The following is a 55,356-nucleotide window of genomic DNA, read 5'->3' on the forward strand; positions in this document are numbered from 1 at the left end:
GACTCAGAAGATGTTGGGGTATTACTTTTACCAGCCCGGCGAGTTCTCTTCTTACCAGATGAAGCTGTTGAACTGCCTTCAGGTTTGATATCATTGTAATCTACCAACTCTATTACAGCGATTTCAGCACCGTCTCCTTTTCGGAAACCTGCTTTAATTACGCGAGTGTAGCCACCGGGACGATCCTTACATTTAGGACCTACCTCAGTGAACAGAGTGGTTACCGCTTCCTTGTTCTGAAGGGAAGAAAAAACCTGTCTTCTGTTATGATGAGTATCTTCTTTAGCCCTGGTAATTAAAGGCTCTACAAATCCACGTAGTTCTTTTGCCTTAGCAAGAGTGGTTGTAATTCTGTGCTCTTTGATCAACGCCATTGCAAGAGATTGCATGGTGTTTTTTCTGTGAGCAGAAGTCCTGCTTAATTTTCTACCTTTTACTCCGTGACGCATAATTTAATTCCTTTCTGCTTAGTCTAAATATTTAGATACGTCCATTCCAAATTCAAGATTCTTCTCTTCAATCACTTCTACTAATTCACTGAGTGATTTTTTACCGAAGTTTCTGAATTTAAGAAGATCCTGCTCATCTCGTGATACCAATTCTCCAATAGTATTGATATTCGCAGATTTGAGACAGTTGTATGCACGCACACTTAGGTTGAGATCTTCAATACTTGTTCTCAACAAATTAGCCACGCGTTGCTTCTCAGCATCAACCTCTTCCTCTTCCTGGGTGAATGGCTCTTCAATTTCTTCTGTGATAAATTTCTCAATATGCTCTTTAAGAATCTTACCTGCGATGGTAAGTGCTTCTTTAGCATTAACTGATCCGTCCGTTTCGATATCCATTACCAACTTTTCATAGTCGGTACGCTGGCCTACACGAACGTTTTCAACATTGTACTTAACTGACTTGATAGGTGTAAAGATGGCATCGATAGGAATTAGATTTACATCCTCATCTTCTACCGACATTTCTTCAGCCGGAACATATCCACGGCCACGACCTATTTTCAGTTCAATCTCCAACTCAGCATCATCTGCAAGATTTGCAATCACCAAGTCAGGATTTAGTACATCATATTCAGCAGTAGCATCATCAATGTCTTTGGCTGTTAATTCGCCCTGACCACTTTTAGAAATATGAATAACACCGGAGCTTTGCTCAACTTGCTTGAAGCGAACTTCTTTGAAGTTAAGTATGATCTCATATACATCTTCTTTAACTCCCTTGATGCTGGAATATTCATGATCAACACCGTTAATCTTAACGGCAGTAATCGCTATTCCCGGAAGTGATGAGAGCAGAACTCGTCGGAATGAGTTTCCAATCGTTACTCCGAATCCTCTTTCAAGTGGCTGAAGAACAAATGTACCAAAATTGTCATTGTCTTCAACAACGTCGAGAGGTTCAGGCATTTGAATGCTATAGTTGCTCATAATAGATCTTAAAATTTTTAAAATTACTTAGAGTAAAGCTCAACAATAAGCTGAACATTAATATTCTCAGGTATCTCTTCCATTGTAGGAACATAAAGCATCTTACCTGATCTTGACTTTGGATCTGTTTCAACCCATTTGTACTTGTTTCTTGAGGATCCGTCCAGTGCGTCTTCAATAATTTCGAGGTTTCTAGACTTTGGTCGAATAGAAACTACATCACCCGGACTCATCTGGTAAGATGGAATATTTACAACTCCACCATTAACCACTACATGCTTATGCGTCACCAACTGGCGAGCCTGACGTCTTGTTCTTGCAAAGCCCATTCGGAAAACGGTGTTATCCAATCGGCTTTCAAGTGCCTGAAGCAAGTTTTCACCAGCAACACCATCTTGAGCTGAAGCAGCTTTAAATAAGTTACGGAATTGCTTTTCCAGCAACCCATAGGTGTATTTTGCTTTCTGCTTCTCTTCAAGCTGGATGGCGTACTCAGACTTTCTGTTAAATCTGGAACGACCATGCTCACCCGGTCCGTATGGTTTACGCTCTAAAGCTTTACTTGGTCCAAAGATTGGTTCTTTGAATCGTCTGGCTTTCTTTTGTTTTGGTCCTCTATATCTTGCCATTATACAGTCTTCTTACTATTAAACTCTTCTTCGTTTTGGTGGCCGGCATCCATTGTGTGGAAGCGGTGTGCGGTCTTTGATGGAAGTAACTTCCAATCCGGAACTTGCCATTCCTCGAACCGCAGCTTCTCGACCTGAACCAGGTCCTTTTACAAATACTTCCACTTTGCGCAGACCCATTTCATGTGCGGTCTTAGCAGCTGTTTCAGCACTTAACTGAGCGGCATAAGGGGTATTTTTTCTGGAACCCTTAAACCCTTCTTTTCCGGCAGATGACCACGAAACTACGTTACCATCAGCGTCGGTTATGGTTACGATCACATTATTGAAAGTAGCTTTAACAAAAGCCATTCCGTTAGGATCGCTAAGTTGTTTTTTCTTTTTACGCTTTGCAGCTAAAGATGCTTTTGGTTTGTTTTTAGCCATGGGTTATCTCAATTTCAATATTATTTGGCAACCTTCTTCTTACCGGCAACCGTTTTCTTCTTACCTTTTCGAGTACGGGCGTTAGTTTGCGTACGCTGGCCCCTTACCGGCAGGCCCCGACGGTGACGAACACCCCGGTAGCTACCAATTTCAATAAGTCGACGAATATCGCCATTTACTTCGCTGCGAAGCGCACCTTCAACTTTGTACTCCTCGTCAATTAATGTACGAAGTGCACTTACTTGCTCATCTGTCCAATCCTGAACTTTGGCATCCTTATCGATGTCTAAACGTTCAAGAATTTCAGCTGCTTTAGAGCGGCCGATTCCATAAATGTAAGTAAGGCTGATTATGCCTCTTTTCTGTTTTGGTAAATCTATTCCAGCAATACGTGCCATATAAATACTCGGTTATTCTATTAGCCCTGACGCTGCTTATGGCGTGGGTTCTTCTTGTTAATCACGTAAAGACGGCCTTTACGTCGTACAATTTTGTCGTCTGAACTTCTTTTCTTAACTGATGAACGTGTCTTCATGACAACCTCTTTATTTGTATCTGTAAGTTATTCTTCCTTTAGATAAATCATAGGGCGACATTTCTACTGCCACTCTATCTCCCGGGAGAATTTTAATGTAATACATTCGCATTTTACCTGATACGTGAGCCAATATCTCATGCCCATTATCCAACTCAACGCGAAATTGTGCGTTAGGTAATGCTTCTATTATTTCTCCATCTTGTTTTATCGGCTCTTGTTTAGCCATAATACAATATGTTATTTTCGTTTTTATCCGAGAGCTCAGCAATATAATCAAAAGTACTGAGAATTTCAGCCTTGTCTTCACGAATTACAATGTCGTGTTCGTAATGAGCGGCTAAACTCCCGTCGGCTGTAACTACTGTCCAGCCATCGTTCAATGTTTTTGTTTTCCAAGAACCCATGGTAATCATCGGTTCCACAGCGAGTGTCATTCCTGACCGGAGTCGCTCGCCTTTACCTTTTTTCCCAAAGTTAGGTACGGATGGATCTTCATGCATTGCTTTTCCAATTCCGTGCCCTACTAATTCTCTGACTACTCCGTAGCCTTCATTTTCACAATGGGTTTGAATGGCATTTGCCAAGTCTCCCATCCTGTTTCCATGAATGGCTTGCTCAATACCTTTATAAAGAGATTCGAGTGTAGTTCTCAATAATTTCAAAGTTTCATCATCACATTCACCAACTGCGAATGTATAAGCATGATCACCGAAGTAACCATTTTTTTCAACACCGCAGTCAACGGAAACGATATCACCTTCTTTTAATTCCCTGTCACCAGGTATTCCGTGAACAACTTCTTCATTAATCGAAATACACAGTGTTGCCGGAAATTCGCTTCCTTTTGGGCCATACCCTTTAAAAGCAGGTCGCCCATTTTCCTTGGCGATGTATTCTTCAGCAATTCTGTCGAGCTTTCCTGTTGTAACGCCCGGCTCAATATGTTTTCCAACTTCAGCCAGTGTTCTTGAGACGATTAATGCACTTTCGCGCATCTTCTCAATTTCGGATTCACTCTTCAGGTAAATCATTTACGCTCTTCGTCGGCCTTTAATTCTACCTGTTTTCATAAAGCCATCGTAATGACGCATCATTAAGTGACTTTCAATTTGCTGGAGCGTATCCAAAGCAACCCCAACGATAATTAACAAACTGGTTCCTCCATAAAAGAGAGCAAAGCCAGGTGTAACTCCAAACAACCCTACTGCAATAGCGGGAAGTATAGCTACAAACGATAGAAACAAAGAACCCGGAAGGGTGATCTTAGTCAAAATATTGTCAATGAACTCAACGGTTTGCTTACCCGGACGAACGCCTGGAATAAAACCGCCTTGTCGTTTCATGGTATCAGCCATTTCCTTTGGATTGATGGCGATAGCGGTATAGAAAAATGTGAAGAACACACATACAAAAAAGAATACAATCGAGTAAGTGAGTCCTGTAAAATCAACCGACCACTGGGTCAAAAACTGTACAGTTTGGTTTTCCGGAAAGAAAGAACCAATAGTACTTGGAATAAACATGATAGACTGCGCAAAGATAATCGGCATAACACCGGCAGCATTTACCCGCAATGGTAAGTACTGGGTGGTACCACCGTACACTTTACGGCCAACTACTCGTTTCGCATACTGAACCGGAATTTTACGGGTTCCCTGAGTCAGCATTACAACAGCTGCGATTACCAATATCAGTGCAGCAACTTCAATAATTACCAGGATTGCATTGGCTTTGGTAGTAACTTCGTTGTAGAAGTTTGCCGGAAGTGCGGCAATAATACCGATCATGATAATCAGAGAAATACCGTTACCGATTCCTCTTTCACTAATTCTCTCTCCCAGCCACATTACGAATACCGTACCGGCCGTCAATACAATCATTGATGTAATCACAAAGAAAAACTCGTTTACAACAATGGCTTGTGGAGCTGTTGACATCAGGTTGATAGAAAAACCAATAGCCTGAACAAGGGTAATACCTACTGTACCATACCGGGTTAGTCGGGTGATTTTACGTCGACCTTCTTCTCCTTCGCGTTGCAGCTTCTGGAAATAAGGAACAACAGCACCCATCAACTGAATGATAATGGCAGCGGTGATGTAAGGCATAATTCCAAGAGCAAATACACCGGCTCTTGAAAAAGCCCCTCCCACAAATAGGTCAAATAAGCCTAACAAACTACTGGCGGCATTTCCACTGCTGCCAATAAGTTGGTTAGCATCAACACCGGGCAGGGTAATATAACTACCGACCCGATAGACCATTAAGATTCCAACCGTATATAGAATACGATTCTTAAGATCTTCAATTTTAAATATGTTGCGGAAGTTTTCTATCAGACTCATTCGCCGTCTACACTATAAGTTTTACACCAAAGTTAATGATCCACCAGCTGCTTCTACCTTTTCACTGGCAGACTTACTTGCGGCATGTACTTCAATTTCAATTTTATGTTCTAGTTCACCACGTCCGAGAAGTTTAACTTTTTCTCCTTCGCTAGCCAAACCGGAATTGATTAATTCTTCCAATGTAATCGTTTTGTTCAGCTTTCCGGCTTCAATAAACTCACTGATAGTGTGTACGTTAATTACACGAAATTCAGTGCGGTTTATGTTAGTGAAACCAAATTTAGGCAAACGTCGCTGAAGGGGCATTTGACCACCTTCGAACCAGGCACGTTGCTTGTGACCAGAACGAGATTTCTGTCCGTTATGTCCACGACCAGATTGCTCTCCACGTCCGGAACCTTGTCCACGTCCCACACGCTTGGTGTTTTTCTGATTTGGGATCGGTGCTTTTAAATTGCTTAAGTCCATCGTCAAATTCTTTAAATATTATCCTTCAAATACTTTGTTCAGAGAAATGTCTCTTCTCTGTGCAACTTCAACAGGATCAGTCAATTCTTTCAGAGCAGTAAAAGCTGCCTTCACCATATTATGGGGATTTGAAGAACCCTGAGATTTAGATAAAATATTGTGTACACCTGCAACGTCAAGCAGAGACTTAACGGCGCCACCTGCAATTACACCCGTACCTTCAGCGGCCGGACGTAACAACACTTTTCCGGCACCGGCTTTACCAACTATAGGATGGTAAATACTTTTCGTTTTGGTGAGAGGTACACGGATCAGGTTTTTCTTGGCATTATCAAAGCCTTTCTGGATAGCATCCGAAACTTCATTTGCTTTTCCAAGACCATGGCCACAAACACCATTACCGTCTCCAACTACTACAATTGCGTTGAAGCTGAAACGACGTCCACCTTTCACAACTTTGGCTACACGGTTAACGTGAACCAGTTTCTCTTCAAGGTTCAGGTTTGCAGCAGGTATAGATTGTTTTCTTCTTATTTTAGGCATTGTTTATCCCAATTCAATTAAAAGTCTAATCCACCATCGCGGGCGCCTTCAGCAGCAGCCTTCACGATGCCGTGATATTTATAACCGCTTCGGTCAAATACCACTTTATTAATTCCTTTGTCCTGAGCGAGTTTTGCAAGTTCAGATCCTGCTTCCTTTGCATTGTCAACACCGGTCTCAGCTTTTGAGGCTGCGAGTGTTACACCGTCAAGATCGTTAACCAATTGCAGGTAGGTGTACTTGTTACTTTTGAACACGCTCAATCTTGGACGCTCGGCTGTACCTTTTATGGTAGAACGGATACGTCTTCTGATCTTACTTCTTCGCTCTATTTTCTTTTGTTGTCTTTTATCCATTATTCAAACCTCTATTTAGCAGCTGATTTACCGGCCTTACGACGAACCTGCTCACCCAGATATCTGATTCCTTTACCTTTGTAAGGCTCAGGCTTTCTGAATGATCTGATTTTAGCAGAAATCTGACCTACCAATTCTTTGTCAACTCCGGAGATAACCAGGATGGGGTTTTTACCAGATTTGGTATCCACTTCCATATCAATTCCTTCCGGTGGTACAAAGAAAATCGGGTGAGAATAACCCAGGTTCAGCTCCAGTACGTCGCCATTCATAGCGGCACGGAAACCAACGCCAATGATTTCTAATTTTTTAGTGTAGCCTTCCGATACACCAACCACTGCATTATTCACCAGCGAACGAAACAGGCCATGGAGAGCGCGGTGCTCTTTCTGGTCAGTAGCTCTTTTAATCAGGAGCTCATTTTCATTCTTTTCAATCGTAATTTCCGGGTGAATTCGGAGTGTATTGGTTCCTTTTTCTCCTTTAAAAGTTGCGATGTTATCAGCGTTAATGCTGAACTCAACTTTATCAGAAATAGGTACCGGTAAATTTCCAATTCGAGACATAGTTCAAAAACTGTTTATTAATAAATGGTGCACAAAATCTCGCCGCCTACATTAAGCTTGCGAGCTTCTTTATCGGTCATTACACCTTTTGATGTTGAAAGAATCACAATACCCAGGCCGTTTTGAGCGCGTGGCACTTCATCGCCACCTTTATATACTCGTAAACCGGGCTTTGAAAGTCTTTTCATTTGTCGGATTACAGGGTGTCCGTATGAGTCATATTTCAGAAACAAACGGATAATACCTTGCTTACCGTCTTCAATATCAATGTATTTCGAGATATACCCTTTGTCGGCCAGGATTTTAGTCATGGCTCGCTTCAATTTAGAAGCGGGGATATCTACTCTGCGATGCCCGGCTTGTTGGGCATTCCTGATTCGTGTTAAATAATCTGCAATAGGATCAGTCATCGATTCCTTAGTTAAATTTACCAGCTTGCTTTTCTTACGCCAGGAATCTTACCTGCAAGGGCAAGTTCACGAAATTTGATCCGTGAGATTCCATATTTACCAACATAACCACGGCTTCTGCCCGTGATGCTGCATCGGTTGCGAACCCGGGTAGGGCTGGCATCGCGAGGCAGTTTTTGCAGGCCTTCATAGTCGCCTGCTTCTTTCAGCTTGCGGCGTTTTTCGGCGTACTTCTTTACAGTTTCTTTTCGTTTTTTATTGCGTGCTATCCAAGCTTTCTTAGCCATAATAGAATATCTCTTAGTTTCTCGTTTTAAATGGCATTCCAAAGTGCTTAAGCAGAGCATAAGCTTCTTCGTCTGTTTGAGCATCAGTAACAAAAGTAACGTCCATACCATGTACTTTTGAAACTTTATCGGTGTCTATTTCCGGGAAAATGGTATGCTCTTTGATACCGAGGGTATAGTTTCCACGGCCGTCAAAGCTTTTATCCGGAACTCCCTGGAAGTCACGTGTTCTTGGCAGAGCCAGGTTCACGAGGCGGTCCAGAAATTCGAACATAATGCGTTGGCGAAGGGTAACTTTACAGCCAATTGGCATCCCTTCACGAAGCTTAAAGTTCGAAATAGACTTTTTAGCTTTGGTTGTAACCGGCTGTTGTCCGGTTATCGCAGCTACGTTATCTACAACCGTATCCAAAACTTTTTTATCGGTTATAGCGTCACCTACGCCTACGTTAATTACGATTTTTTGAAGTTTGGGTATGGCCATTGGGTTTTCATACTCAAACTCTTCGCGCAACTTGTCGCGAATTTCATCTTTGTAAAGTGTATATAATCTTGCTTCAGCCATTGCTATCTATCTGCTTTATTTGTCCAGCATTTCGCCACTTGTTTTGGCGTAACGAACCCAGCGGCCATTGCCGTCTTCTTCAATTCGTTTACGTCCAACACGTGTGGGTTCGTCAGTAGTAGGGTCAATTACCATTACATTCGAAATGTGAATGGAACCCTCTTTCTTCAGACGTCCACCTTGTGGGTTGTCCTGGGTTGGCTTTTCATGATGGGTCTTCATATTGATTCCCTCTACGAGCACTCGCTCTTTTTTAGGGAATACCATCAATACACGGCCTCTTTTTCCTTTGTCGTTACCGGCGATTACTAAAACATCATCGCCTTTCTTAACGTGTAATTTCTTTTGTTTGTTGAACCTGCGTGGCATACTCTAATTCCTTTTTTAAAGTACTTCCGGTGCAAGCGACACGATTCTCATGAAGCTTTTTTCACGAAGCTCTCTGGCAACAGGGCCAAAAATACGTGTACCTACCGGTTCTTGATCTTTGTTAATGATAACCGCAGCATTTTCATCAAAACGGATGTAACTGCCATCCCTTCTGCGGTATTCTTTTCTTGTTCGTACAATAACGGCTTTTACAACGTCTCCTTTTTTGACGTTTCCACCTGGTATTGCTGTTTTCACAGATGCGGAGATCAAATCGCCTACTCGTGCATATCTGCGTCGGGAATCTCCCAGCACTTTAATACACATCAGCTTTCTGGCACCGCTGTTATCTGCTACGTTTAATGTCGTTTGAGTTTGAACCATCGCTAATTCCTAATGCTCTATTCGTTACTTAGCTTTTTCGACGATTTCTACCAATCGCCATGATTTACGCTTTGATAGTGGTCGTGTAGACATAATTTGCACGGTATCGCCTACATTGGCTTCGTTGTTTTCGTCGTGCGCCATATACTTCGTCGTTTTGGTAATATACTTTCCATAAATGGAATGTTTTACCTGACGATCTACTGCAACAGTGATACTTTTGTCCATGCTGTTGCTAACTACACGTCCTACTCGTTCTCGTCTTTGGGCTCTTTCTGTTTGTGCCATAGTTTAAATCCTTTGCTTATTCAGCACTACTTTTTTCATTAATAATGGTCTCCAATCTGGCAACCTCTCTTCGGTGATTTCGGAGTCGGGCCGGATTTTCAAGCTGTCCGGTTACTGACTTCGAAAAACGAAGGTTTTGTAGTACATCACGCTCATCTTTCAAGCGAGCTTGTAATTCAGTAAGTGTCAAATCTCTTAATTCGTGCGCTTTCATCTTATCCTCCCTGGTAGTCTCGTCGGACTACGAACTTGGTTTTGATAGGTAACTTATGCGCAGCACGTCGTAAAGCTTCTTTGGCGCGTTCTTCGTTTACACCGGCAATCTCAAAGAGAATACGTCCGGGTTTTACAACCGCTACCCAGTGATCCAAAGCACCTTTACCTTTACCCATACGGGTTTCAGCCGGTTTGCTTGTCATCGGACGATCCGGGAAAATACGGATGAACGTCTGCCCGTCACGTTGCAACGATCGTGCAATTGCGATACGGCAAGCTTCAATTTGGCGTGAAGTAATGAACTTCGGCTCAAGAGCTTTCAGTCCAAAATCACCAAAGTTAATAATGTGGCCACGTTGTGCGTTGCCTTTCAGCTTATCGCGATGAACACGGCGTCTCTGAACTCGTTTTGGTTCTAACATCGTTTCTTATTAACTGTTTTTATTAGATCGATTTCTGTTTCTGCTGCGTCGGCGACTTCTTCGTCCTCTGTCATCTCCGCCTTTACCTCGGCCTGAGTCAGAATCCTGACGCGATTGTGTTCCCGGCGTCAGATCAACATCACCAATAATTTCACCTTTGAAAATCCAAACGGTAACTCCGATAGAACCATAAATGGTGTTCGAAGTAGATGATGCGTAATCAATGTCGGCACGTAAAGTATGCAGAGGAATCTGCCCTTCTTTGTACTGCTCGGTTCGCGCCATTTCAGCACCACCAAGTCGACCGGCACAGCGAACTTTAATACCTTTGGCACCCATTCTCATTGCTGATGCAATAGCTGTTTTCATTGCTCTACGGAATGAAACACGAGCTTGCAGCTGCTGAGCAATATTCTGAGCAACCAAACTTGCATCCAGCTCAGGGCGTTTGATTTCACTTACGTTAATCTGTACTTCTTTACTGGTGATTTTCTTAAGCTCTTCACGAAGCAATTCAATTTGCTCACCGCCTTTACCTATGATAACACCGGGGCGACTTGTGCGGAGCGTTAACAGAATTCGCTTTGGGGTACGTTCAATAATAACATTTGATAGACCGCCATTACGAAGTCTTGTGTGCAAATACTCGCGAAGTTTTTCGTCTTCAACGATGAGAGCCGGTTGGTTCTCTTCAGAAAACCAGTTGGAATCCCATCCGCGAATAATGCCTAATCTAAAACCAGTTGGATTTGTTTTCTGTCCCAAGGTATTGTTCGTTTATTCGTTTACACTTTCTTGATCACGCTTGGCCACTTTTACTGTAATGTGGCATGAGCGTTTGTTAATGCGATGAGCTCTACCCATCGGTGCCGGCTGAATTCTTTTCAGCGTTACGCCTTCATCAACGTAAATTTCCTTTATTACAAGGTCTTCATTGTCAAAGCGCTCTTCCTGAAATTTGTCTCTCAAATTTGCAGCTGCCGACTTGATCACTTTAATCACATCTTCTGCAGATGCTTTTTTGGTGAATTCGAGTCTTTTAATCGCTTTGTCTACTTGTTCACCACGAACAGCATCCGCTACAAGGCGAACCTTGCGAGGAGCTCTCCTCAAATGCTTTTGTACTGCGCGTGCTTCTAAAACTGGAGTATCCATCTCTTAAATCCGATTAAATTATTTAGCTGCTTTTTTCACTGGATGGCCACGGAATGTTCGTGTTGGTGCAAATTCACCCAACTTATGGCCTACCATATTTTCAGTTATAAACACAGGGATAAATTGCTTACCGTTGTGGACTGCAAGAGTCAATCCCATAAAGTCAGGAGTGACCATTGAACTTCGTGACCAGGTTTTGATCACTTTCTTGCTTCCACTTTCATTGGCTTCATCGATTTTACGCTGAAGCTTGTAGTAAACAAAAGGCCCTTTTTTCAGTGAGCGTGGCATACGTTACTTAGTTATTTTTTCTTGGTTTTTCTTCTTCTTACGATGTACTTAGAAGACAACTTGTTTCTGTTTCTTGTCTTCTTACCCTTGGCGGATTGTCCCCATGGTGAACGCGGGTGTCCACCTGAAGCTTTTCCTTCACCACCACCCATTGGGTGATCAACAGGGTTCATAGCAACACCACGAGTTTGTGGTCTTCTGCCTTTCCATCTGCTTCTACCAGCTTTGGCAATTGTCGTATTCATATGATCCGGGTTGCTGGTGTTTCCTACGGTTGCGTAGCAACTGCCCAGGATCAATCGAACTTCTCCGGATGGAAGTTTCACACTTACATAACGGTCTTGCTTACCCAGCAGCTGTGCACTTGTACCGGCACTTCTGCAAAGAGTACCACCCTGTCCGGGCTTCAACTCAATATTGTGGATGAAAGTACCCGGAGGCATCTTCATCATTGGCAGCGCATTTCCTAAATCAGGAGCTGCATTATCGCCGGCTACAATAGTGTCTCCAACTTTCAATTTGTTAGGTGCAAGAATGTACCGTCGCTCACCATCGGCATAAGCTACAAGAGCAATTCGAGCTGATCGGTTTGGATCGTACTCAATAGTTTGAACTGTAGCTGGCACGTCATGTTTGTTACGCTTGAAATCGATGATACGATATCGGCGCTTGTGCCCTCCGCCTCTGTGGCGAGAAGTGATACGTCCGTGTCTGTTTCGTCCACCAGAAGAATGTTTTCCAGCTAATAAAGCCTTCAATGGCTTATCAGTTGTAATTTCGTCGAATACAGGAGCAATCCTGTGTCGAGTTCCCGGTGTAATTGGTTTTAATTTCTTAGTAGGCATTATTCTCTAATCCTTAAATTTCAGCAAAGAAATCAATTTCGCCTTCTTTGACCGTTACAATGGCTTTTTTCCAGACCTTAGTTCGGCCTCCCTGATAACCGCTTCGTGTATATCGTCCCTTCGGTTTCGAAGGCATAATAGCGGTGTTTACCTTAGCCACTTTTACTCCCGGATAAGTAGCTTCCACAGCTTGCTTGATCTCGGGTTTAGTTGCATTGGTAGCAACTTCAAAAGTATACTTTCCAGCTTCCTGAAGCCGACTTAACTTTTCTGTAATTACAGGTCGTTTGATAATACTCATGCTGCAGCCTCTTCAGTTTTTCCTTCAATACTGTTTTCAAGTTTGGCAACCGCGCTTTCCTGAATAACAATCACATCAGCATTCATAATTTGGTAGGTATTTGGCTTATAACCTTCCAGTACCTGAACGCCTGGGATGTTGCGGGCAGACTTGTAAACAATCATGTCTGTTTCGCTTGTCAATATCAGGGCTTTTTTGCCGGCAACTTCAAAAGCGGCCAACATGTCAGCTACCTGAGAAGTTTTCGGCTCATCAAATGAAAAATCCTGTACAACAATAATTCCTTCGTTAGCAGCTTTCAGCGACAATGCAGACTTACGCGCCAGTTGGCGAGTTTTCTTATTCATTTTGAAGCCGTAATCACGAGGCTTCGGTCCAAATACAGTACCACCTTTACGAAGCAGTGGAGACTTAATGTCGCCACGACGGGCATTACCCGTTCCTTTCTGGCGGTACATTTTCTTAGTACTACCTGTTACTTCGCTTCGCTCTTTTGTTTTTGCGGTGCCCTGACGCTTATTAGCCATGTGCCGACGAACATCTTCATAAAGAACTGTTTCGTTAGGCTCGATGGCAAAAATAGCATCACTGAGCTCAGCCTTCTTGCTGCTTTTCTTTCCGTCTATTTTATATATATCTAATTTCATGACTTAGTTGTTAACAGACGCTTTGTTATGAATTTCTACGTACCCGCCTTTTGGTCCAGGAATAGAACCTGTTACCAAAACAACATTCGAGTCTTCCAGAATTTTAGCAATGCTCAGATTCTTAATCTTCACGCGCTCGTTTCCGGACTGACCGGCCATCCGCATTCCTTTGAATACTTTAGATGGGTCAGATGCATTACCAATAGCACCGGGTGCTCTCAATCGATTATGCTGACCGTGAGTAGCATCACCAACACCACTGAAATTGTGACGTTTAATAACACCGGTAAATCCACGGCCTTTTGAGTTTGCAACTACATCAACGGTATCGCCTACAGCGAATACATCACTAATGTTCAGTTCGTCTCCAACATCAAGTCCTTCAGGGATAAAATCTCTGAATTCAACAACTTTATATTTGGTGGAAACGCCGGCTTTGTCAAAATGACCTTTCACGGCTTTGCTTACGTTTTTCTCTTTTTTATCAAAAGCAGCCAACTGAACAGCAGTATAGCCGTCTGTCTCTTCTGTTTTGATTTGGGTAATAGCACAAGGTTCAATTTCAATAACAGTAACAGGAATATTTCTGCCTATGTTATCAAACACGCTTGTCATCCCAACTTTTTTTCCTATCAAACCACTCATCGTGTTCGGGTCCTTTTCTAAACTTTAATTTCTACATCAACGCCGGAAGGTAATTCCAGCTTCATCAGCGCATCAACAGTTTGTGATCCGGTTGACAAAATATCGATCAGGCGCTTATGAGATCTGTACTCAAATTGCTCCCGTGACTTTTTATCAACAAACACGGACTTATTTACCGTGATGATGCTTTTACGGGTGGGTAGCGGGATGGGTCCCGAAACTACCGCACCAGTAGATTTCACAGTCTGAATAATTTTTTCAGCTGATTTGTCGATCAGGTTATGATCGTATGACTTCAATTTGATTCTGATTTTCTGTTGTGTTGCCACGATCAGATCCTTAGTCTAAGATTTTAGTTACAACTCCGGCGCCCACGGTACGTCCGCCTTCGCGAATCGCAAACCGCAGCCCTTCTTCCATCGCTACCGGCTGAATCAATCCTACATTCAGCTTCACGTTGTCTCCCGGCATTACCATCTCCACACCATCAGGAAGCTCACAGGCTCCGGTTACGTCGGTGGTACGGAAGTAAAACTGTGGGCGGTAGCCTTTGAAAAATGGCGTGTGACGGCCACCTTCATCTTTACTGAGTACATATACCTCACACTCAAACTGCTTGTGAGGAGTGATCGAGCCGGGCTTACAAAGTACCATGCCTCGCTCAATCTGCTCTTTGTTAATTCCTCGCAGCAGAATACCGGCGTTGTCTCCGGCCTGCCCTTCATCGAGCATACGACGGAACATCTCAATACCGGTTACTACCGATTTCATCGGGTCTTCTACAATCCCTACAATCTCAATCTCGTCGTTTACTTTAATAACGCCACGCTCGATACGTCCGGTAGCTACCGTTCCACGACCGGTGATAGAGAAGATATCCTCTACCGGCATCAGGAAGGGCTTGTCTACATCACGCTCCGGCGTTGGGATGGTTTCATCCACAGCCTTCATCAGCTCTACAATGCTTTCTTCGTGCTCGGCTTCGCCGTTGAGGGCGCCCAAGGCTGATCCCTGAATTACCGGAATGTCGTCACCGTCAAATTCATAAGAAGACAGCAGCTCACGTACTTCCAGCTCTACCAGCTCCAGCAGCTCTTCGTCGTCTACCAGGTCTACCTTGTTCATAAATACAACAATCTGAGGTACACCTACCTGACGAGCCAGCAGAATGTGCTCGCGGGTCTGTGGCATCGGACCGTCGGTAGCGGCAACAACCAAAATTGCTCCGTCCATCTGAGCGGCACCCGTTACCATATTCTTGACATAGTCGGCGTGACCCGGACAGTCTACGTGGGCGTAGTGGCGGGCATCGGTTTCGTACTCCACGTGCGCGGTAGCAATGGTAATCCCACGCTCGCGCTCTTCCGGAGCATTATCGATGTCGGCAAACTGCTTGGCTACACCGCCGTACGTTTTCGCCATTACCGTAGTAATAGCTGCCGTCAAGGTTGTTTTACCATGATCTACGTGTCCAATTGTTCCCACGTTCACATGGGGCTTATTCCGTTCAAAGGTCTCTTTTGCCATGATACTATAGTTTAATCTTAGTGTTTAATTTCTTTTATGTTTGGCTCTCGATGATTTCCTGAGCAATAGCTTCAGGCACTTCAGTGTAATCGTGAAATTCCATCGAATATACCGCGCGGCCCTGAGTAGCAGACCTTAAGTCGGTAGAGTAACCGAACATTTCAGAAAGCGGTACATGAGCCTTAACGACTGAACCTTCATTGTTCGAGTCCATGCTCTGCATGATTCCACGACGACTGTTCAAGTCACCGATTACATCTCCCATATATTCTTCAGGAGTAATGATTTCTACTTTCATTACCGGCTCAAGGATTTTTGGCTTGGCCTTACGGGCTGAATTTCTGAAACCAAGTTTTGCACATAACTCAAAGCTCAACTGGTCAGAATCAACATCGTGGTAAGAACCGTCATACAAACGAACTCCGATGTTCTCAACAGAGTAGTTAGCCTGGATACCTGCAGATAACGCCTGCTGGAATCCTTTCATTACAGATGGGATAAATTCACGCGGAATATTACCACCTACAATTTCATTAATGAAAATAAATCCTTCTTCGCGGGTAATTCTGTCTTCATTACCATCGTAGTCTTCAAATTCGGCAATTGGCCCAATCTCGAAAGAGATATCAGCAAATTTACCACGACCACCTGTCTGCTTCTTGTAGATTTCGCGGTGATCCACTTTTTGTGAAATGGTTTCACGATAAGAAACCTGCGGAGCACCAACGTTAGCTTCTACTTTGAATTCTCGTCTCAGACGATCTACAATAATCTCGAGGTGAAGCTCACCCATTCCGGCAATAGTGGTCTGACCTGTTTCATGATCAGTTTTAACCTGGAAGGTAGGATCTTCTTCTGCCAGCTTCTGCAAGCCAGTAGAAAGCTTTTCACTGTCGGCCTTGGTTTTCGGCTCTACAGCCAGCTTAATTACAGGCTCAGGGAATGTAATTTGCTCCAAAATTACCGGATGATCTTCGTCACACAGAGTATCTCCGGTGTGCACTTCTTTAATTCCGATAATAGCAGCAATATCTCCTGCCTGAATGTAATCCAAATCTTTTTTGTCGTTAGCGTGCATTTCAAGCAATCGACCAACACGCTCACGATTTCCAGTTGAAGAGTTTAAAATGTACGAACCCTTTTCAAGCCGCCCGGAATATACACGAGCAAATGTCAACCTACCTACATAAGGATCAGTCATAATCTTGAAAGCAAGAGCTGAGAATGGCGCATTTACATCAGGAGCCTTCTTAACTTCTTCTTCAGTTTCAGGATCTATACCCTTAACTGGAGGAATATCCAACGGGTTAGGCATGAAATCCAAAACACGATCAAGCAACACCTGAACACCTTTGTTCTTAAGGGCAGTACCTAACATTACCGGTGTTACATCCTTGGAAATAGTTGCTTCACGAAGAGCTTCAATAATTTCTTCAGCACTAATCTCTTCTTCCATCAGGTACTTTTCCATCAGGGTATCATTATGATCAGCAACCGCCTCAAGCATAATACCTCGATACTCAGCAGCCTTCTCTTTCAGATCTTCCGGAATCTCAACAACCTCATACTTAGCACCAAGAGACTCATCATCCCAAATGATGGCGTTCATATTAATAAGATCAACAACGCCCTGAAAGTCAGCTTCAGCGCCAATTGGAATCTGAATTGGAATAGGATTCGCATTCAGCTTTTCATCAAGCTCGTCAATAACATTGTAGAAGTCAGCTCCTACTTTGTCCATCTTATTAACGAAAGCCATACAAGGAACTTCGTACTTATTAGCCTGACGCCAAACTGTTTCTGACTGAGGCTGAACAGCTCCCACAGAGTCAAGTACGAAAACCGCTCCATCCAACACACGCAAAGAACGCTCCACCTCTACGGTAAAGTCAACGTGACCCGGAGTATCAATAATGTTAATCCGGTGATCTTTCCAGATACAGTGAGTTGCAGCAGAAGTAATGGTAATACCTCTCTCCTGCTCCTGCTCCATCCAGTCCATAGTAGCAGCACCGTCATGCACCTCACCAATTCGGTGGCTACGACCAGTGTAAAACAAAATACGCTCAGTTACGGTTGTCTTACCGGCATCAATGTGAGCCATGATACCGATATTCCGCGTCCGGCGGATTTTATCTAAAATTTTTGGATCTGTTTTTTGCTTCGTCTCAGACATAATACTTATTAATCAATAATCTCTTTTAGAATCTAAAGTGAGCAAATGCTTTGTTAGCGTCTGCCATACGGTGCGTTTCATCTTTCTTACGGACAGCTCCGCCTTCATTATTTGACGCATCAATCAATTCTCTTGAAAGACGAATTGACATCGACTTATCATTTCTGGAACGCGCTGCTCTAATAAGCCATCTCATGCCAAGAGCTGTTCCTCTTTCCTGACGAACCTCTACAGGCACCTGGTAAGTGGCACCACCAACACGGCGTGACTTCACCTCAACCACCGGTGTTGAATTTTGCAGAGCGTTGCGGAATACATCGATCCCGGTTTCGCCTGTTTTCTCTTCAATAACTTCAAAAGCCTGATATACAATTTTGCGAGCAACATTCTTCTTACCGTCCCGCATCAGGTTGTTCACGAAACGAGTTACCAGCTTATCCTCAAAGATTGGATCCGCTTGCACATCTCGTTTTTCTGCTGTTTTTCTACGCATGCTCGATTAATCTTAATTTCTTAATGTTACCCTTTCGGCTTCTTAGTGCCATACAAACTACGGCTCTGAGTTCTTCCCTCAACGCCCGCAGTATCTAATGTTCCACGAATAATATGGTATCGAACACCAGGCAAATCTTTTACACGACCGCCACGGATCAATACAATACTGTGTTCCTGTAAGTTGTGACCTTCGCCCGGAATGTAAGCCGAAACTTCAATTCCGTTAGTCAAACGTACACGAGCTACTTTACGCAATGCCGAGTTCGGCTTTTTAGGCGTAGTTGTGTAAACGCGAGTACAAACACCACGCTTCTGCGGACAATTCTGTAGCGCAGGAGCAGTTGTTTTACTTACTTTGCTTTTTCTACCTTTTCGTATGAGTTGTTGTATTGTAGGCACTGTTCAATTATTTGGTTATTGCCATCGAATCGAGAGCTTGCAAATATAGGCAACGTTACCACATGAATGCAAAAAATTTATCCGAATTATTTCCTCTTTTTTCTGAAATACACCTTGATGCCCCATTATTTAAAAATCGAACCCCAAATTTCGATCTTTAGCATATTGATCGATATATAACTTTATATCAGTTGAAGCTAACCGACTTATCTAACCTGAGTACTAAAAGACTGGATGCTTTAAGCGCTGAAGGCATCCGCTCTGTAAAGGACTTACTTAACTTTTTTCCCCGCCGATACCTGGATCGAAGCAATACCCAGAAGATAAAACACCTGGCCGGTTCCGGAGAGGAAATAACCGTTGCCGGAAAGGTGACAGATATAAACATGGCCGGATACGGCAAGAAGAAACGCCTCGAAGTTACCATTAATGATGGATCGGGAGATGTAAAAGGAGTTTGGTTTCGGGGAGTCGGATACTTCCGGAAGTATTTTAAGGAAGGAGACTTCGTAGCTTTTTATGGAGCCGCCAAACGCTACGGCCGATCGATCTCCATTGCTCACCCCGAAGTTGATAAAATCTCTTCCGATGATGACCTCGATTCTTTTTCCCGCATCTTTCCCATCTATCCGGGAAGCAAAGCATTAAGCAAAGCCCGCATTACCAGTAAACTGGTTCAAAGCTGGATGGAGCAGATTTTGAACAAGGTAACTCCCGCCGAATTCTTGCCGGAATTACTTATCGCGGAAATGAAGTTCCCACAACGACCGGAAGCCTACCGGATGATTCACTTTCCGGAAACGCATAATGAACACAAGAATGCCTTGAACAGGTTTAAGTTTGAGGAACTCTTCTTGTTCGAACTGAGCATGGAGAAGATCAACTATACCGTAAAGGAACGGGCAAACGGTCACCTTTTTAATGAAACCGGCACTTACACTTCCCGCTATTTTAATGAACTGCTTCCGTTTGAGTTAACAGACGGGCAGAAATCTTCGCTCGCTGAAATTAAGAAGGATGTCCGCTCCGGCAAGCAAATGAACCGGCTGATTCAGGGAGATGTGGGAGCCGGCAAAACCATTGTTGCCATTGGCGCCATGCTGATGGCTTTGGACAACGGCTTCCAGGCTGCCTTCCTTGCCCCAACCGAAATCCTTGCTGAACAGCATTACCGCACACTCCGCGAGCACCTTAAAGAATTAGATGTCAACGTGCGCTTGCTCATCGGTTCACAAAAAAAAGCGTTACGAACCGATATCCTCACCGACATTGAGGGCGGAAATTGCAACATCGTTGTAGGAACACATGCCATCATTCAGGAGACGGTTCGCTTTCATAACCTGGGATTGGCGGTGATTGATGAGCAGCACCGGTTTGGGGTTAAGCAAAGATCGGATCTGCTTAATAAGGGAAGTCACCCACACATGCTGGTAATGAGTGCCACCCCCATCCCCCGCTCTCTTGCCATGACGGTGTATGCGGATTTGGATGTGTCGGTCATTAAAGATTTGCCGGCCGGGCGAAAACCTATCAAAACCGCCATTCGATCTCATAAAAAAAGAGATGATGTGTACAACTTTGTTCAACAGGAAGTAGCTGATGGCGGACAAGTGTATGTGGTATATCCTTTAGTGGAAGAATCCGAAGCCCTTGATTTGAAAGATGCTACGGCAGGGTTTGAAAAACTCAAATCCCAATTTCCAAATTCCAATGTTGGGCTTCTTCATGGCCGAATGAGCACAGAAGAAAAAGAGGCCGTAATGAAATCGTTCATTGAGAATAAGATACAGATTCTGGTTTCCACGACCGTAATCGAAGTTGGGGTGGACGTCCCGAATGCCTCAATTATGATTATCGAACATGCCGAACGTTTTGGTCTTTCACAGCTTCATCAGCTGCGCGGACGCATTGGCCGGGGGGAACGACAAAGCTATTGCATCCTGATGCCGGACGTGAAAGTGAGCAAAGCCGGAGCCTTTCGCCTGAAAACCATGGAAGAAACCAACGATGGCTTCCGCATTGCCGAAGCCGACCTCAAACTTCGCGGCCCCGGTGATTTTCTGGGCACCAAACAAAGTGGCCTCCCCGATTTCAAGTTTGCTGATATTGTAGAAGACCAGTTTCTACTCGTGCAGGCCAAAGAAAAAGCCAAAGAGCTGCTTACCGAAGACCCTCAGCTTCAATCTCCTGAAAACCAACCACTCGAAAAAGTCTTTGCCCCTTATTTTAAAGAGAAGGTGAAGTTCTATGGGATGGGGTGAGCTACCCGACTGTAATTCCCCTCTTTAACTGTGCCATTCTAAGGCTTAGATAAATCTCTTACTTAAATTGAACTCATTTTGAGCCTTATTTCTATTCTTCTCCGTATGTAAGACTGTCTATTAGTATTAACATAACTATGATGGTCAACGCTATGCATTTTTCGGGATTAAAATTATCAGTTCTCATTTCATTCATTTTTTCATTTCTAATTGTTCATATTGCCTCGGCACAGCATTGGCAGTCTGCTAACGGAAATATCACCTCGGCAGACTTAAATGAGGTACAGCTCGTAACCGATCAAATTGCCTATGCCATTGGAAATACCGGGACTATTTTAAAGTCCACAGACGGAGGTGCCACATGGACTGACGTCTCTTACGGTGACAGCCGCAATTACCAGGGGCTTTTCTTCTTTGATGCCGAATCCGGTTTTGTAGGCGGACCATTCACCACCGCAGGCGGCGGAAGTTCTGAAATGCTTGCCAAAACAGAAGACGGTGGACAAACATGGGATATTCGCTCCTCCTTCAACTTCAACAACTTTAACGATATTGAATTCCTGGATCCCCAAAACGGATGGGTTGCTTCTGCTGACGGAGAAATCCTTTTTACTTCGGACGGCGGAGAAAGCTGGAGCTCGGTAACCGCCGGAACTGAAGACCTGTTAGACTTCCACATTGTTAACGACACCACGTTCTGGGTGGCCGGTGAGTCAGGTTCACTCTACAAGTCAATTGATGCCGGGTCCACTTGGGAATCTGCCATTCAGATCGATACCGTATCCTACAGTGGTTTTCAGAACCTGAGCAGCTCGGACGACCTCTACAACATTGCGTTCACTGATGACCAAACCGGCTATGTGATCGGGGAAACATATAACAGCGGATTTGTGGGCTTCATCCTGAAAACGACTGACGGAGGTACTTCCTGGTCTGTCATTGACTATGAATTTGAACACCTCTTTTACGATATCGAACTGGGCAGCAATGGTGAAATCATCCTTGCCGGGGGAGTAAATAACTTTACCGAAACAACTCAAAATGCCATCCTTCACTCGTCTGATGACGGCGCAACCTGGGAGGTATTATCAGACGGCGCCGGCCCGGTTACCTGGTATGATATTGATGAATTTGAGGGGAACTGGCTGGCTGTTGGAGCCTCCGGAGCAACTACTGCATTCACCCTCGCTGATGATACTTTGAGTTCCGGAATCATCACCGGCTTCAACATTGCAGATGTATCCTTTGTTAATGAAAGTCACGGGGCCTTTGTAACTGAAGAGAGAGTTCATGGAAAAATATTTACAACAACTGATGGCGGTGCTACCTGGGAGAATAACCTAACCCTGGAAGGCAGAAAAGATTTCACGGCAGTGGCTTATGTGGACAATAACAACATCTGGGCCATTGGAGAGGATCACTTTACAGGAGGTTCTGTATGGTTGATTTATCATTCTTCCGATCAGGGTTCTACCTGGAATAAAGTTGAGCCCGGAGTTCCTGAAAATGAACAAAGAAGTAGCCTCGAAGACCTTCAGTTTATTGATGCACAAATCGGTTTTATCAAAGCGGAAGACAAGCTCCTTAAAACTACCGATGGTGGAAGTGCCTGGAACGCCATATCTGAACCCGATAATATTTCTTATTCCGACTTTGAAATGATTGCTTTTCAAAGTGAAGACAACGGATGGATGGCCGGACAGGAAACGATCGCTTCCACATCGGATGGAGGAGCAACCTGGAGCATACAGTATGAAGAAGATGGCTTTGCGCCGGAGATCACAGACATATATTTCTTTGACAGCTCTACCGGTTATGTAACCAAGGAGCGTGGAGACATGATGAAAACCACGGACGGCGGCGAAAACTGGACGGAGTTATCTACCCTTACCACTTTCGACCTGAATGATCTGCATTTTTTCTCGGAAGACAGTGGGCTTGTGGTTGGTGAAGGCGGTCGAATCCTTAAAACAGTAGATGGCGGAGCGAACTTTGAAACGGACTACAGCCTCACACAAAAAGACTTCCATGCTATAGAATTTGCAGGCAATGGTTCCGGTTGGATTGTAGGTGAAAAAGGAACCATCTACTCAACATCAAACAGAGGCGGTATTGCAACTTCAAACGAAGAACCTCTGACCGGCACAATTCCTGTCGATGTTCAGCTCCATCAAAATTATCCAAATCCGTTCAACCCAAGTACCAATATCCGATATCAGGTTCCATCAAACAGTACAGTCAGCCTGAAGGTGTACGATATGCTGGGGAGAGAAGTAGCCACTTTACTGAACACAAAAGCACAGCCTGCCGGAGAGTACGAGGTTACATTTAATGCCGGGAACTTATCTTCGGGGATGTATTTATACCGGCTGCAAGTAAACCAAACCGTAGTCACCAAAAAGCTGACACTGATTAAATAGCGATCAATTTTAAATGTTGGATGTTAAATGGTATCAAGCCCCATTTAACATTCAGCATTCAATATATAAAATTTTGACTAAGCTTTAGCGCTTGCCTTCTGCTTTTCCGCACGCTTGCGATCGTTATGATCGAGATACGTTTTTCGGATTCGAAGGGCTTTGGGGGTTACCTCGAGTAGTTCATCGTTGTCGATAAACTCAATGCATTGCTCCAGGCTAAGCTTTTTGGCCTGATTCAATTTCACAGAATCTGCAGTTTGAGTGGCACGGTGGTTGGTCAGGTTTTTCTTCTTGACTACATTCACCACCATATCGTCGCTGCGTTTGTTCACGCCAACAACCTGCCCCATATAAACCGGATCTCCGGGCTCTACAAAAAACTCACCTCGATCCTGAACACCTTCCAGCGCGTAACCGGTTACATCTCCTTGTTCAAGAGCAATCAGAGCTCCGCGATTTCGTCCCGGAATTTCACCGGCGTAAGGCTCATAGCCATCAAATTGCTGGTGCATGATTCCTGTCCCACGGGTTTCGGTCAGCATCTCTCCACGGAAGCCAATCAATCCACGGGAAGGTACACGAAATTGAATCCGGTTGTTTTCCCCTTCCTGGCTCATGGAAGTCATGATCCCTTTTCGTTTCTGCAGGTTATCAATCACACGATTGCTGTAGTCAGTCTGCACATCTACAACCACTTCCTCAACCGGTTCGTGAGTTACCCCGTCCACCTCTTTGAAAAGCACTTCCGGTCGGGATACAGAAAATTCGAATCCTTCACGGCGCATGGTTTCAATCAGGATGGCCATCTGTAATTCACCACGGCCGGAAACTTTATAAATATCCGGACTGTCGGTCGGCTCAACACGCATCGCCACATTTGTTCGTGTTTCACGGTACAGGCGGTCTTTCAACTGATTGGAGGTTACGTAATCGCCTTCTTTTCCGGCAAACGGAGAGTTGTTTACCCGGAAATACATGGCGATAGTGGGCTGATCCAAATCCACGTATTCGAGTGGAGTCATATCAGCGGTGTCCGTCAGCGTATCCCCGATGTTTACCTGCTCATATCCAGCCAATGCAATAATATCTCCGGCCACCGCTTTTTCTACCGGCTCGCGTTGAAGACCATTGAAAGTAAACAGCTTGGTTGCACGAGCTTTTTCTTTCACCTCGCCTTTGCCATTCATCAGGGCAACTTCCTGGTTTATTTTAATCGTGCCCTGCTCAACACGGCCAACCGCAATTCGCCCCACATAGTCGTTCCAGTCAATGCTGCTTACCAGCATCTTGAATTTAGAATCGGTGTCCTGCTCCGGTGCCGGTACATGCTCCACAATTTTGTTCATGAGCGGGGAAAGGTCCGTGCCTTCCTCCTCCAGCTCTTCCTTGGCAATACCGTCTTTGGCAATGGCATAAAGAACCGGGAAATCAAGCTGCTCGTTGGTGGCATCCAGCATTACAAAAAGATCAAAAATCTCATCCAGCACGGCATTGGGACGGGCATCCTTTCGGTCAATTTTATTAATAACCACAATCGGCTGATAGCCTAAACTCAGTGATTTTCTAAGAACAAATTTAGTTTGGGGAAGCGGGCCTTCGGCAGCATCCACCAGAAGAATTACACCATTTACCATTTTCAGAATTCGCTCCACTTCTCCGCCAAAGTCGGCGTGACCAGGGGTATCAACAATGTTAATTTTGGTGCCTTTCCAGTTTACTGCGGTGTTTTTGGAGCTAATGGTAATACCGCGCTCTTTCTCCAGGTCGCCGGAGTCCATCACCCGGTCCTCTACCTGCTGGTTCTCTCTGAATGTTCCGCTCTGTTTTAAAATTTGATCTACGAGCGTGGTTTTGCCATGATCTACGTGAGCGATGATGGCGATATTTCTTAAATCTTGTGACATTTTTGTATTTTTTTAAATGAAATTCTCTTCTTGATTAACCCTGTGTCTTCAGCAGTCTATTACCAGAAAAGTTGCAAGCCTTAAAGATACGGGTATTTTGGTCAAATCCTTATTATTAAATTAAGAATTGTTTTAGCTTTTCAGATTGATATGATAAATGTTTAGATAAGATGAATAATATTTACCAACAGTTTAAGTCAACATTTATAAAGCTTTCATTAATTGTATTGCTAAACACTCTCTCCTTCCCAAGTTTAGCCTTAGCACAATCAGTTTTTTCTTTAGATACATTAAAAGCTGGACAAGGTTTTATCCTGCATAGTGATTCTGCAAGAGGTTACGCAGGAAACAGTGTAACTGTGGGTGACATTAATGGAGATAACATTGATGACCTCATTGTTGTTGCATACGTTTTGGAAGTCGAAAAACGCGCCACTTATGTTGTGTTTGGAAGCGAATCAGGCTTCAATCTGAATGTGCAGTATTCTGAACTAGATGGAACCAATGGGTTCAAAATAAATGCTGCAGGTAGAGGTATAACTACTGGAGATATTAATGGAGATGGTATTGATGATATAATTGGCATATCTCCTTCATTCGTTCTATTTGGGAAAAGAGATAGCTTTGAAGCTGAGTTTAATTTGGAAGAATTAAATGGTGAAAATGGATTTACTCTAACCAATTTTTATACCAATATTTCTAGACCTACATCAGTTTCCTCAGGAGATGTAAATGGTGATGGAGTTAAAGATATTATCATTGGTTCACCTAACCCGTCAGATGAATTCACCGGTACATATGGCCAAGTGTTTATCATTTTTGGTAAAGATTCTGCTTTTGATTCTGAATTTAGCCGAAATAGCCTGGACGGTGAAAATGGATTCACAATAAAAGCACCTGAATATTATCTATGGGAGCATTTTGGGCAATTCGTTACCAACGGTGACATTAATGATGATCAAATTGATGATATCGTTATAGGTACAGATAAAACTTTTATACTATTTGGCCGTCAGTCAGGTTTTGAATCTGAGTTTCAGCTGCCTGCTTTAGATGGTGAAAATGGTTTTGTTTTCGGCTCTTCTAAAGCATACTCTTTATACATGGAGGATATAAACGGCGATTCCGTAGATGATTTAATTATCGGGGAACCTTGGATATCCGTAAACAATTTCTTCCTTTCAGGCAGAGTTTCCGTTATTTACGGCTCTGAAGGTGGTTTCCAAGAACTTATTACAATTGATGATATAGATGGTGAAAATGGGTTTTACATAAACGGATCAGACAGTAATGAGTTGCTAGGTATTGTATCTGCAGGAGATATCAATGATGATGGTAAAAAAGACCTTATTGTTTCAGCCGGTAGTACTTACATACTTTTCAATAATGACAAGCCAAAAGCAGAAAATATGTTATCTGATTTTGACCAAAATGAATTATTAGAGATTGTTGGATTTAGCCCAGGCTTTTCGATTGCTAGTGGAGATATTAACAATGATGGCGCTGATGACGTTATCATCGATACATTTGAAAATAAGGGTAACACATATGTTGTTTATGGTTCAGAACAATTAATTGATTCATCGATTAGAAATGCAAACCTACCCTCTGATTTTATTCTGAATAACAATTTTCCAAACCCTTTCAACCCTACTACAAAAATAACCTTTGAGTTACCAAGATCTGCAGAAACTCAGTTAACAGTTTATGATTCTGTTGGTAGAAAAGTCACCACCTTGGTTGATAAAAATCTCAATGCTGGAGCTCATTCTTATAACTTCAACGCTGAGTTTTTAACAAGTGGATTATATGTTTACAGTCTAAAAATCGACGGTGAAGTTGTTAGTACCAAGAAAATGACTTTGATTAAATAATAGATAGAAACATGTTTATTCCCTTTCTATGGCTCACCTTTGGTCTAATACTACTCATCAAAGGAGCCGACTGGCTTGTTGAAGGAGCCACCGTTCTGGCTAAAAAATTCAACGTCTCTGATCTGGCGATTGGTTTAACCATTGTGGCATTTGGTACTTCCGCTCCCGAGCTGGTGGTTAATGTGATGGGCAGCATCGAGGGGCATCACGAAATTGTATTCGCCAATGTAATCGGCAGCAACAACTTTAACCTACTGGTGATCCTGGGTATTTCCGGCCTGATCACCCCACTTGTTGTTCAATCAAGCACCGTATGGAAAGAAATACCGTTCTCCCTTTTTGCTGCGGTGTTACTGTTTTTTCTGGCAAACGACTTATGGCTTCCGGGTTCTTACACGGTATCCCGTTTTGATGGATTCATCTTCCTGGCTTTTTTTGTTGGCTTCTTGTTCTACGTGTATAAACAGCTCTCTTCTGATCCTTCTGAAATACAGACTGAAAACAAATCATATACTCAGTTAAAAATCTGGGGATTTATTATTGTCGGGTTAGCAGGATTAGTTCTAGGCGGACGATTAGTAGTGAATAACGCCATCCAAATTGCGACTGTTTTGGGAGTTAGCGAAAAGATTATTGGACTAACCATTATCGCCGCCGGCACCTCCCTCCCAGCTTGCCACTTCAATAGTAGCGGCTATGCGCAAGAATGTTGACATAGCCGTAGGCAATATTATCGGCTCCAATATCTTCAACATTTTTTTAATTCTCGGAATAAGTGCTGTTGTTAAACCAATTGAATACAATCCGTCCTTTAATTCAGAACTATACCTACTTGCGGGCGGAACCTTATTCTTGTTTATCAGGATGTTTACCGGTGAGAAGAGAAAGCTGGACAGGTGGGAGGCCGGCGTATTGCTCATCCTGTTTATCGCCTACACAATGTACCTCATTACCTCTCAGCTATAGATCACTTTAGCCCAACACCCTAATCGAATCTGGAACGGTTTTCAAAAACCGAATTGTTCTGAAGCCACAAATCAACAGTAACAATTATCCGACTATTCATCCCGATGCGAATTTATTCATTGTTCATCGCCCTGATTATGCTTTCATCCGGCGTGCTGTATGCTCAAACTTCGGGCACCATAACCGGTACCGTTAAAGACGCCAAAACCGGCGAACCTCTGATTGGAGCTACCATCATTCTGGAGGGCACCAATCTCGGAGCAGCTACAAATGTTGAGGGGCGCTACACCATTAATAACATACCTACCAAAACATATAACGTGAAAGCTTCTTTTGTAGGCTTTATTACGGAAACCAAATTCAATGTTGTGGTCCGCTCGGCCGGAAACATTGAACTGAATTTTGAACTGAAAGAGAATGTCAGTGAATTAGATGAAGTAACGGTAACCCCCAATCCTTTCGAGAAGCTGGAAACCACTCCCCTTTCTATTCAAAATTTGAGTCAGGAGGAAATCGCTGCTTATCCCGGGGGTAATAATGACATCGCGAAGGTTGTTCAATCCCTGCCCGGCGTTTCAGGTTCGGTAGGTGGCTTTCGGAATGATGTGATCATCCGCGGTGGTGCGCCGAATGAGAATGTGTATTTTCTGGACGGAGTGCCTATTCCAAATATCAATCACTTTTCAACACAGGGTAGCGCCGGCGGACCGGTGGGGTTGTTGAATGTTTCTTTCTTTGAAGGAGTCACATTAACCGCCAGCTCTTTTGGTGCCGAATATGATAACGTGCTTTCCGGAATCCTGCAGTTTAACCAGCGTAACGGAAACCCCAGAGAGTTCACCGGCAATTTGAGAATCAGTTCCAGTGAAGCTGCCCTTACTGCAGAAGGTCCGTTATTCAAAGGTGATCAGGACATAGCAAATACAACTTTCATCGCTTCTGTTCGCCGCTCGTACCTGCAGCTACTTTTTGATGTTATAGGTCTTCCCTTTCTGCCCGATTACTGGGATTTTCAGTACAAGCTGAACCATCAAGTTAACCGCGATAATACCATCTACTTAACCGGCGTGGGGGCTATTGACGACCTGGCGATTAATGATCTCGAAGATTTTGACCCTGAGCAGGAAGCCATTCAAAACCAAATTCCGGTCATACGCCAAAATAGTAATACCGCTGGCATTGGCTGGAAAAGGCAATTCAGCGATAATTCCGGGTTCATGGAAACCGTGTTAAGCAACAATACACTGGGTAACCGTTTTTACCGCTACGACGATAACGTGAATGAAACCGGGCTGTATCTCAAAAATGAATCCCGGGAAACCGAAACCCAGCTTCGATATCGCGTGACCAAATTCTTAGGTAACTGGACCGCTTCGGGGGGCTTCCTGCTTATCAATTCAGATTACTCCAACAACACCGAGGATCTTGTCAATAACCGGCAATTTGAAACCGACCTGAATTTCTTTCGCTATGGGTTGCATGGTCAGGTATCATCAAACATGCTGAATAACCGGGTTAAATTTTCTCTTGGCTTACGCGCCGATGGCAACACGTTTACCGACACCGGCAATGAACTTTACCGCACCTTAAGCCCCCGCGCCTCTGTTTCCTATACATTTTCTGAAAACCGGGACTGGACCGTGAACGCCTCGGTTGGCCGCTACTACAAAATCCTGCCTTACACCACCCTCGGATTTCAAGGCAATGACGGATCTTTCGCCAACAAATCAGCTGATTACATCCAAAGCGATCATGCTGTATTAGGGTTAGAATACCTCATCAATCAATCTTCCCGAATCTCTCTGGAAGGCTTTTTTAAAAAGTATGATGACTATCCCACCTCAACTACCGACAGCGTTTCGCTGGCTAACAAAGGCGGGGGATTTGAAGTTTTCGGCAGCGAGCCGGTTATCAGTGAGGGGAAAGGCAGAACCTATGGGGTGGAATTACTATTTCAGCAAAAGTTCACCGGAAATTTTTACGCCGTAACGGCATTCACCTTTTATAAAAGTGAATTCACCAACTTACTGGGCAATGATTATGATCCGGCCGTCTGGGATAATGGAGTTTTAATTTCACTGTTGGGTGGCTATAAATTCGGAAACAACTGGGAGGTCAGCGGTCGCTATCGGTTCCTGGGAAAAGCCTCGTATGCCCCGGTTGATCAACAAGCTACGCTGGATAACTACCCTGCTGTAATTAAAGACTTCAATGAATTGGGAACCGTTCGGTTAGACCCTTTCAGTCAGCTTGATGTGCGTATTGACAAGAAATGGAGCTTTCAAAAATTAAGTCTCGATCTGTTTGTAGAAATTCAGAATGTACTGGCTTCGGCAAATCCCTCTGAACCGAGATATGGCCTTGACAGAAACGAACAGGGAGAAGTGATTATGCCTAGGCAGTTGATAAGGGTGGATACTTCATCCGAAGGAGCGGTGCTGCCTTCAATTGGGATAGTGCTCAATTTTTAAAAAAGAAAAGGGAGTCGTTAAACTCCCTTTTTTACTTATTAGCTTTGGTGCTGAGCTTTAGTCAAGGAAAGTTACTTTCCCAGTTTCTAAGTCATAGAATGCACCGGCGATTACCACATCCCCGTTTCTTTCCAGCTCGGCAATCATGGGGCTGTCTTCTCTCATCTGCTCAATGGTATGGTTAACGTTGTTCTTTACAACTTCCGTTACGTAGTCATCATTATCTGTTGACTGTTCACCATCGTAATCAGCGGTCATTTCAACAGCCGGCTTAATCTTGCTCAGCATGGCCGTGATGTTCCCCATTTGCACATCATCGATAGCTGCTTTTACTGCACCACAGCTCTTGTGGCCCATCACTACGATTACCTTTGAACCGGCAACGGCCGTTCCGTATTCGGTGCTTCCAAGAATATCTTCATTCACGAAGTTACCGGCTACACGGGCCACAAAAATATCCCCCACACCTTTATCAAATACCTGCTCTACCGGTACGCGGCTGTCGATGCAGGAAATGACCACGGCTTCTGGATATTGTCCGTCGGTTGTAGCTTTCACCTGTGCCTGGTAATCACGAGGAGTCAGGTTATTGTTTACAAACCGTTCGTTTCCTTCTTTTAGGTTTTGGAGAATTTGTTCGGGCGACAAACTTGCTTGCTTATCGCTGGTTAATACTTCCTTATTCAACGTTTTTTCCTGGTTCATTTGTGGATTTGTATTGTTTTTGTTTGTGCATCCGATGATTAAAAATACAGCAGAAACTACTGCTATTGCAATTAATGATAATTTCTTCATGGTCATTGGTTTTGTTTTGATAGATAGAATAGAATAATGTCACCGAAGGATCATAAACTCTTACCCTTCAACTTCGCACTCTTAAAAAGGCGTCAGTGGTTACACGTTGTACCTTTTCTACACAGAAATGCTCTTCCTATGGAAAAATCACGAAGCGGTGACTAAATTTTGTGGACTACTTAGACCATGTCTGGCGGGGGGATAAGAACCGGTGGGGTGTATAGTTTAATCAATGATATAAACTCACCGGTAAGATGCCTGTCATTGTAAATGTACGTTGTAGCAATATCCTCATGCTCAATTTCATCTTCAGCCCCGGGTTCTTCAACAACATCCGGCATAGGGATAGCCGATGCCGTTGTAGAAACAGCCGCAGGGTTTGACGGAATCAACCAGTCAAACTCGTGCATCATCGAAAATGCAAAGAATAGCACAGTCGATAGCACCACCTGTAATATGTAGGGCTTTATGAGCTTCATGGGATTTAATTTGCTGTAAGAACTCAGGGTCTGAATCCAGAGTTCCCATAAAGTTCCAAGATTTTAGTAGGTTAATCAATCCTGAAAAACACAAATTATCATAAACACGAATGGACCTAAAAATCAACAACCACCTTTTTCTCATCTGCGGAGCGTCCAGCGGTTTTGGACGAGCCGTAGCCGAACGGTTAGTACAGGAAGAGGCCAAAGTTATTGCCGTTGCCCGGCGGGAAGAGAAACTCAAGGAACTAAAAGATGACTACCCGGAACAGGTTCAGGTTTTTGCCGGCGACCTGACCGACAATCAAATCCTGACCGAGCTGGAGGCTTTGATGAAAGGCCGGAACCTGAGTGGCGTTCTTATAAACGCCGGAGGGCCGCCCGCACTTTCAGCGCTCGAAACTTCCATGGATCAATGGGATGATGCATACCAAAATGTACTGCGATGGAAAGTAGATCTCACCAAACGGTTGGTTCCCATCTTCCAAAAACAGAATTACGGGCGTATTCTTTTTGTGGAAAGTCAGTCCATCAAGCAACCCATCCCTTCTTTGGTATTAAGCAATTCGTTGAGGGCCGCCGTTGCCGGTTTTGCAAAAACGCTTTCTCTGGAAATAGCTAATCAGGGTATTACTGTGAACCTGCTCGCGCCGGGGTCTCATGAAACGCCAGCCATTGAGAGAGTAATCCAGAAAAGAGCGGAAGAGTCCGGCAAAACATTGGACGAGGTAAAAGCAGACATGGAGGCAAGCATTCCGGTGGGCAGAATGGGAACCGGTGAGGAATTTGCATCGCTGGCTGCATGGCTGCTGTCTCCACATTCCGGATATGTTACCGGCCAAACCATCAGCCACGATGGGGGTAATATTAAAGGATTGTTTGGGTAAGCTGCTCAAAATAACTCACGCTGTTTTTTTAAGGTCATACTGAGCGATTAAGTATTATTTTTCTAAGACAGTTGAGCTCATTACGCTTTCGACCTCTTCTGTCTTCTCCTTACTAAGGAGAAGGACGCGTTGATAAAACTTAGCATCATGAACAAATACCTCAGCCATTATAAAATTAGAAAAAGTCTCTCCTTGAGAAGGAGTCTTGATTCTGGGGAGCCCGGATCACAAGCACGGTAATCCTATAATCAAGCTAATCAAGGTTCCTTAGTTTTTGAGCCTTGATTTACAGAATTGAAAGATTGCCTTGATTAAATCTAATCAGAATGCAACTTTGGTCATTGGAGCTTGAAATTCACTCCTTCCAACCCCTCTAATTCAACACCGTAAAGTAAGCCACGGCTTTGGGTTGAAAGCTTCGGAGGCGCAGCTCAAATTGTTCGGCTGTCTGTTGGATATCAGGAGTTACGAAGCCGGTAGAGTCTTCCAGGATTTTCGCATATGGAACGTACACCTCGTACGGCCTTATTTTCTCTACCTCCGCATACTGCTCGATGGGCACATCAAACCTGATGGTAACAGATGACGGATTATAGTTTACATTCTGTCCACGTGGCAACCCTCTGGTACGTATATACACAGTGGTTTCACCTTCGGTAAACTCTGATACATCTGCATTGTAGGTAATCTCATTCTCGGAAAGCTCTACCACACCAATTGCATCTTCAAGGGGCAGCGTAACTGAAATATCTTCCCGAATGCCTTCCAACCTCAGCGTATCCTGAACTTCCCATTCCGTAATATCTTCGATGCGTGATTGTGCCCCGGTAACGGTGATACTATCCGGACTGTACGTGGGCTCTCCAACTAATCCAAAACGGGGTTGAAAATTAAGGTCCGTGTTTATTTTTACCGGGACTCTCTTGGATATCTTCGGTTCCATATTCACCGACAACAGCAGGGGCTGAACCTTGGCCACATCTATTTCCTGCAGGTAACTCAAGCGCTGGCGAACCTGATCAAACAGGTTTATCTCACTTTCTTCGATGTTTATGACCACCGTAGGCGGATCATTATATAAGTTCAGCAGTTGCCAGCCATCACCTGAAACGCTCACCTGCACAAACTCGGGCAGGTCTTCCGTCAGGGCCATGTTTTCAGGCACATTTCCCGGTTCAACCGGAATGTTGATGGTGATGTTAAAGCTCCCACCCAAATTCACAATAAACCACAGCGAAATTGCCATGATGTAGGCTCCCACAAACACAACCACCTTTTCCCGCCTGATGAAACGCATTTCCGTTTCTTCGGTACCGGGCTTGGTGCCGGGCTTCAAAAAAGCCTTGAGCCGTCTAATAAATTCATTGTCTGTAATGTCAGCCATAGCCGAATATAGATGCAGGATTAAGGTTAATCAACTAACTGCGCACAATGATGTCGCCTATGACATCGCCTTTTACTTTAGCATTCAATTTTTTGGCGATGCTGAACCGGTTTCCGTGAATTTCATGCCGCCACGATGGATGTTTGACTCGCATCACCAATTTATTCCCTTCAAAGTGAAGATCTTCCACCTCCGAGGCCATTCGTTTGCCAACTATATCCTCAAAAGCCGATAAAATCATGCCCTGCTTAAGCTTCTTTTTCTGTGGAAATTTTTCCAGAAACTCTTCAAGAACGGACCCTAATGATTTTGGCGTATCAAATCTCATCTATCTAATCACCTCGTTTATTTCACCGGCTTCTACTTTATACAACCGGTTGTTTGTTCCATCAAAGGTAACATAATCTTCGAAAGGAACCGGATTGGCGGAAGTTATGAATATTTGACCTTTATGTTGTTGAAGGGCATCGAGTAAAATTTCTGTTTTACGGGGATCGAGGTCGCCGAATACATCGTCCAGCATCAGGATGGGCAAGTCGTCAAGTTCATCAGAATAATAGTGCAGCTGAGCCAGCTTCAGTGAAAGCGCAAAAAGCCGGTGCTGACCCTGCGATCCGTACCGGCGAAGCTCGAAATCATCCAGGTAAAAAACAATCTCATCACGGTGCGGACCAATGGTGGTGATCTCCCGTTCAATTTCTTTGGGTTGAGCCGATTCCAACTGCTCATAATATTCTTTCTCGATGGCTTCCACATCTCCTGACGGGGAACAAAATGTCTGGTACTCAAGGTTTGTCGTAAGGTCCATACCGGATATCATCGCGTAGTCTTTTTCCAGGTAAGCCTTCAGGTTTTCAAGCACTTCATAGCGTTTGGCAACAATACGGGCTCCTGCTTCCACCAGCTGAACATTCCATGGCTCCAGGTAAGCCTCCAGCACCGAAACCGGACCGCGGTATTCCTGCAACAACGAATTGCGTTGTTTCCGAACCCGCCGGTATTCAATCAGGTCACGAAGATATGCAGGTGAAATCTGACTGATAAATGCGTCGATGAAACTGCGGCGTTCTGTAGGTCCTTCCAGCGTCAACTTTTTGTCATCGGGAGTCAGAGTAACAACCGGGACCATGCCAATTAAATCTGACAGGCGCTCGAGTGGTGAGTCATTCACGAAAATCTTTTTCCCATCTCCGCGGGAATAGGAGCAGGAAACATCAAACTCCGAACGAATTTGTCCTTCAAAGTGGCCTTTAATCATGAAGTAACTTTCATCCTGGTTGACCACATACATATCGGTATTGGACACAAAACTTCGCGACATACACAGGTAATGGATGGCGTCAATCAGGCTGGTTTTTCCTGATCCATTTGGGCCGGTAATAACATTGAGATGAGGCGCCCAATCCACCTTGGTTTCCAGGTGATTCCGAAAATTAAGAAGTTCCGTGTGAGTGTTTCGCATACGTTACATGGTACGCATTCTGATGGTTTTACGCAGATTCATTTCACACAAAAAAGAGCCGCCTTTGGTAAGAAAGAACGGCTCTGAAAAAGCTACTATGTATTCAGTAAGAGCGATCTCAAAGCCATTCCTTACAAATTAATTTGTTTTCTCTGCTTTCGGAAAGCTGAAACCGATGCACCAACCCCTGCAGAGGCAAATAAAATCCCAAACAGTCCTACAAAAATGGAAATGGCCCAATTGAAAATACCTTTATCAATAATGGCATTGTTTGGGTTATCCGGGGCATGAAGCACTTCTACCACTTCACCCCTGCTGTATGAGGGTGGATTGCTGCCGGTATCGTGCCGGAAAGTGATGGCATCAAAAGAACCGTTCGGGGAATACTCCACGATAGGATAATATGTGTAGCCGTCATCACTCCGGCTTTCATGAAAATCAATCACGGTACCGGATGCAGGTATGGCTTCCTGTAAAAAATGATAGCGTTCTACTCCTAAATAAACTCCCAATGCCAGCACTCCCAAACCCACAAAGGTAAATACCGGTCCTACGATTTTGGTAGCCTTAGCTTGCTTTGTCTGTACTTCCTGAATTTTAGCAGGCTCTCTGATGATATTCTTTGTAGCGTCTTGGGTGTCTTTATTTGCGTTTTTTACTACTTCCTTCAGTTCATCCAGCGAGTCGATTCCTTTAGACTTTAGCATTCTTCGAAAAGAAAAAGCAATCAGCATAAAGGTTCCTAAAGAGTACAGGATATTCCATACCGAGAAGTTGAAAATGGAAAAGAAGACAACACAAAAAATACCTCCAAAAACCATCAGGAAAAGCCCGGCATAATAGGGCATGTTGGACTTTAAACGGGGAGTTTTACCTGCCACGTAGATAACATCTACTTCCTGCCCTATTTGATATGAAGGATTGCTGCTCCCATATCTTCCGGTAAATTCACCAAAATAACTTTGCACCACCGGGTTATAGATAGTGCTTCCTTTGGAACCGGAGGAGGTTTTAAACCCGATTATTTTTCCCCTGGTTTCTGCTGCAATCCGCACATAGCTGATGTGGTCATAAATCAAATACAACCCCAGCCCGAATACAAAACTTCCGATGATGAAGAATAAAATTTCCATGCCCCACATTTAACAAAACTGCATAAAAAAAGCCATCACTAATGTGACGGCTTTCTTTGTGTTAAGTACCTGGTTTCTTAGAGTCCAAAGGCATCATGCCCCAGGAAAATGGCTGAGTCGCCCAGCTGCTCTTCAATACGAATCAGCTGATTGTATTTTGCAATTCGGTCGGTACGGCTCATGGAACCAGTCTTAATCTGGCCGGCATTGGTAGCCACAGCAAGATCCGCGATGGTCACGTCTTCCGTTTCACCAGAACGGTGAGAAATTACGGCGGTGTAGCCATTCTTGTGAGCCATCTCAATGGCATCCAGGGTTTCGGTAATTGTACCAATCTGGTTTACTTTGATGAGAATGGAATTTGCAATGCCTCGTTCAATTCCGGTTGCCAAACGCTCAGTATTGGTCACAAACAAGTCATCACCAACAAGCTGTACTTTATCACCTACCGCTTCCGTAAGCTTTTTCCAGGCATCCCAGTCGTTTTCAGCCAGTCCGTCTTCAATAGAGATAATCGGGTATTTTTCTACCCACTCACTCCAGAACTCAACCATAGCATCGGTATCTTTTTTGGAACCGTCACTCCATTTGAATTCATACAAACCGGACTTGGTGTTATAAAACTCAGAGGCAGCCGGGTCGAGAGCAATCAGAACATCTTCTTCCGGAGTATAACCGGCTTTCTCGATGGCTTTCAGAATTACTTCAACCGCTTCTTCATTGGATTTCAGGTTTGGAGCAAAACCACCTTCATCCCCTACAGCGGTACTGTATCCTTTTTCAGACAGCACTTTTTTCAGGTTATGGAATACTTCAGCTCCAATTTGAAGGGCATTACTGAACGACTGAGCTCCTGCCGGCATAATCATAAACTCCTGCAGGTCCACGCTGTTATCCGCGTGGGAGCCTCCGTTAATGATATTCATCATCGGCAGCGGCATTACTTTGGCATTCACTCCGCCAACATATCTCCAAAGCGGCATTCCCAATTCTTCAGCCGCAGCTTTAGCCGTTGCCATAGACACACCGAGGATGGCGTTTGCTCCAAGCTTGGCTTTATTCGGGGTTCCGTCCAGCTCCAGCAGCAAGTCGTCTAAATCAATCTGCCCAAAAACAGAAAGGCCGCGAAATTCTTCAGCTATGATCGTATTTACGTTATCAACCGCCTTTAAAACACTTTTACCCAAATAGTAATCCTTGTCTCCATCGCGTAATTCAACGGCTTCATGTTCGCCCGTTGATGCGCCTGAAGGAACGGCAGCCCGACCAACGGTACCCGTATCCAAAGTTACATCTACCTCTACGGTTGGGTTACCCCGCGAATCGATCACCTGTCTTGCATGAACGTCTTCAATAAAACTCATTTCAATTTCTCCGATTAATAGTTAGTGAGATTATGCTTTAAAGGTACTACGATTTAACATGTACTTAAAGCCATTTCACATGAAGTTTCGTAACTTTGTTGAAGATTATATTAACTCTAAACCATTTTTTGCTTTGTCCCCACATCCCTGGATTATTCTTTTTGATATTGACGGTACTCTTCTCTCAGTAAACGGCAGCTATAACCGAACCCACCTCCGCAGAATTCTGGATGAACTCGGGATTGACTATCCGGATATGGAAAACGATTCATTTTCTGGGAGAACGGATCACGATATTTTCACTTCTTTCTTAGTGAATCATGATTTTGATGAAGAATTATACCAGCAATACAAATCACTCTATCTCGATTATTTGCAGAATGTGCTGCTCAAGAAAAAGGAAATGGTAACACGGCTTCCGCATATCGATGAAGCACTGGAGTATTTTTTTGACGGGGATTTTATCTGTGGACTTTTGACGGGCAACTACCCACAGGCTGCTCAAATTAAATTGCAGGCTGCTGATATTAAACGGGATTTTTCTTTTGGCGCCTTCGGTGAGTTGGAAAAAGACAGAAATAAACTGCCTCGTATTGCAATGGATCAGTTTCATAAACTTTACGATACCAAACCTGATCCATCTCGTTTTATAATTCTGGGTGATACCCCACGGGATGTTGAATGCGCTAATAAAGCCGGCATGAAGTGTGTAGCAGTAACGACCGGAAATTACAGCAGAGATGAACTTTCAGAACACCGGCCTGATTTAATCATTGACAACCTGGCCAATCCCGATCAGTGGTTCGGGAAGGTAGCCGCAGCTGATTAAGCTACCACATCCAGCCAAAAATAAAGGTGATCTGCGCGGTGCCGAAGTATTTTCGGGGATCGTTGGCTTTTTCCAGTGGAGCCTGACCTACGCTACCATCGCCCAAAAGAACCGGAACCGCATTTATATCTGAAAAACCACATGGGTTAACCGGCTGCTGATTGATCCTGCTTAAATCGGGCTGGCAAGGCTCCAGCACCTGTATTCCATCCGAGAAGTAATTCATCGTATAACCAAACTGTACACTCGACAGGTTGGCAAACTTCTCTCCGAAATCAACACCTATCACAAATTCCCCGCCAAAGCCCCAATGGGTTTCTGAATCACCCCAGCCGGAAAATACATCGTTCACTCTTTCTGACCGGCCATAAATTCCGGTATCATTTTCACGAAAACCATTTTCGGTTACATCATTAAAATAGGCATAAGAAACGGCGAAAGTAGGTCCGGCACTCAGCGAGCTATACACTCTGAAATTGTCGGAAATTTCATCGGCAAAAAATCTTTTCTTCAACCCTATATATAAAGGAACAGCCATCACCCGCTGATACTTCTCCGGAACGGTTTTAAATCCAAAAGTATAGTCAATGAATGTTTGCTCGGTAGGATCTTTGAGGCCTGTCATTTTCAATGTAATCAAGGCTTCGGTATAGGAATTCAACCCAAAACGAAACTGCCCGCCGGCGCCTACACCGAAATCATTTAGCGAAAAATTAAAGCCAAAACCTGTTCGGTATCCTTCATCATATAAGTTCCTCGGAACTTCCTTTTCCTGCACTTCCGGCTCACCAAATTGTGCAAAAGCATGATTTCCAACCCAAAAAAGAGAAAAGAGAAGCGTAAAAAAGATCAATTTTTTCATCAAAAAAGTGGGTTTATGAATGTTTTGAGTGCATTGTCAGTTTTGTAAACGAAAATTTGTCCTTTTTCTTATTGCCTTAAAGCAATAACCTGTTATTTTCAGCACAAATTTCGATATACACACAACATTCCTTTAAAATAATTAATTCAAGCTACAAAGCATGAATTCACACACAACTTATTTTGTATTTGGGCCAACTGCAACGCTTCGCAGAATGTCTTCTAAATTATTCAAAGAACATCCGCCCAAATTTTTGTACGAATACTCACCCGAAGAATCTTCAGAAACGATTTATGTAGCTGTTTATGAAGAGTATGAAAAACAAATCAACTCCAGTGTTACCCTTACCTGCATTGTGGAAAGTTTGGGCAAGCACAACAAAATTGTTCTGAAGAAAACCGGCGGACGTATGGGCTTCCGCGGAAGCTCACTCTCTGAAGAGCGAAATGTAGAGTCTAATGTAATCGACTTTATTTTGGATTTCTCCAAGCGCCATGGTTTAACCCTTCAGGAAGAACAGCCGCCAAAGCAAGCCGAGGAAGAATAGTCCATGCCTAAGGCACCCTCCGAATGGACGGTTCTTAGCATGCTGGAGTGGGCTACTGAGTTTTTCGAAGAAAGAAATGTCAAGTCTCCTCGAATGAGCATTGAGTGGCTCCTTGCCGATGTGCTTTCTGTAAAACGGCTGGATCTTTACTTGATTTACGATCGTCCGCTTACTGCTGAAGAACTGGATGTGCTACGTCCATTGGTTAAACGACGAGCTACGCACGAGCCCCTACAATATATCACCGGCCATACCGACTTTTATAATGTTCGCATATTCGTGGAACCCGGGGTTCTAATCCCCAGGCAGGAAACTGAAGAGTTGGTGGCCTGGATTCTGGAACTTTACCCAAAAGGTGAAACATTCTCGGTACTGGATGTTGGGACCGGCTCCGGCTGTATTCCTGTAGCATTGAAAAAAGCCAGGCCGGAATGGGATCTTTTTGCCACTGACATTTCAGACAAAGCATTATCGGTTGCCAAAAATAATGCCTCGCAAAGCGAAGTCGATATCAGCTTTGCGCGAGATGATATTTTTAATCCACAAGCTTTTTCGGATCGCACATTTGATCTCATTATTTCGAACCCCCCTTATATCCTGCACAGCGAAAAATCTACTCTCGACAAAGAGGTAAAAGATTATGAACCTGAAGAGGCCTTATTTTGTGAATCTACAGTTCAAATGTACGGGGCATTGGAGCAGCTGAGTTCGGGGGCATTATCTGCCGATGGAACCGTTTTTTTAGAGCTTCATGAGGATAATAGCGGGGAAGTACTGGATCTGTTTGAGCAGGCAAATTGGTCTGCTGAATTGAAAAATGACTACGGTCAAAAAACCCGTTTTTTAAAAGCAAAAAAAGCTTGATTTAAAGTTCAATTTTATACTTGTTTTCGAGCGGCCTCACATCAACATGTAAATGTGGAAAACTTGTGGAAAAATAATTAAAAATAACTTTTCGGCTTTGTGATTAAGGTTAATTCAGTGTTACGGCATTGTTAACCGCTGTCAAGAAGAACTTTAGAATTTTTTATAGAATCAGCTAAGTAACTGCCACACATGTGATTACTTATTATTTTACAATGTGGATAACTTTTCGAAAATAGGTGCTCTGCCGTTTGACAAGTGCCCGATAAATTGCCATTTTCTCAGCAGAACAAAATCAGCACATACACATCTTCCTGTGGATAACTGGTTTTGGTTTGATCTGACAATATTAAGTACACCTGTAAGGGGGATTAGGGAAATTGCACGAGCTTTCGGTTGAATCGGCATGGGATAAATGCCTGGATATTATTAAGGACAACATCAGCTATCAGAAGTATAAATCCTGGTTTGAGCCGATTAAGCCGGTGTCTCTGAAAGACAATACGCTCACCGTTCAGGTGCCCAGTCAGTTTTGGTACGAATGGCTGGAAGAGCACTACTATAATATGCTACGCTCTACCCTCGCAAAAGTACTCGGCCCGGAAGGTAAATTAGAGTACTCCATTGTTATGGAAAAGTCGGACCAGTTTGAGCACAACCGCTCGGTCCGAATGCCACAACGCCCTATGGGTCCGGTGCAACCTCAGGAATCAAATGGCTATCCAGAGTATCACGCTGATCGCATCGAAAATCCTTTTGTGATTCCGGGCATCCGAAAAACAAAAATCGATTCCAACCTCAATAACAATTACGTATTTGAACGCTTTATTGAAGGCGACTGTAACCGGCTTGCACGCTCAGCAGCCATGGCCATTGCTGACAACCCTGGCAGCAATTCTTTTAACCCGTTTTTTGTCTATGGGCCTACCGGTTTAGGAAAAACGCATTTGGTGCAGAGCATTGGTAATAAGATTAAGGAGAAGTTCGGAGAAGAGAAGTCCGTCCTTTATATATCTTCGGAAGCTTTCACTAACGAGTTTGTACACGCCATCCGGAATAACCGCGCCAGCGAGTTCTCCATGTTCTACCGAAATATTGACGTATTAATGGTGGATGACATTCAGTTTTTCAGCGGAAAGGAAAAAACTCAAGAGGAGTTCTTCCACATTTTTAACGCTCTTCATCAGGATGGAAAACAGATCATTTTAAGCAGTGACCGCGCTCCTAAAGATGTACCTGATATTGAAGAACGCCTGATTTCCCGCTTTAGCTGGGGATTGAGTGCCGACCTGAAGATGCCGGAATACGAAACCCGTTATGCTATTCTTGAGCGCAAGGCAAACGATAACGGCATCGAGATTGACCCGCAGATTATTGAGTTCATCGCTCATAACTTCAAATCAAACGTTCGGGATTTGGAAGGAGCCATTATCAAACTCCTCGCCCACGCTTCCCTGCAGAATATTGATGACATCGATCTTGCCATGGCCAAGCGCGTGCTTAAAGACATGGTAAAAGAGTCGAACACACAGATTTCTATTGAATCAATTCAGAACTATGTGTGTGATTATTTCGGAATAGACACCAACAAAGTGCGTGAGAAAACCCGGAAGCAAGAAATCGTGGAAGCGCGACAGATTGCGATGTATTTATCCAAGAAGTTTACGAAGTCCAGCTTAAAGACTATCGGGCTTCACTTTGGGGGTCGTGATCACTCTACGGTTATCCATGCAATCTCTACAGTGGAAGAACGGATTTCGACCAGTGCCAAACACAAGCGCATGGTAGAAGAACTACATCAGCGTATTGAAGTAGCCAGCCTGTAATTTATGGATACCCTCACCATCAAAGGGATGAAGTTCAGAGCATTTCACGGAGTGCATGAACACGAAAAAGAAGAGGGCAATGATTTTGAAGTGGATGTAATTTTTGAAGCTGATCTTTCAACGGCCGGTAAATCTGACCGGCTTTCTGATGCCATCGACTACACCAAAGTCCACCGAATTTGTGCTTATGTTATGAGTGGTGAATCGGTTGACCTGATCGAGCACTTATGTTTTCAAATAGGAACAGCCATTGCAGAACAATTCCCTGCACATTCCCGGTTTGAGGTTAGCGTTCGCAAACTTTCCCCTCCTCTTTCCTCCACAACCGAATTCACCCAAGCGAGGATGTCATGGCCCAGGTAGTTATTGCGCTGGGTTCAAATCTTCACCATCCTCATCGTCAGCTTCAAAAGGCCGCCTCTTTTCTGGAATCACTTTCTGAGAATGGCATTCTGACTTCCGTGATTTATAAGTCGGAACCCGTTGGTCCTTCTGAGAATGATTTTTTAAACGGAGTGATTGTCATCCAAACCGAACTGCCTCCTGAACAATTATTCATCGAACTAAAAGCTCAGGAGAAGAAACAGGGACGGCCTTCCCGCTATCCCAAGTGGACAGCGCGCACCATCGATTTGGATATAATTGCCTATGATAACTTGGTCGTTGAAACAGATACCCTTATCATTCCCCATCAGGAATATACCCGGCGTTTGTTTGTTCTATTGCCTTTAAAAGACATTTTTCCAGATTGGAAAGACCCCGTTTCCGCTCAGCACGTGGATACCTTGATAGAACAGGCCCCGGATCTCGAAATTGTTAGAACAACCTTGAACTGGTAGCTGATGTCCAATTCTTATGATTTTATTGCCATTGAAGGCGTAATTGGAGCCGGAAAAACTTCGCTCGCGACCTTATTGGCTGAGCGAAGAAACGCCCGATTGGTACTGGAGGAATTTGAAGACAACCCCTTCCTCCCAAAATTTTATGAAGACCGTGAGCGTTATGCCTTCCAGACACAGCTGGCTTTTTTGGCAAGTCGTTTTAAGCAGCAGCAGAATATGATGAGCCAGGATCTGTTCCATCAGTTCACTATCTCTGATTACATTTTTGATAAGGACCGCATTTTTGCCCGGCTTAACCTCGATCAGGATGAACTAGCCCTGTACGACAACATCTTTAATATAATGACGGGAATTGCAGCCCAGCCCGACCTCATTATCTTCATTCAGTCTTCGGTTGACCGGCTCCTGGAGAATATTGAGAGTCGCGGGCGTGATTATGAGCGGAACATCACTCCTGAATACCTGAAAGAGCTAAATGACGCGTACAACCATTTTTTCCATCATTATAACCGGGCTCCCTTAATTGTTCTGAATGCTTCGGAGATAGATTTTGTCAATAATAAAGAGCATCTGGATTACATCGAAGAACAGATTTTTGAAAAGCCGGTTCATACCAATACACACATTCATATTGCACCCTGAGCACCATGCTTAAGTTTATATTTTTTAGCATTGTATTTTTCCTTTTGGTGAGATATATCAATCGATTGTTCTTACCTTCCAACAAGCGCCAGCAAAACTTCAACCCGTTAAGTGGCGGAGCACGAAACCGGCGAAATCGCTTTGATGAAATTGAAGAAGCCGAATACGAAGATCTTTCAAATAAAGACAATTAAACAAACTCCATGAATTTCGAAGAGAAACTGAATAAAGGATTTGAATTATTAAGGGAAAAAGACATCGATTACGCCCTTGATGTGGCAAGAGAATTACAAAAAGAACAACCGGATGCTCACGAGGCCTGGTACCTTGAAGCTCTGGTTATGCAACAGCTGAACCAGTGGAGCCACAGCATCGAAGCCATTGAAAAGGCACTGGAGCTGGACGATGATAACGCCGCCTATTACAACCTTCGTGGAAATGTTCGCATGCAGCTCGAGAAACTGGATGGAGCTGAAAAAGATTTTGATAAAGCTATTGAACTGAGCGATACCTCAGCGGCTCACCGCAACAAAGTGATGTTGATGCTGATGACCGACCGCGGACAGGAAGCCATACCTTACCTGATCGAGCGCATCAAAAAAGACCCCAAAGATGCCGAGAACTGGATTCTGATGGGTGATATGATCAATAAAGGCGGCCAAACCGACAAAGCGCGCACTTATTATGAGCAAGCGCTGAAGATTGATCCCGAGAATGAGTATGCCAAACGCCAGCTTGAAGAAGAGGGCTGAAATTTGAATAATGAAAATGAATACTCAACATTCAATATTGGATGTTGAAGTTCATTGTCTTGATCCTGACGGGCTGCGCCGGAGCAAATTAAAGAGTATAAAACTTTAGGCAAAAGTGAATCGTCTTATGATTGCATAATAACCATTCGCCTAGCCTGAAGTGTAGTTCTGAACGGATGTACACTCAGCAAAAACCCATTCATTAAATTGGATGGGTTTTTTTGTGGGAATGCATTGAATTTTGAAAGCTAAAAGTGCTATCTTTGTCGCCCTTCATTTACTACCAATGCTCACGTGGCGGAACTGGTAGACGCGTGCGCTTGAGGGGCGTATGGCCTAACGGCCGTGGAGGTTCGATTCCTCTCGTGAGCACATTTCAAAAAGCCTGTTTCTTTAATAAAGAGACAGGCTTTGTTATTTCTGTAATAATAGTTTGATTGTACTCACTTCCGAACCTGAGACCAATCGGACGAAGTAAACACCACTGGCATATTGTGAGGCATTCCACTGCATCACATGGCTCCCGGCAGCCTGATAACCTGAGAATATCGTCCCCACTTTCTGCCCGGTAATGGTAAATACCGATATCTCGATGCGCTGAGGTGATTTAACGCGATACTGAATGCTTGCCGTTGGATTAAAGGGATTGGGGTAAGATCCAATTAATTCCGTTTTGTCAGGTAAAGTCCCATGCTTATCATCTTCTGAAGAAGTGACAATTCCGCCAAATTCTACATCATCCCAATAATATACTTCACCGGTTCCGGATACATTAAAATTGAAGAAGATGGAAAGCTTATCAAAATAGGTATTGGGATTAAATGGATTCGTACCCTCGGCAACCGTACTGAAGTCAAATTCAAGCGTCTCCCACCCATTTACTTTGGTTGTTAAGGCTTCGGTTTCAGCAGTAAGGGTAGGGTCGTTATGGTCTTCTACCTTTAAACGTACCGGAATTCCCGAAGAAGGAGAATACAAACGTACATTCATCTTAGTGTTTTCAGCTGTAAATGGAATTCTGGATTTGAAACCCAGGTCGGTACCTACCGTTGTTCCCGCCCAGCTCTCTGAACCAGCCGTCTTGGTTGTTTTACCTACTGTATTTTCTGAATCTTCGGGATCCGGCACGATTTCAGTATCGTTACCTCCAAAATCGGTGACTTCATAATCCACCGTTTCACTTTGAAAGGTAACCGGAAGATCAATCTGAGACTTCGCTTCAGGATCATAAAAGTGAACAATATCATCAAATAAGAAGGTAAAGTTGGCCGATCCGTCTCCGATGGTTCCAAAATCGAACATGAATACCAGTGCATCATAATCTCCGCTTTCAGCATCAGGATAGTTCCACACCAGAGTTTCCCATTCATTGGCTTTGGTTGTATGTACTATGTTATCCGGTTCAGCTCCATTCGGACCTTCAATCTTTAACAGTACCGGAACATCAGCTCTGGGCGAAAAAACTTTCATTGAAAAAGAATTATTGGACGTAAAGTCGAGCTTTTCTTCTAAAATCAGCTTACTTCCGGCCCATGGTAACCCTTCCCCTTTTATAAGCCTTGCCACCTTTTCGCTGGTATTGATGCCGGAAGGCTCCGGATTGCTCACCACATTTCCAATCCCTCCATCAAAATCAATAAAGTTATAAGGACCTTCTTCAAAATCGACCGGCAGGCTTAGCGGTGGATAAGATGGTTCAGGTAAGCTAAACTTAACGGTATAAACAGACCGGGTAAATTCATCAGCACCTGTAACCAAAATAGTTGTAGTGCCCGGTATTTGTTCTGCAGGTGTAATTTCTATAATCGCGTTGGTATCAGTTGGTAAAGCTGTTACCTCTGGAACTATGGTCGTTCCGGAATCAAGCTGAACCGTATAAGAAGTGGTAGCCGGAGAAAAACCAGTAATCAAATCTCCGTCTACTTTTAACTCTGAAAGGGTTACATCAGGGCTGGGAGCACCTTCACCAAACATCACATCGTCCCAATAGTAAACTTTCCCCGTTCCTTCGGTTCCAAAATTGAAGAAGATAGACAGCATATCAAAATTTGTATCGGGATTATAGGGGTTGGTACCCGGGGCTACGTTACTGAAATCAAAAACCAGCTTTTGCCAACCCTGAATAGTTGTAACCGCCTCTGTTTCTACCGTAAGGGTATTATCAGTATGATCTTCGGCTTTAAGGCGAACCGGAATTCCTGAAGATGGAGCATAAACCAGCATGCTCATCTTGGTATTCTCTTCCGTAAACGGAATTACTGTAGCCAGCCCGTCCGATGTACTCATCGTTGTTCCCGCCCAGGTTGCTGAACCTGCCGGCTTCGTTGTGACAGCAACTGTATTTGCAGTATCGGTCGGACTTTGTCCTAAAACGGTAGAAGCATCTCCAAAATCAAGGAGAGTATAATCTACGCTATCTTCTTCAAAGGTTATGGGAAGATCTATTTGGGATTTTGTCTGTGCCTGAAGAGTGGAAAATGTAAAGCTTATAACTATTATCAGGATACTTTGAAGGCAGGATTTCATGAGGTTCTATTTGATGAGTAGTGACTAATCCTGCTTTAAAGCCGGGATTAAATACCAAACTGCACTTTAAAATGGTCAATTGCTATCATTTATTCATACAATCCCGCCAGTTCCCATTTGGCGATGATCTCCCGGATCAGATTTCCAATTCGCTGATTGACACGCTTGAAATACTCCTCAGCCTGATCTTGATTGAAAGTCGGGAAGCCCTGTCCTTCTTCATATAAACCAATAGAGGATGGAAATGGGTAGGCTGTCCATGTACTACCACTCGGATATGGAGTCGTCATTTCTTCCCCGGAATATCGGTCGGGGTGGATATGATCCGGCACAATGGCCTGAACGTAACCGGTTTCATTGTTTCCGGCATGCCCGCCATTTTCACCGAAAACCGCAAAGGTATCTTCCGAAGCCACACTCCACCAGTTAATAACCAGAATACGGACTCGTAGTCTTTGGGAAAGTTCTCCTGCTACACTTTGAAGAATGGCTGTTTGAGGTCCGCCATGTCCGTTCAGTATAATGATGTTCTTGAATTTATTATTTGCCATCCCATGAATAATATCACCTAAAAACCCCTTGTACGACTCCTCACTTATAGCAAATGTTCCGGGATATCCGGCCATGCTTCCTGTCACTCCATAATTGAGAGTCGGTGCAATCATAGCATTAACACCTTCTGCTATTGCCTTTGCCATTGCTTCCGGTGCCAGGTTATCCGAGCCATTGGGAATTACTCCATGGGGTTCCAGCGTCCCAACCGGCAACAATACTGTTTCAATTTTATCCGGAACAAACTCAGCAAACTCCATCCAGTTAATCAGGTTCATCTCCCGAGTAGTGGGTTCGTCCTGAGCATGTAAAAATGACGACGATAACATAATAAGGCCGGTCAGTACGAGTATATACTTTTTCATTCCTTTGGGAGTTAATAGGAATTCCAATCTGATTTCTGAATGAACGCGTATTTTATGATGAATGCAACGAATTTGATCTGAATCCGGGAAACGAAGTATTGCAGAGTATTTGTTTTGACCTCGTAATAGAATCAAGATTAATGTTGTCTAATCCAAGAACCACAAAGAAGAAAAGGTTGTTATGGTGAAATCATTTTTTATAACAGGACTACTATTTAGTCTGTCAACATTATCATTATCAGCTCAGGATATGGATATGAATAAAGAGAAAAATTTAGAGAAAGCTACTTTTGGCGCAGGATGTTTTTGGTGTGTGGAAGCTATTTATGAATTGGTAGAAGGAATTGAGCATGTGGAGTCGGGTTATTCCGGCGGACATGTGGAGAATCCCTCCTATAAAGAAGTGACAACCGGGACGACCGGTCATGCCGAAGTGGCCCGAATCCATTTTGATCCGGATGTGATTTCTTATGAGGAATTACTGGAAGTGCTTTGGCACACACATAACCCAACTACCCTAAACCGGCAGGGAAATGACGTAGGACCACAATACCGTTCGGTGATATTCTATCACAATGAAAAGCAGAAAGAAATTGCTGAGAAATCATTAAAGAAAACCGATGAATCTAACCTTTGGGAAGATCCGATCGTAACCAAAATTCAACCGCTTGAAAACTATTATGTGGCCGAAAACTACCATCAGAATTATTTCGAGAACAATCCCAATGCCGGGTACTGCTCGTTTGTAATTGCTCCGAAGGTGAAGAAATTCAAAAAAGAATTCAGCTATTTGTTAAAGGATGGAGAGAAAGTGAATTAACTTTCTACTCAGTTAATTTTAAGTCCCGCGCTTTAGTAAGGTGCGGGACTTTTTTTATAGCTGTTCTACATGTATTATAGGGCGCTGTAATATTTTTAACTAACTGACGCATGAAGTATTTAACCCTCTTATTACCCGCTTTACTATTCTTTTCTCCTGTTTTAGGTCAGGAACCCGACACCACCATGACCTTTGAGGAATACGATCCTGAATCTACCCTCGTGGTTCCGGGCGAGGAAATCACGAAGGCAAAATATCCTTTTGTTGATATCCACAGCCATTTATGGAGAATGGCAACCATGGACCTGAAGGAAACCGCCCGTGAGATGGACAGCCTGAATATGAAGGTGCTGGTAAACCTGAGCGGTCGTTCCGGCGAAACCCTAAAAGCCATGGTTGATGCTGCCGAGAAACAGGCCCCCGGCCGTTTCATTGTTTTTGCCAATATCGATTTTGACGGCATTGATGAACCCGGCTGGACGGATCGAGCCGTAGCCCAGTTAGAACAAGATTATCGAAATGGAGCCCGTGGCGTTAAAATTTTCAAGAATTTGGGCCTTACCGTGCTGGATTCAAAAGGAAACCGCATTCATACCGATGATCCGAGAATAGATCCTGTTTGGGCTAAAGCCGGAGAACTTGGCATGCCCGTACTCATTCACACCGGAGAGCCCGCCGTATTCTGGGAGCCTATTGATGAACACAACGAACGCTGGCTGGAAATGAAGCAATTCCCGAGACGCCATCGGGGCGATTCCACCCGCTACCCAAGCTGGGAAGTGGTGATGAAGGAGCAATGGAATGTGTTTCGCAAGCATCCTGAAACTACATTTATAAATGCCCATTTTGGATGGATGGCCAATGACCTTGAACGACTTGGCAAACACCTCAATGAGTTCCCGAATGTATATACCGAAACGGCAGCCATTATTGCAGAGCTTGGCAGGCAACCTCGTTTTGCCAAAGAGTTTTTCATTAAGTACCAGGATCGCCTGTTATTCGGGAAAGACACCTATCGCCCCCACGAGTATCACACCTACTTCAGAGTACTGGAAAGTGATGATGAGTATTTCGATTATTTCCGTCGGCGCCATGCTTTTTGGCAAATGTATGGATTGGATTTGCCGGATGAAGTGTTACAAAAAGTGTATTACAAAAACGCTCTGAAGATCATCCCTGATATTGATGACTCTTTATTTGAGACTAATTAACCAAAAACTAAAACCAAGGATCCATGAAGAAACTAATACAACTTTCTTTTTTAATGGTATTAACCGCTTTTTTTGTAGCGGAAACAGCGGTAGCACAGGAACGTGGAAACAACAGCGCGCGTCCAAGTCCTAACGCTTCTGTAAGTCAAACGATTGGTACTACCGAAGTAACTGTAACCTACGGACGACCTGCTATCAAGGGACGCACCTATTTTGAAGAAGATGCCGATTTAGCCCCTTCTGGCCGTGTGTGGAGAACGGGTGCTAACGAATCAGCTGCCATCACTTTCTCTGACGATGTAATGGTAGGCGGTGAGAAAGTTGAAGCCGGCACCTATTCCCTATACTCCATGCCAAATGGCGATGAGTGGACTATTATTCTGAATAATAAACTGTCGTGGGGAACCCAATACGATATGGGCGAAGATTATGTCCGTGTTCCGGCAGCAGTGGTAAACAACGATGCGCCTATGATGGAATGGTTTGCTATCTATTTTGATACCCTTTCACAAAATAAGGCTCACCTGAATTTACACTGGGGAACCACCAAAGTTGCTGTTCCGATAACTATCGGCGACATGTAGCCTCAAAGAAAGAACAACAAAAAAGCCCCGCACAAGTATTTTGTGCGGGGCTTTTTTATGAAATCGAATTTCATAAATAAAAAAATGGGCAAGCGACCTATATCACGCCGCTACGACCAGATTACCGCTGCTGCGTTCCCGCCCTGACGGAGTTCAAAGGGAGCTGGCTGTATAGGACTTGCCCAAGGCTTCTAAGATAAGGCTTATTCGGCTCCAGTATCAAGATGAATTTGAAGAAAATTATGCACCCTCAATAGTGAGCAACCAAAGAATTCTGTTGTGAATGATGTCAGCTTTAGGTAAATGAGAAGACAATATTCACATTTAACGGAGGTGCATTATGTTAGAGGAAATCCAAAGTGTATTAGTAGAATCGTATAACACTTTTTTCAATGAATTAGCTTCTTTTTTACCCAGCCTGATTGGCGCAATTCTAATCCTGATCTTAGGTTGGATTATTGCCAAATTAGTACAAACAGCAGCAGTAAAACTTCTGAAGTTAATTCGATTAGATGTTGTAACAGAAAAAGCGAAGATCGATAAGTTTCTGAAGGACGGTGGCAGTAAGAAATCGGCCATAGATATTCTCGGCAGTATTATTTACTGGCTTATCATGTTGATCGTAATTTTGGCGGGATTAAATACGCTGGGACTTAGCGTAGCTTCCGAGTTGTTTAACCAAATTATTCTCTACATTCCTAATGTTATAGTAGCTGTTCTTGCGCTAATATTCGGAGTATTCCTGGCAGGTTTTATCGCACAAGTCGTGAGTACTTATTTGAGTAATATCGGCGTGAAACAGGCTAACATGGTCGGAGCTATTGCAAAATATGCCATTATCTTATTTGTTGTTTCTCTTTCGCTTACACAATTAAGTATTGGGGAGCAGTTGGTTACTAATGCCTTCCTGCTTCTGTTTGGAGCTGCTTGCCTGGCGTTAGGCCTTGCCTTTGGCTTAGGCGGTAAAGAATGGGCAGCCGGAGTGATAGAAAAATTAGCCAGTCAGGCTGAAAATACTCCACCTCATGAATAAGTAAATTCGTATTTTGGATGAGCCTCCCACTTAACCTTGGGAGGCTTTTTTATTATGTTTGAAATCCATTATGACTGAATTATCCTTTTTCGTACTCCCCATACTTATTTTTTGTGCCCGCATCGCTGACGTTTCTCTTGGAACCTTGCGTATAACCATGGTTTCGCGGGGTTATAAATGGCAATCAGCCCTTCTCGGTTTTTTTGAAGTGCTGATCTGGGTGATTGTAGTTGCACAGCTTCTCAAAAATCTCAACCACTGGGTAAATTATGTAGCCTACGCTGCCGGATTCTCAGCCGGTACGTTCATCGGATTGTACATTGAAGACAAAATGAAAGTGGGTACCGTCTTAATCCGAATAATCACGCTGGATAAGTCGGATGAGTTAATAGAAGCCTTAAAAGAGGCTGGAGTTGCGATTACCAGCGTGGATGCAAAGGGCGGGTTTAATGACGTAAAAGTTATTTTTACCGTATTAAAGAGGAAAAAGCTCAACAAGGTATATGATATTGTGAAGGATATTGACCCGGAAGCGTTCTTCTCTACCGAAGATGTAAAGTATTCAAACAAGCATCACGATCATCTGGTTAATCCGAACGACCGGAGCCCCATCGACCGCCTGTTAAGAGTAAGGAAAGGTTTATAGAAGCAGGTGAAATTATTCCCCGTTGAGTGTAACCACCAGCTTCCTGGCCCCACCATGGTTCCGGTGCTCGCATAAATAAACCCCTTGCCAGGTTCCGAGATTAAAACGGCCATTTGTGATTGGAATAGAAACAGATGAACCAAGCAAAGAGCTTTTGATATGCGAAGTCATGTCATCGGTGCCTTCCAGTGTGTGCTCGTACAGGGAAGTGTCTTCTGGAACAGCACGGTTGAAATGGGATTCGAAATCTCTGCGGACGGATGGATCGGCATTTTCATTGATGGTAAGTGCGGCACTGGTGTGTTGAATGAAGATGTGCGCCAACCCGGTTTGGATATCTTTTATTTCCGGGATTTCTCTGAGAATTTCATCCGTGACGATGTGGTAGCCTCTTGGCTTAGGCGAAAGTTTAATTTCTTTCTGTTTCCACATTTTTCGTTAATTCGTTATTGGTGTATTCGCTAATCGTTTTTCGAACCTGCTCAATTAACGAATAACAATTGACCTTACTAAGCTTCTTCCGCTTCCATTTTATCTTCGAAGGGAGCTATAACTTCATCTACTTCCCGGGTTCCTTCAAAATAATCGAGCACCTGAAGCAGCACTTCATCTACCAGGATGTCCGGGCAGGAAGCTCCGGAAGTGAGTGCAATTTTTAAAGGTTCTTTACCGGAAGGCAACCATTGGCTGGTCTCCCTCATTTCTTTATCCCACTGGTTGAAGTGTTTGATGGTATCCGGTGAAAGCTCGCCTTTATCCCGGACATGGTAAGTGGGGAATTGATGTTCTAAAATCTCAACCAGATGCATAGTGTTGGATGAATTATATCCCCCAACCACAATTGCCAAATCGGCATCGGTTTCAGCAAGGGCTAAAGTTGCCGATTGATTTTCATTGGTTGCATAACAAAGTGTATCGGATGTATCTGCAAAATGATCAAGGATATCAGCTTCGCCGTATCGTTTGATGGCGGCTTCCCTGAGAATCTCCATCACTCTTTGGGTTTCGGTAGCCAGCATCGTGGTTTGGTTAATCACCCCAAAACGGATCATGTCTTCCAGTGGATTGAATCCGGGTGTTGATTTATGACCAAAGTACTTCTCAAAGTCAGATAAGGGTCGGTCTTCTGTTAAAATATCTGCCAGGATTTGTGCCTCCTCTGGATTCAAAACCACAACTACTTCAGAGTGATCTGCACTGTGAGAGAAGGTAGCCCGTGTTTCTTCATGCTGATGCTTTCCGTGCACCACAAGGCTATAGTCTTTCTTACCAAGCTGTTTTCCCCGCTTCCATACTTTTTCCACAAACGGACAGGTTGTATTGTATTGATACGGGTCGATTCCCACCTCTTTCAACTGCTCCTGAATCTCGATGGTAGTCCCAAAGGCGGGCACAATTACAATATCTTCTGCACTAAGTGAAGAAATCGGAATGCGTTCAGAACCATCTGTATCAAATAAAAACTTTACTCCCTTCTTCAGCAAGTCCTCATTCACCGTTGGGTTGTGAATCATCTCACTGAGCAGGTAAATATTCTTATCCGGATTCTCGGCCACCGTTCGGTAAGCAATATCAATGGCATTTTCCACGCCGTAGCAGAATCCAAAAAAACGGGGGATATAAAACTGAACCGGACCGAAATCGAGCATAGTCGGTTCGAGATCCTTTTTCATCGGATCCATAATTTTTGTCGCCTCTTTCACCTTCCGGATGATCGGCGACTGATACATTTCCGGGATGTCAAATTTTTTACGTGCCACTTACTATTTCTGTAATTTTTTTAATGATCTGTTCGAACTTGGCTTTGCTCAACGAACCTGCTTTGTATAAGATTAAGTTCTTTGAGCAAGTAAAAAGCTTTTCAGGCCTGACATTGCTAACAACTTTCAGTGAACCTTCGTTGAAATCAGCCTCTTTAATTTCAACAGCAAAATCATTCTTAATGGTTTTGCTTGTTATCTGAGCTAACAATAAGTCTTCACCAAAATTTCTTATAACAAGAGCAGGTCTTCTTTTTGACTGTGAAAGGTCTGAAAATGGAAAAGGCACTACCACTACATCACCTCTTACAAATGTTTCCATGCCTCATCTTCTTCAGGTTTGGCCCAATCCTTTTTCAGTGAAGGCTCACTAACCAACGAGATATTCAGCTGTTCTTTCTCCTTTTCGAGAAGGAATTGCACAAAATCGAGTACTTCCTGAATTTTATGATCAGGTATTTTCTCGATTTCTCTCTTAAGTAATTCTTTATTACTCATTGGTATATACTTTATTTGAAAACACTGATAAAATACGAATTATTTTATCAACCATGTTGATA

The 55,356-nt window shown here is 43.7% G+C and carries 69 protein-coding genes, 1 tRNA gene and 1 other RNA gene (1 of these 71 running past the window's edge); 22 read left to right on the forward strand and 49 right to left on the reverse strand.

Annotated features, from left to right (window positions below):
* The 33 genes in view from rplQ to rpsL are tightly spaced (at most 34 nt apart) and all read right to left on the reverse strand, a layout consistent with a single transcriptional unit that may run on beyond the window.
* Nucleotides 1–449, reverse strand: partial view of a 50S ribosomal protein L17 gene (rplQ, locus tag NM125_RS15955; protein WP_349294165.1) — the 5' portion only. The gene continues 145 nt to the left of window position 1, outside the view; 449 of the gene's 594 nt are visible here — the first part of the coding sequence; it begins with the start codon at nt 447–449; its stop codon lies beyond the left edge, outside the window.
* A gap of 18 nt (nt 450–467) precedes the next feature.
* A complete protein-coding gene (locus NM125_RS04750; RefSeq protein ID WP_255133355.1) occupies nt 468–1,439 on the reverse strand; it encodes a DNA-directed RNA polymerase subunit alpha in 972 nt (323 codons plus the stop codon).
* Between the two features lie 23 nt (nt 1,440–1,462).
* Entirely contained in the window at nt 1,463–2,068 is a 606-nt protein-coding gene (gene rpsD / locus NM125_RS04755) for a 30S ribosomal protein S4 (RefSeq protein ID WP_255133357.1), read from the reverse strand.
* An 18-nt stretch (nt 2,069–2,086) separates the two neighbouring features.
* Nucleotides 2,087–2,494 carry a 30S ribosomal protein S11 gene (gene rpsK, locus NM125_RS04760; protein WP_255133359.1) on the reverse strand — a complete coding sequence of 136 codons (408 nt, stop codon included), beginning with the start codon at nt 2,492–2,494 and terminating at the stop codon, nt 2,087–2,089.
* Nucleotides 2,495–2,514: 20 nt separating this feature from the next.
* Nucleotides 2,515–2,892, reverse strand: a complete 378-nt coding sequence (gene rpsM, locus NM125_RS04765; protein WP_255133361.1) for a 30S ribosomal protein S13 — start codon at nt 2,890–2,892, stop codon at nt 2,515–2,517.
* A gap of 20 nt (nt 2,893–2,912) precedes the next feature.
* Complete coding sequence (gene rpmJ, locus NM125_RS04770; RefSeq protein ID WP_071594720.1) at nt 2,913–3,029, reverse strand: 50S ribosomal protein L36; 117 nt, start codon at nt 3,027–3,029, stop codon at nt 2,913–2,915.
* Between the two features lie 10 nt (nt 3,030–3,039).
* A complete protein-coding gene (infA, locus tag NM125_RS04775) occupies nt 3,040–3,258 on the reverse strand; it encodes a translation initiation factor IF-1 (RefSeq protein ID WP_020404818.1) in 219 nt (72 codons plus the stop codon).
* Entirely contained in the window at nt 3,251–4,063 is an 813-nt protein-coding gene (map, locus tag NM125_RS04780; RefSeq protein ID WP_255133369.1) for a type I methionyl aminopeptidase, read from the reverse strand. The genes infA and map overlap by 8 nt, the downstream gene beginning before the upstream one ends.
* Nucleotides 4,064–5,377 (reverse strand): preprotein translocase subunit SecY, encoded by a 1,314-nt coding sequence (gene secY / locus NM125_RS04785; protein WP_255133371.1) that lies wholly within the window; start codon nt 5,375–5,377, stop codon nt 4,064–4,066.
* Nucleotides 5,378–5,398: 21 nt separating this feature from the next.
* The gene (gene rplO, locus NM125_RS04790; RefSeq protein ID WP_255133373.1) at nt 5,399–5,848 is read right to left on the reverse strand and encodes a 50S ribosomal protein L15; all 450 of its coding nucleotides are present in this window, start codon (nt 5,846–5,848) and stop codon (nt 5,399–5,401) included.
* 18 nt (nt 5,849–5,866) lie between these two features.
* Nucleotides 5,867–6,391, reverse strand: a complete 525-nt coding sequence (rpsE, locus tag NM125_RS04795; protein ID WP_255133375.1) for a 30S ribosomal protein S5 — start codon at nt 6,389–6,391, stop codon at nt 5,867–5,869.
* 17 nt (nt 6,392–6,408) lie between these two features.
* Nucleotides 6,409–6,747 carry a 50S ribosomal protein L18 gene (gene rplR / locus NM125_RS04800; protein WP_255133377.1) on the reverse strand — a complete coding sequence of 113 codons (339 nt, stop codon included), beginning with the start codon at nt 6,745–6,747 and terminating at the stop codon, nt 6,409–6,411.
* Nucleotides 6,748–6,758: 11 nt separating this feature from the next.
* Nucleotides 6,759–7,313: a 50S ribosomal protein L6 gene (gene rplF / locus NM125_RS04805; RefSeq protein WP_255133379.1), complete on the reverse strand. Its 555-nt coding sequence runs from the start codon at nt 7,311–7,313 to the stop codon at nt 6,759–6,761.
* Nucleotides 7,314–7,330: 17 nt separating this feature from the next.
* A complete protein-coding gene (gene rpsH, locus NM125_RS04810) occupies nt 7,331–7,723 on the reverse strand; it encodes a 30S ribosomal protein S8 (RefSeq protein ID WP_255133380.1) in 393 nt (130 codons plus the stop codon).
* A gap of 17 nt (nt 7,724–7,740) precedes the next feature.
* Nucleotides 7,741–8,010, reverse strand: a complete 270-nt coding sequence (rpsN, locus tag NM125_RS04815) for a 30S ribosomal protein S14 (RefSeq protein WP_255133382.1) — start codon at nt 8,008–8,010, stop codon at nt 7,741–7,743.
* A gap of 13 nt (nt 8,011–8,023) precedes the next feature.
* Nucleotides 8,024–8,575, reverse strand: coding sequence for a 50S ribosomal protein L5 (gene rplE, locus NM125_RS04820; protein ID WP_255133384.1), 552 nt, complete (start codon nt 8,573–8,575; stop codon nt 8,024–8,026).
* A 15-nt stretch (nt 8,576–8,590) separates the two neighbouring features.
* On the reverse strand, nt 8,591–8,944 hold the full coding sequence (gene rplX, locus NM125_RS04825; protein WP_255133386.1) for a 50S ribosomal protein L24: 354 nt from the start codon (nt 8,942–8,944) through the stop codon (nt 8,591–8,593).
* Between the two features lie 15 nt (nt 8,945–8,959).
* Complete coding sequence (rplN, locus tag NM125_RS04830) at nt 8,960–9,328, reverse strand: 50S ribosomal protein L14 (RefSeq protein ID WP_255133388.1); 369 nt, start codon at nt 9,326–9,328, stop codon at nt 8,960–8,962.
* Nucleotides 9,329–9,352: 24 nt separating this feature from the next.
* Entirely contained in the window at nt 9,353–9,616 is a 264-nt protein-coding gene (gene rpsQ / locus NM125_RS04835) for a 30S ribosomal protein S17 (RefSeq protein WP_255133390.1), read from the reverse strand.
* A gap of 16 nt (nt 9,617–9,632) precedes the next feature.
* Nucleotides 9,633–9,830, reverse strand: coding sequence for a 50S ribosomal protein L29 (rpmC, locus tag NM125_RS04840; protein WP_255133391.1), 198 nt, complete (start codon nt 9,828–9,830; stop codon nt 9,633–9,635).
* Nucleotide 9,831: 1 nt separating this feature from the next.
* A complete protein-coding gene (gene rplP / locus NM125_RS04845; RefSeq protein WP_255133393.1) occupies nt 9,832–10,254 on the reverse strand; it encodes a 50S ribosomal protein L16 in 423 nt (140 codons plus the stop codon).
* 9 nt (nt 10,255–10,263) lie between these two features.
* A complete protein-coding gene (rpsC, locus tag NM125_RS04850; RefSeq protein WP_255133395.1) occupies nt 10,264–11,019 on the reverse strand; it encodes a 30S ribosomal protein S3 in 756 nt (251 codons plus the stop codon).
* Between the two features lie 12 nt (nt 11,020–11,031).
* Nucleotides 11,032–11,409, reverse strand: a complete 378-nt coding sequence (rplV, locus tag NM125_RS04855; RefSeq protein WP_255133397.1) for a 50S ribosomal protein L22 — start codon at nt 11,407–11,409, stop codon at nt 11,032–11,034.
* 18 nt (nt 11,410–11,427) lie between these two features.
* Nucleotides 11,428–11,700 carry a 30S ribosomal protein S19 gene (rpsS, locus tag NM125_RS04860; RefSeq protein WP_255133399.1) on the reverse strand — a complete coding sequence of 91 codons (273 nt, stop codon included), beginning with the start codon at nt 11,698–11,700 and terminating at the stop codon, nt 11,428–11,430.
* An 11-nt stretch (nt 11,701–11,711) separates the two neighbouring features.
* The gene (gene rplB, locus NM125_RS04865; RefSeq protein WP_255133400.1) at nt 11,712–12,545 is read right to left on the reverse strand and encodes a 50S ribosomal protein L2; all 834 of its coding nucleotides are present in this window, start codon (nt 12,543–12,545) and stop codon (nt 11,712–11,714) included.
* A gap of 13 nt (nt 12,546–12,558) precedes the next feature.
* A complete protein-coding gene (rplW, locus tag NM125_RS04870) occupies nt 12,559–12,846 on the reverse strand; it encodes a 50S ribosomal protein L23 (protein ID WP_255133402.1) in 288 nt (95 codons plus the stop codon).
* Nucleotides 12,843–13,493, reverse strand: coding sequence for a 50S ribosomal protein L4 (gene rplD / locus NM125_RS04875; RefSeq protein WP_255133404.1), 651 nt, complete (start codon nt 13,491–13,493; stop codon nt 12,843–12,845). The genes rplW and rplD overlap by 4 nt, the downstream gene beginning before the upstream one ends.
* Nucleotides 13,494–13,496: 3 nt before the next feature.
* A complete protein-coding gene (gene rplC, locus NM125_RS04880) occupies nt 13,497–14,138 on the reverse strand; it encodes a 50S ribosomal protein L3 (RefSeq protein WP_255133406.1) in 642 nt (213 codons plus the stop codon).
* Between the two features lie 17 nt (nt 14,139–14,155).
* Nucleotides 14,156–14,467: a 30S ribosomal protein S10 gene (rpsJ, locus tag NM125_RS04885; protein WP_018128596.1), complete on the reverse strand. Its 312-nt coding sequence runs from the start codon at nt 14,465–14,467 to the stop codon at nt 14,156–14,158.
* Between the two features lie 10 nt (nt 14,468–14,477).
* Nucleotides 14,478–15,665, reverse strand: a complete 1,188-nt coding sequence (gene tuf / locus NM125_RS04890) for an elongation factor Tu (protein WP_255133411.1) — start codon at nt 15,663–15,665, stop codon at nt 14,478–14,480.
* 34 nt (nt 15,666–15,699) lie between these two features.
* On the reverse strand, nt 15,700–17,841 hold the full coding sequence (fusA, locus tag NM125_RS04895; protein WP_255133413.1) for an elongation factor G: 2,142 nt from the start codon (nt 17,839–17,841) through the stop codon (nt 15,700–15,702).
* A 25-nt stretch (nt 17,842–17,866) separates the two neighbouring features.
* Nucleotides 17,867–18,334 carry a 30S ribosomal protein S7 gene (gene rpsG / locus NM125_RS04900; protein WP_255133415.1) on the reverse strand — a complete coding sequence of 156 codons (468 nt, stop codon included), beginning with the start codon at nt 18,332–18,334 and terminating at the stop codon, nt 17,867–17,869.
* A 26-nt stretch (nt 18,335–18,360) separates the two neighbouring features.
* Complete coding sequence (gene rpsL, locus NM125_RS04905) at nt 18,361–18,735, reverse strand: 30S ribosomal protein S12 (RefSeq protein WP_020404630.1); 375 nt, start codon at nt 18,733–18,735, stop codon at nt 18,361–18,363.
* 191 nt (nt 18,736–18,926) lie between these two features.
* Here rpsL and recG point away from each other — a divergent pair, with 191 nt between their 5' ends.
* On the forward strand, nt 18,927–20,996 hold the full coding sequence (recG, locus tag NM125_RS04910; protein WP_255133417.1) for an ATP-dependent DNA helicase RecG: 2,070 nt from the start codon (nt 18,927–18,929) through the stop codon (nt 20,994–20,996).
* A 152-nt stretch (nt 20,997–21,148) separates the two neighbouring features.
* Entirely contained in the window at nt 21,149–23,416 is a 2,268-nt protein-coding gene (locus NM125_RS04915; RefSeq protein ID WP_255133419.1) for a T9SS type A sorting domain-containing protein, read from the forward strand.
* A gap of 77 nt (nt 23,417–23,493) precedes the next feature.
* Here NM125_RS04915 and typA read toward each other — a convergent pair whose 3' ends face one another.
* Entirely contained in the window at nt 23,494–25,320 is a 1,827-nt protein-coding gene (gene typA / locus NM125_RS04920; protein WP_255133420.1) for a translational GTPase TypA, read from the reverse strand.
* 170 nt (nt 25,321–25,490) lie between these two features.
* Between typA and NM125_RS04925 the strand changes: the two genes are divergently transcribed.
* From NM125_RS04925 to NM125_RS04935, 4 genes are all read left to right on the forward strand, one after another.
* Complete coding sequence (locus tag NM125_RS04925; protein WP_255133422.1) at nt 25,491–27,194, forward strand: T9SS type A sorting domain-containing protein; 1,704 nt, start codon at nt 25,491–25,493, stop codon at nt 27,192–27,194.
* A gap of 11 nt (nt 27,195–27,205) precedes the next feature.
* Nucleotides 27,206–27,907, forward strand: coding sequence for a sodium:calcium antiporter (locus NM125_RS04930; RefSeq protein WP_349294166.1), 702 nt, complete (start codon nt 27,206–27,208; stop codon nt 27,905–27,907).
* A complete protein-coding gene (locus tag NM125_RS15960) occupies nt 27,891–28,160 on the forward strand; it encodes a sodium:calcium antiporter (RefSeq protein ID WP_349294167.1) in 270 nt (89 codons plus the stop codon). The genes NM125_RS04930 and NM125_RS15960 overlap by 17 nt, the downstream gene beginning before the upstream one ends.
* Before the next feature lie 104 nt (nt 28,161–28,264).
* On the forward strand, nt 28,265–30,631 hold the full coding sequence (locus tag NM125_RS04935; protein WP_255133423.1) for a TonB-dependent receptor: 2,367 nt from the start codon (nt 28,265–28,267) through the stop codon (nt 30,629–30,631).
* Between the two features lie 57 nt (nt 30,632–30,688).
* On the opposite strand, the gene NM125_RS04940 is transcribed toward NM125_RS04935, so the two are convergent.
* Together NM125_RS04940 and NM125_RS04945 are read right to left on the reverse strand one after the other, a co-directional pair.
* Nucleotides 30,689–31,426, reverse strand: a complete 738-nt coding sequence (locus tag NM125_RS04940) for a carbonic anhydrase family protein (protein ID WP_255133425.1) — start codon at nt 31,424–31,426, stop codon at nt 30,689–30,691.
* A gap of 179 nt (nt 31,427–31,605) precedes the next feature.
* Nucleotides 31,606–31,905, reverse strand: a complete 300-nt coding sequence (locus tag NM125_RS04945) for a hypothetical protein (RefSeq protein WP_255133428.1) — start codon at nt 31,903–31,905, stop codon at nt 31,606–31,608.
* A gap of 110 nt (nt 31,906–32,015) precedes the next feature.
* Between NM125_RS04945 and NM125_RS04950 the strand changes: the two genes are divergently transcribed.
* Nucleotides 32,016–32,792, forward strand: coding sequence for an SDR family oxidoreductase (locus tag NM125_RS04950; RefSeq protein WP_255133429.1), 777 nt, complete (start codon nt 32,016–32,018; stop codon nt 32,790–32,792).
* Nucleotides 32,793–33,165: 373 nt separating this feature from the next.
* On the opposite strand, the gene NM125_RS04955 is transcribed toward NM125_RS04950, so the two are convergent.
* The 5 genes from NM125_RS04955 to eno all read right to left on the reverse strand — a co-directional run bounded on the left by NM125_RS04955 (nt 33,166) and on the right by eno (nt 38,135).
* Nucleotides 33,166–34,176 carry a CdaR family protein gene (locus tag NM125_RS04955; protein WP_255133431.1) on the reverse strand — a complete coding sequence of 337 codons (1,011 nt, stop codon included), beginning with the start codon at nt 34,174–34,176 and terminating at the stop codon, nt 33,166–33,168.
* Between the two features lie 34 nt (nt 34,177–34,210).
* Nucleotides 34,211–34,504 carry a DciA family protein gene (locus NM125_RS04960; protein WP_255133433.1) on the reverse strand — a complete coding sequence of 98 codons (294 nt, stop codon included), beginning with the start codon at nt 34,502–34,504 and terminating at the stop codon, nt 34,211–34,213.
* Nucleotides 34,505–35,638 (reverse strand): DNA replication/repair protein RecF, encoded by a 1,134-nt coding sequence (recF, locus tag NM125_RS04965; RefSeq protein WP_255133435.1) that lies wholly within the window; start codon nt 35,636–35,638, stop codon nt 34,505–34,507.
* Between the two features lie 131 nt (nt 35,639–35,769).
* Nucleotides 35,770–36,771: a DUF3592 domain-containing protein gene (locus NM125_RS04970; protein ID WP_255133437.1), complete on the reverse strand. Its 1,002-nt coding sequence runs from the start codon at nt 36,769–36,771 to the stop codon at nt 35,770–35,772.
* A 77-nt stretch (nt 36,772–36,848) separates the two neighbouring features.
* Nucleotides 36,849–38,135 (reverse strand): phosphopyruvate hydratase, encoded by a 1,287-nt coding sequence (gene eno / locus NM125_RS04975; protein WP_255133438.1) that lies wholly within the window; start codon nt 38,133–38,135, stop codon nt 36,849–36,851.
* A 79-nt stretch (nt 38,136–38,214) separates the two neighbouring features.
* Here eno and NM125_RS04980 point away from each other — a divergent pair, with 79 nt between their 5' ends.
* Nucleotides 38,215–38,964, forward strand: a complete 750-nt coding sequence (locus tag NM125_RS04980) for an HAD family hydrolase (RefSeq protein ID WP_255133440.1) — start codon at nt 38,215–38,217, stop codon at nt 38,962–38,964.
* A 1-nt stretch (nt 38,965) separates the two neighbouring features.
* On the opposite strand, the gene NM125_RS04985 is transcribed toward NM125_RS04980, so the two are convergent.
* On the reverse strand, nt 38,966–39,826 hold the full coding sequence (locus NM125_RS04985; RefSeq protein WP_255133441.1) for a hypothetical protein: 861 nt from the start codon (nt 39,824–39,826) through the stop codon (nt 38,966–38,968).
* A 160-nt stretch (nt 39,827–39,986) separates the two neighbouring features.
* On the opposite strand from NM125_RS04985, the gene NM125_RS04990 reads away from it, so the two are divergent.
* The 9 genes from NM125_RS04990 (at nt 39,987) to NM125_RS05030 (ending at nt 45,671) form a co-directional block, all read left to right on the forward strand.
* Entirely contained in the window at nt 39,987–40,373 is a 387-nt protein-coding gene (locus NM125_RS04990; RefSeq protein WP_255133443.1) for a hypothetical protein, read from the forward strand.
* Between the two features lie 3 nt (nt 40,374–40,376).
* Nucleotides 40,377–41,237 carry a peptide chain release factor N(5)-glutamine methyltransferase gene (prmC, locus tag NM125_RS04995; RefSeq protein WP_255133444.1) on the forward strand — a complete coding sequence of 287 codons (861 nt, stop codon included), beginning with the start codon at nt 40,377–40,379 and terminating at the stop codon, nt 41,235–41,237.
* Between the two features lie 380 nt (nt 41,238–41,617).
* Nucleotides 41,618–43,063, forward strand: coding sequence for a chromosomal replication initiator protein DnaA (gene dnaA, locus NM125_RS05000; RefSeq protein ID WP_255133446.1), 1,446 nt, complete (start codon nt 41,618–41,620; stop codon nt 43,061–43,063).
* A gap of 3 nt (nt 43,064–43,066) precedes the next feature.
* Complete coding sequence (gene folB, locus NM125_RS05005) at nt 43,067–43,426, forward strand: dihydroneopterin aldolase (protein WP_255133449.1); 360 nt, start codon at nt 43,067–43,069, stop codon at nt 43,424–43,426.
* Nucleotides 43,414–43,902, forward strand: a complete 489-nt coding sequence (gene folK, locus NM125_RS05010) for a 2-amino-4-hydroxy-6-hydroxymethyldihydropteridine diphosphokinase (protein WP_255133450.1) — start codon at nt 43,414–43,416, stop codon at nt 43,900–43,902. Before folB ends, folK begins: the two co-directional genes overlap by 13 nt.
* A 3-nt stretch (nt 43,903–43,905) precedes the next feature.
* On the forward strand, nt 43,906–44,547 hold the full coding sequence (locus NM125_RS05015; RefSeq protein WP_255133452.1) for a deoxynucleoside kinase: 642 nt from the start codon (nt 43,906–43,908) through the stop codon (nt 44,545–44,547).
* Between the two features lie 5 nt (nt 44,548–44,552).
* Nucleotides 44,553–44,741 (forward strand): hypothetical protein, encoded by a 189-nt coding sequence (locus NM125_RS05020; RefSeq protein ID WP_255133454.1) that lies wholly within the window; start codon nt 44,553–44,555, stop codon nt 44,739–44,741.
* A 9-nt stretch (nt 44,742–44,750) separates the two neighbouring features.
* Entirely contained in the window at nt 44,751–45,299 is a 549-nt protein-coding gene (locus tag NM125_RS05025) for a tetratricopeptide repeat protein (RefSeq protein ID WP_255133455.1), read from the forward strand.
* A 288-nt stretch (nt 45,300–45,587) separates the two neighbouring features.
* Nucleotides 45,588–45,671, forward strand: a tRNA-Leu gene (locus NM125_RS05030).
* A gap of 42 nt (nt 45,672–45,713) precedes the next feature.
* On the opposite strand, the gene NM125_RS05035 is transcribed toward NM125_RS05030, so the two are convergent.
* Both NM125_RS05035 and NM125_RS05040 read right to left on the reverse strand, forming a co-directional pair.
* Nucleotides 45,714–47,825: a T9SS type A sorting domain-containing protein gene (locus NM125_RS05035; RefSeq protein WP_255133457.1), complete on the reverse strand. Its 2,112-nt coding sequence runs from the start codon at nt 47,823–47,825 to the stop codon at nt 45,714–45,716.
* Nucleotides 47,826–47,914: 89 nt separating this feature from the next.
* The gene (locus tag NM125_RS05040; RefSeq protein ID WP_255133459.1) at nt 47,915–48,742 is read right to left on the reverse strand and encodes a creatininase family protein; all 828 of its coding nucleotides are present in this window, start codon (nt 48,740–48,742) and stop codon (nt 47,915–47,917) included.
* A gap of 256 nt (nt 48,743–48,998) precedes the next feature.
* On the opposite strand from NM125_RS05040, the gene msrA reads away from it, so the two are divergent.
* From msrA to NM125_RS05055, 3 genes are all read left to right on the forward strand, one after another.
* The gene (gene msrA, locus NM125_RS05045; protein ID WP_255133461.1) at nt 48,999–49,562 is read left to right on the forward strand and encodes a peptide-methionine (S)-S-oxide reductase MsrA; all 564 of its coding nucleotides are present in this window, start codon (nt 48,999–49,001) and stop codon (nt 49,560–49,562) included.
* A 110-nt stretch (nt 49,563–49,672) separates the two neighbouring features.
* Nucleotides 49,673–50,773: an amidohydrolase family protein gene (locus tag NM125_RS05050; protein ID WP_255133463.1), complete on the forward strand. Its 1,101-nt coding sequence runs from the start codon at nt 49,673–49,675 to the stop codon at nt 50,771–50,773.
* Nucleotides 50,774–50,796: 23 nt separating this feature from the next.
* On the forward strand, nt 50,797–51,357 hold the full coding sequence (locus tag NM125_RS05055) for a DUF2911 domain-containing protein (protein ID WP_255133465.1): 561 nt from the start codon (nt 50,797–50,799) through the stop codon (nt 51,355–51,357).
* Nucleotides 51,358–51,440: 83 nt separating this feature from the next.
* On the opposite strand, the gene ffs is transcribed toward NM125_RS05055, so the two are convergent.
* Nucleotides 51,441–51,541: signal recognition particle sRNA small type (gene ffs / locus NM125_RS05060), an RNA gene on the reverse strand.
* Between the two features lie 156 nt (nt 51,542–51,697).
* On the opposite strand from ffs, the gene NM125_RS05065 reads away from it, so the two are divergent.
* Nucleotides 51,698–52,390, forward strand: a complete 693-nt coding sequence (locus tag NM125_RS05065; RefSeq protein ID WP_255133466.1) for a mechanosensitive ion channel family protein — start codon at nt 51,698–51,700, stop codon at nt 52,388–52,390.
* 70 nt (nt 52,391–52,460) lie between these two features.
* Nucleotides 52,461–53,036 carry a DUF2179 domain-containing protein gene (locus NM125_RS05070; protein ID WP_255133468.1) on the forward strand — a complete coding sequence of 192 codons (576 nt, stop codon included), beginning with the start codon at nt 52,461–52,463 and terminating at the stop codon, nt 53,034–53,036.
* A gap of 12 nt (nt 53,037–53,048) precedes the next feature.
* Here NM125_RS05070 and NM125_RS05075 read toward each other — a convergent pair whose 3' ends face one another.
* The 4 genes from NM125_RS05075 to NM125_RS05090 form a co-directional block, all read right to left on the reverse strand.
* The gene (locus NM125_RS05075) at nt 53,049–53,468 is read right to left on the reverse strand and encodes a secondary thiamine-phosphate synthase enzyme YjbQ (protein ID WP_255133470.1); all 420 of its coding nucleotides are present in this window, start codon (nt 53,466–53,468) and stop codon (nt 53,049–53,051) included.
* A 77-nt stretch (nt 53,469–53,545) separates the two neighbouring features.
* Nucleotides 53,546–54,796 (reverse strand): 4-hydroxy-3-methylbut-2-enyl diphosphate reductase, encoded by a 1,251-nt coding sequence (locus NM125_RS05080; RefSeq protein WP_255133472.1) that lies wholly within the window; start codon nt 54,794–54,796, stop codon nt 53,546–53,548.
* Nucleotides 54,786–55,118 (reverse strand): type II toxin-antitoxin system PemK/MazF family toxin, encoded by a 333-nt coding sequence (locus tag NM125_RS05085; protein WP_255133474.1) that lies wholly within the window; start codon nt 55,116–55,118, stop codon nt 54,786–54,788. Before NM125_RS05085 ends, NM125_RS05080 begins: the two co-directional genes overlap by 11 nt.
* Entirely contained in the window at nt 55,103–55,294 is a 192-nt protein-coding gene (locus NM125_RS05090) for a DUF2281 domain-containing protein (protein ID WP_255133476.1), read from the reverse strand. Before NM125_RS05090 ends, NM125_RS05085 begins: the two co-directional genes overlap by 16 nt.
* Nucleotides 55,295–55,356: the final 62 nt, after the last annotated feature.

It is taken from the genome of Gracilimonas sediminicola (assembly GCF_024320785.1).
GTDB lineage: Bacteria > Bacteroidota > Rhodothermia > Balneolales > Balneolaceae > Gracilimonas > Gracilimonas sediminicola.

Bases quoted from the DNA above. Each gene is read 5' to 3' on its own strand.
- NM125_RS04750 (WP_255133355.1), bottom strand. From the start codon at position 1,439: ATGAGCAACTATAGCATTCAAATGCCTGAACCTCTCGACGTTGTTGAA.
- rpsD (WP_255133357.1), bottom strand. From the start codon at position 2,068: ATGGCAAGATATAGAGGACCAAAACAAAAGAAAGCCAGACGATTCAAA.
- rpsK (WP_255133359.1), bottom strand. From the start codon at position 2,494: ATGGCTAAAAACAAACCAAAAGCATCTTTAGCTGCAAAGCGTAAAAAG.
- rpsM (WP_255133361.1), bottom strand. From the start codon at position 2,892: ATGGCACGTATTGCTGGAATAGATTTACCAAAACAGAAAAGAGGCATA.
- rpmJ (WP_071594720.1), bottom strand. From the start codon at position 3,029: ATGAAGACACGTTCATCAGTTAAGAAAAGAAGTTCAGACGACAAAATT.
- infA (WP_020404818.1), bottom strand. From the start codon at position 3,258: ATGGCTAAACAAGAGCCGATAAAACAAGATGGAGAAATAATAGAAGCA.
- map (WP_255133369.1), bottom strand. From the start codon at position 4,063: ATGATTTACCTGAAGAGTGAATCCGAAATTGAGAAGATGCGCGAAAGT.
- secY (WP_255133371.1), bottom strand. From the start codon at position 5,377: ATGAGTCTGATAGAAAACTTCCGCAACATATTTAAAATTGAAGATCTT.
- rplO (WP_255133373.1), bottom strand. From the start codon at position 5,848: ATGGACTTAAGCAATTTAAAAGCACCGATCCCAAATCAGAAAAACACC.
- rpsE (WP_255133375.1), bottom strand. From the start codon at position 6,391: ATGCCTAAAATAAGAAGAAAACAATCTATACCTGCTGCAAACCTGAAC.
- rplR (WP_255133377.1), bottom strand. From the start codon at position 6,747: ATGGATAAAAGACAACAAAAGAAAATAGAGCGAAGAAGTAAGATCAGA.
- rplF (WP_255133379.1), bottom strand. From the start codon at position 7,313: ATGTCTCGAATTGGAAATTTACCGGTACCTATTTCTGATAAAGTTGAG.
- rpsH (WP_255133380.1), bottom strand. From the start codon at position 7,723: ATGACTGATCCTATTGCAGATTATTTAACACGAATCAGGAATGCCCAA.
- rpsN (WP_255133382.1), bottom strand. From the start codon at position 8,010: ATGGCTAAGAAAGCTTGGATAGCACGCAATAAAAAACGAAAAGAAACT.
- rplE (WP_255133384.1), bottom strand. From the start codon at position 8,575: ATGGCTGAAGCAAGATTATATACACTTTACAAAGATGAAATTCGCGAC.
- rplX (WP_255133386.1), bottom strand. From the start codon at position 8,944: ATGCCACGCAGGTTCAACAAACAAAAGAAATTACACGTTAAGAAAGGC.
- rplN (WP_255133388.1), bottom strand. From the start codon at position 9,328: ATGGTTCAAACTCAAACGACATTAAACGTAGCAGATAACAGCGGTGCC.
- rpsQ (WP_255133390.1), bottom strand. From the start codon at position 9,616: ATGGCACAAACAGAAAGAGCCCAAAGACGAGAACGAGTAGGACGTGTA.
- rpmC (WP_255133391.1), bottom strand. From the start codon at position 9,830: ATGAAAGCGCACGAATTAAGAGATTTGACACTTACTGAATTACAAGCT.
- rplP (WP_255133393.1), bottom strand. From the start codon at position 10,254: ATGTTAGAACCAAAACGAGTTCAGAGACGCCGTGTTCATCGCGATAAG.
- rplV (WP_255133397.1), bottom strand. From the start codon at position 11,409: ATGGATACTCCAGTTTTAGAAGCACGCGCAGTACAAAAGCATTTGAGG.
- rpsS (WP_255133399.1), bottom strand. From the start codon at position 11,700: ATGCCACGCTCACTGAAAAAAGGGCCTTTTGTTTACTACAAGCTTCAG.
- rplB (WP_255133400.1), bottom strand. From the start codon at position 12,545: ATGCCTACTAAGAAATTAAAACCAATTACACCGGGAACTCGACACAGG.
- rplW (WP_255133402.1), bottom strand. From the start codon at position 12,846: ATGAGTATTATCAAACGACCTGTAATTACAGAAAAGTTAAGTCGGCTT.
- rplD (WP_255133404.1), bottom strand. From the start codon at position 13,493: ATGAAATTAGATATATATAAAATAGACGGAAAGAAAAGCAGCAAGAAG.
- rplC (WP_255133406.1), bottom strand. From the start codon at position 14,138: ATGAGTGGTTTGATAGGAAAAAAAGTTGGGATGACAAGCGTGTTTGAT.
- tuf (WP_255133411.1), bottom strand. From the start codon at position 15,665: ATGGCAAAAGAGACCTTTGAACGGAATAAGCCCCATGTGAACGTGGGA.
- fusA (WP_255133413.1), bottom strand. From the start codon at position 17,841: ATGTCTGAGACGAAGCAAAAAACAGATCCAAAAATTTTAGATAAAATC.
- rpsG (WP_255133415.1), bottom strand. From the start codon at position 18,334: ATGCGTAGAAAAACAGCAGAAAAACGAGATGTGCAAGCGGATCCAATC.
- NM125_RS04915 (WP_255133419.1), top strand. From the start codon at position 21,149: ATGCATTTTTCGGGATTAAAATTATCAGTTCTCATTTCATTCATTTTT.
- typA (WP_255133420.1), bottom strand. From the start codon at position 25,320: ATGTCACAAGATTTAAGAAATATCGCCATCATCGCTCACGTAGATCAT.
- NM125_RS04925 (WP_255133422.1), top strand. From the start codon at position 25,491: ATGAATAATATTTACCAACAGTTTAAGTCAACATTTATAAAGCTTTCA.
- NM125_RS04930 (WP_349294166.1), top strand. From the start codon at position 27,206: ATGTTTATTCCCTTTCTATGGCTCACCTTTGGTCTAATACTACTCATC.
- NM125_RS15960 (WP_349294167.1), top strand. From the start codon at position 27,891: ATGCGCAAGAATGTTGACATAGCCGTAGGCAATATTATCGGCTCCAAT.
- NM125_RS04935 (WP_255133423.1), top strand. From the start codon at position 28,265: ATGCGAATTTATTCATTGTTCATCGCCCTGATTATGCTTTCATCCGGC.
- NM125_RS04940 (WP_255133425.1), bottom strand. From the start codon at position 31,426: ATGAAGAAATTATCATTAATTGCAATAGCAGTAGTTTCTGCTGTATTT.
- NM125_RS04945 (WP_255133428.1), bottom strand. From the start codon at position 31,905: ATGAAGCTCATAAAGCCCTACATATTACAGGTGGTGCTATCGACTGTG.
- NM125_RS04950 (WP_255133429.1), top strand. From the start codon at position 32,016: ATGGACCTAAAAATCAACAACCACCTTTTTCTCATCTGCGGAGCGTCC.
- NM125_RS04955 (WP_255133431.1), bottom strand. From the start codon at position 34,176: ATGGCTGACATTACAGACAATGAATTTATTAGACGGCTCAAGGCTTTT.
- NM125_RS04960 (WP_255133433.1), bottom strand. From the start codon at position 34,504: ATGAGATTTGATACGCCAAAATCATTAGGGTCCGTTCTTGAAGAGTTT.
- recF (WP_255133435.1), bottom strand. From the start codon at position 35,638: ATGCGAAACACTCACACGGAACTTCTTAATTTTCGGAATCACCTGGAA.
- NM125_RS04970 (WP_255133437.1), bottom strand. From the start codon at position 36,771: ATGGAAATTTTATTCTTCATCATCGGAAGTTTTGTATTCGGGCTGGGG.
- eno (WP_255133438.1), bottom strand. From the start codon at position 38,135: ATGAGTTTTATTGAAGACGTTCATGCAAGACAGGTGATCGATTCGCGG.
- NM125_RS04980 (WP_255133440.1), top strand. From the start codon at position 38,215: ATGAAGTTTCGTAACTTTGTTGAAGATTATATTAACTCTAAACCATTT.
- NM125_RS04985 (WP_255133441.1), bottom strand. From the start codon at position 39,826: ATGAAAAAATTGATCTTTTTTACGCTTCTCTTTTCTCTTTTTTGGGTT.
- NM125_RS04990 (WP_255133443.1), top strand. From the start codon at position 39,987: ATGAATTCACACACAACTTATTTTGTATTTGGGCCAACTGCAACGCTT.
- prmC (WP_255133444.1), top strand. From the start codon at position 40,377: ATGCCTAAGGCACCCTCCGAATGGACGGTTCTTAGCATGCTGGAGTGG.
- folB (WP_255133449.1), top strand. From the start codon at position 43,067: ATGGATACCCTCACCATCAAAGGGATGAAGTTCAGAGCATTTCACGGA.
- folK (WP_255133450.1), top strand. From the start codon at position 43,414: ATGGCCCAGGTAGTTATTGCGCTGGGTTCAAATCTTCACCATCCTCAT.
- NM125_RS05015 (WP_255133452.1), top strand. From the start codon at position 43,906: ATGTCCAATTCTTATGATTTTATTGCCATTGAAGGCGTAATTGGAGCC.
- NM125_RS05020 (WP_255133454.1), top strand. From the start codon at position 44,553: ATGCTTAAGTTTATATTTTTTAGCATTGTATTTTTCCTTTTGGTGAGA.
- NM125_RS05025 (WP_255133455.1), top strand. From the start codon at position 44,751: ATGAATTTCGAAGAGAAACTGAATAAAGGATTTGAATTATTAAGGGAA.
- NM125_RS05035 (WP_255133457.1), bottom strand. From the start codon at position 47,825: ATGAAATCCTGCCTTCAAAGTATCCTGATAATAGTTATAAGCTTTACA.
- NM125_RS05040 (WP_255133459.1), bottom strand. From the start codon at position 48,742: ATGAAAAAGTATATACTCGTACTGACCGGCCTTATTATGTTATCGTCG.
- msrA (WP_255133461.1), top strand. From the start codon at position 48,999: ATGAATAAAGAGAAAAATTTAGAGAAAGCTACTTTTGGCGCAGGATGT.
- NM125_RS05050 (WP_255133463.1), top strand. From the start codon at position 49,673: ATGAAGTATTTAACCCTCTTATTACCCGCTTTACTATTCTTTTCTCCT.
- NM125_RS05055 (WP_255133465.1), top strand. From the start codon at position 50,797: ATGAAGAAACTAATACAACTTTCTTTTTTAATGGTATTAACCGCTTTT.
- NM125_RS05065 (WP_255133466.1), top strand. From the start codon at position 51,698: ATGTTAGAGGAAATCCAAAGTGTATTAGTAGAATCGTATAACACTTTT.
- NM125_RS05070 (WP_255133468.1), top strand. From the start codon at position 52,461: ATGACTGAATTATCCTTTTTCGTACTCCCCATACTTATTTTTTGTGCC.
- NM125_RS05075 (WP_255133470.1), bottom strand. From the start codon at position 53,468: ATGTGGAAACAGAAAGAAATTAAACTTTCGCCTAAGCCAAGAGGCTAC.
- NM125_RS05085 (WP_255133474.1), bottom strand. From the start codon at position 55,118: ATGGAAACATTTGTAAGAGGTGATGTAGTGGTAGTGCCTTTTCCATTT.
- NM125_RS05090 (WP_255133476.1), bottom strand. From the start codon at position 55,294: ATGAGTAATAAAGAATTACTTAAGAGAGAAATCGAGAAAATACCTGAT.